A 44364-nucleotide genomic window follows, 5' to 3' on the forward strand; every position below is an offset into this window, starting at 1 on the left:
AAAATATGACGCACCCCAACCCCCCCCCCCCCCCCCCCCCCCCCCCCCCCCCCCCCCCCCCCCCCCCCCCCCCCCCCCGCCGTCCGGCCCCAGGCGCTGGCCCCAGACGTCGAGTCCAGACGTCGGGCCCAGGCACCTGCCCCAGGCGTCGGCTCACCCGGGAACGGGCGGCCCGCCCGGCCCCGTGAGCGCGCCCGGTACCCGATCGGCGGGCGGGGCCTGCCCGGCGGGTGTGGTGTCCGGCGCGCGGGCCCAACGGCCGGCGAGCACGGTGCCGGCCACCAGCTGGAGCTGGTGATACGCCATCAGCGGCAGGACCAGCAGCCCGGCCTGGGGCCCGAAGAGCACGGTGGCCATCGGCAGGCCGTTCGCCAGGCTCTTCTGCGAGCCGCACAGCACCGCCGCGATGGTGGCCGGCCGGTCGAGCCCCAGCAGCCGTGCGCCGAGCCCGGTGACCGCGAGCGCGGCGGCCAGCAGGGCGAGCAGCACCGCGAGCAGGCCGAGCAGGGCGCCCGGGGTGGCCAGGCCCCAGCTGCCCTGGGCCGTCGCCGCGCTGAACGCGGTGTAGACGACGAGCAGGATCGAGCCCCGATCCACCGGCGTCAGCACCCGTCTGTGCCGGGCGAGGAAGGCACCGATCCACGGCCGCAGCACCTGCCCGAGCAGGAACGGCGCGAGCAACTGGGCCCCGATCCGCAGCAGCCCCTCGGCCGACAGCGCCGTGTGCACGTCCAGGAGCCAGGCCGCCAGCAGCGGGGTCAGCAGCAGCCCGGCCAGACTGGAGTACGTCCCGGCGCAGATCGCCGCCGGGACGCTGCCCCCGGCGGTGCCGGTCAGCGCCACCGAGGACTGCACCGTCGACGGGAGCAGGCAGAGGAACAGCACCCCGGTCTGCAACTGCCCACTGAGCGGGACGGGCGTGAGTAGTGCGGTGGCCGCCCCGAGCAGCGGGAAGAGGCCGAAGGTGGCGGCGAGCACCAGCCCGTGCAGCCGCAGGTGGCGCAGCCCGGCCAGCGTCTCGCGGGCGGAGAGCCGGGCGCCGTAGAGGAAGAACAGCAGCGCCACCGCCAGGTTGCAGGCCACGGCCGCCACCCGCGCCGAGCCCCCGGTGGCCGGGAACAGGGCGGCCAGGCCGACCGCCCCGGCGAGCGCGACCAGGTACGGGTCGAACCGGCGCGGCCGCGGCCCGCGCCGCCGGCCCCGGCGGGCGGTGTCGTCGGTCATCGGCCACCCCCGATCGCCGCCCCGCCCGGGCCGGACCCGAGCAGGCCGCCCACCAGGGACCCGGCGCCGTCGTGGTCGCTGCCCGCCGAGCCGCTGCCGTTCTGGACGTTGGCCGTGCGGTCGATCTCCACCCAGGAATCGGCGTTGGAGTTGTCGACGAGCGTGATCAGCCCCCCGCCCGCCGCCGCGGGCGCCGCCGCGCCGGCGAGCAGGCCGCACGCCCCGGCCAGCCCCAGCGCGGTGGCCCGCAGGACGGCGGCCGCCGGGGGCGGGGCGGGACCGCGCAGCCCGGCCGTCACACCGTCACCCCCGTGAGCGGGCGTGAGCGCGCGATGTTCCGCTCCAGCAGTTCGGTGGACTCCCGCACGCCGATCTGCCGGCTCTCCCCGGCGCCGGCCGGCAGCCGCCCGTCGGCCACCTTCAGCCCGGCCAGCGCCTCGTCCATCGCCCGGTGGGCCGCGAACAGGCAGGGCGTGCTGTAGATCGCGACGTCCACCCCCAGCTCGGTCAGCTCGGAGAGCGACAACCGGGGGGACTTGCCGCCGGCGATCTGGTTGAACAGCAGCGGCTTGTCGCCGACGACCCGCCGGATCCGCCGGATCCAGTCCTCGCTGCGCACCCCGTCGACCAGCACCACGTCGGCGTCGGTGGCGGCGAGGGCTCGGGCGCGGCGCAGGATGTCGTCCTCCTCGGTGGCGTCGGTGCGGGCGACCACCAGGAGGTCCGTCCGGTTGGCGAGGACGAGGTCCAGCTTCTCCAGGTACTCCTCCAGCGGGAGGACCTGTTTGCCGTCGGCGTGGCCGCAGCGGCGCGGCCGTTTCTGGTCCTCCAGGATGACGCCGGACGCGCCGATGCGTTCGAGCCTGCGCACGACGTGGCAGGCGACCTCGGGATCGACGTAGCCGTCGTCGATGTCGACCAGGAGATGGTGCCGGGGGAAGGCGCCGCGCAGCCGTTCGACGAAGCCGACCATGTCCGGCCAGGCGATGAATCCGATGTCGGGCAGGCCGTAGTAGGAGGCGGCGAAGCCGAATCCGGAGACGAACATGCCGTTGTAGTGCTCGGCCGCGATGGAGGCCGAGTACATGTCGTAGACGCCGATGAGGGGCGTGGCTCCCGGGCTCGTGATCTCCTCGCGGAGCCGCTGCCCGTGGCCCGACGCCGTGGTTCCGTGGAACAAGGCCTTCTCCTCACTCGCGGTGGCTTTGCCTGAACTTGGTCTTCCCTAGACCCAACTGAGGCTCCATCACTATGCGACCTTTAACGTTCCGTGGGCAAATCTTTAAGGGAGATTCACTCATTCGAGTGAGGCGTTGAATTGAAGATATGTCAGACATATGAAAAGGGCGGTGGCGTGGAAGATCCACGCCACCGCCCTGGTCCGGTCGGGCCCGGCCGCCGGAGAATCCCGCGCCCCCGGCGATGGGCGCGTAGCCGTAGCCGTGGCCGTGGCGGGGGAGTTGCGGGCGCGCGTCGGCGCGCCGGAGCGTCAGGACGCCGGAACGGGGCGGACGGCGCGGCGTTCGCGCAGCGTCCGGAGCACCCGGCGGGTCGCCCGGGTGGCGACCGGCGGCAGCAGGTCCAGCGCCAGCCGGCGCGAGGTGGACTGCTGGACGGGGGCCTTGACCTGGTAGTTGAGCCGCAGCACCGGCTCCCCGGCGATGGTGTCGTCGTCCACCGTGTAGCCCTCGGCCCGCCAGTCGCGGGCGAGCAGGACCTGCCGGACGGCCGCGGCGTCGCCCCAGGTGCCGTAGAACTTCATCGGGGTGAGCAGCACCGGCCGCAGGCCGCCGGTGAAGACCGCCTCCCAGACCGCCGCCGACACGCCGGGGGTGTGTTCCGAGCGGTAGTCGTCCAGCGCCACGACGCCGTTCTCGGCGAGCGCCGCCCTGGTCACTGCGATGTCCCCGGCGACGTGCTCGTACAGGTGGGAGGCGTCGACGTGGACGAAGCGGCAGCTCCCGGCCGGGATCCGGCCGTCGGCCAGCACCGAGGTGGGCGCCTGCACGATCTCCGGCAACTCGCCGTGGAAGGCGAGGTAGTTGGCCTCGAAGGCGCTCCGGGTGAGGGTCTTGCGGTAGGACATCGCCATCTCGGCGGCGTTGTCCGCGTCGCCCGCCTCGGAGTCGAACAGGTCGCAGACGGTCAGCCGCTCGCCGGTCTGGAGGTGGTCGCCGAGCAGGACGGCGCTGCGGCCGAGGTAGCTGCCGAGTTCGAGGATGTCGCCGGTGGCGCCCGCCGTGGTCTGGGCCGCCAGCAGGTGGCCGAAGGCCGCCCGGTCGAGACGGAAGAACCAGCCGGGGATGTCGTCCCGGGTCAGTGGCGCGGGGCGGGTGGCTGCGGTCTCGGCGGTGGGCACGGCGGCCTCCAGGAGGGCGGGCGGGGCGCGGTGGCGGGTTCACGCCGCGGAGGGGACGCCGTGGACGTGAGGCCGATCATCATAGCGACGCGGAGGCCGACTGGGAGCCGGCTCGGAACGGCGCGATTTCGCGCGTTCGCGCTGCTGTGCGAAGGCGCGCGCCGGGTCGCGTCCCCGGCCTCACGGGTCAGTGCGCCGGGCCGTCCAGCTCGGCGATGGTCTCCGCCAGCCAGGCCCGCTCGGCCGCCGTGGAGGCCCGGGCGACCAGCAGCATGCCGCGCCGGAAGGGGTTCGGCTCCAGCTCGGCGGTGACCGCGCGGCCCTCACCGTCGTAGGAGAAGCTGCTCGGCTCGTCCAGGAACGCCAGCCGGCGCCGGAGCACGGCCGCCTGCGCGGGCGGGTCGGCGAGGTGGTGGAGGAAGGCGGCGTGCGCGAAGAAGCGGATCTGGTCGGTGATCTCGGCCTGCTCCGGGTCGGCCAGCCGGCGCCGCAGTTCGGTCCGGCCCTCCTCGGTGAGCTCCAGCGTCTGGCGCGGTGCGGCCCCGCTGCCCGGCTCGGTGCGGCGGCGCAGCAGTCCGGCCTTCTCCAGTCTGGCGATGGCGGGGTAGAGCGCGCCGTCGCTGACCGGCCGGACGTGGCCGGTGAGGCCGGTGATCCGGGACTTGAGCTGGTAGCCGTGCAGCGGCTGGTCGTACAGGAAGCCGAGGATCGCGAGGGTCAGCACGGTCGAAGCCCTTTCGTCGGAGTGCGCCCTGTGGCGCGCCCCATGTTACCTCTTGTCGATGTGCCTCGATAAGATATATCTCTATTCGAGACATGCCGCCGGCGGGCGGCGGAACGGGGGAGGAAGCATGCGCGGGCGTCCGTCGCGACGACTGGCCGCGCTGGCCGGACCGGTCTACGCCGAACTGCTGTCCGGCGTGATCGTCTCGGTGATCGGCACCTTCTGGGTGGCCGGCCTCGGCGGGGCGGTCGCCGCCGTCACCCTGCGGTTGGGGCCACGGCTGCCCGCACCCGCCGGGGAACCGGCGCGGCGGCGGGCCGGATCGTCCGCGCGGGAGCGCCGTTCGGCCTGGACTTCACCGCCCGGATGGCCGTCGGCACGGCCCAACTCGCCACTCGCCCTGGTCGAGGGCTTCGGCGTCGCGGCGGTGGCCGGGTACGGCATCGGCTACCGGGCCTTGCTGGTCGTCACCATGGCGTTCTACGCACTCCGGCAGGCCGCCGCGATCGAGGCCGCCCGCCTCTGCGGCGCGGGCCGCGCCACCGCGCCACCGCGCTGGGCGTTGCACCGCGCCACCGCGCCGGGCGCGCTGCACCGCGCCACCGGACGCCTCGCCGCGCTCCTCGGCGCCGTCGCGGCGGCGCTGTCCCCGACGCTCGCCGTCCCGCTGACCGCGCTGTTCACCGACGACCCGGTGGCGGCCGTGCAGTCCGTCGGCTTCCTGCGGATGGCGGTGCTCCACCTGCTCCCGTACGCGCTGGTGGTCGCCCTCGGCGGGGTGCGCCAGGCGGCGGGCGCCGGCTGGCCGCTGGTGCTCTCCGTGCCGCTCGGCCCGGGCGCCCAACTCGCCACCTCCGCGGCCCTGTCGGGGCCGCTCGGGGTGACCGGGGTGTGGGCGGGGCCGGCCGTGGGTGCGGCCGTGCAGCTCGGCCTGCTGCTTCTCCTGGCCCGGCGCGGGCCCCTGCGGCCCGCGCCGTTGGCGGACCAGGGCGACCGGCCCCGAAGCCGGTCGGATGATCGACTCCGGTCGCCCGGCTGTGCCACAGTGGAAGCCATGGGACCGACACTCGACGGGCGGCCGCTGCCGTCCCCGCACGCAGACGAACGCGCCATGCTGGAAGGCTGGTTGGAGTTCCATCGGGTGACTCTTGTGCAGAAGGTCGCCGGACTCGACGACCAGCAGGTCCGGCTGGCGGCCGTCCCGCCGTCGACGATGACGCTGCTGGGCCTGGTCCAGCACCTCGCCGAGGTCGAACGCACCTGGTACCAGCGGGTGCTGGCCGGCCGGGAAGCGCCGCCGCTGTACGGCGCGGACGGCGAGGGCGGCTACGCGCTCACCCCGGACCGGGGGATGCCCGAGGCGTTGGCCGACTGGCGGGCGGAGGTCGAGCAGGGCCGCGAACTGGCCGCCGCGGCGGCGCTGGAGGACACCGGACGCCTCTCCGAGCGGGCGGCGGCCGTGTTCGGCTCGGAGACGGTCTCGCTGCGCTGGATCCTGGTGCACCTGATCGAGGAGTACGCCCGCCACAACGGCCACGCGGACCTGCTCCGGGAGAGCATCGACGGCCTCACCGGCGTGTGACGGCTCCCCGGGGGAGGGCCTCGGGAGCCGGGCCGAGGTGGGCGTCCAGGGCGGCGCGCAGCAGCGGTTCGACGTCCTCGCCGCCGGTGATGAGCCGCAGGCTGCCCCAGGCGCGCAGTTGGGCCAGGCCGTGCAGGTTCGCCCACAGCGCGGCGGCCGCCGGTCCGGGATCGGTGGACTCCGGGCGGGCCTCGCCGACCAGGCGGGCGACGGTGTGGAACATCGGCAGGGTGGTGTGCCGCAGCTCGGCTCCGCTGCCCTCCAGCAGGTCGTGACGGAACATCAGCTCGAACATGCCGGGGTTGGCCGCCGCGAAGCCGAGGTAGGCGCGGGCGAGCGCGTCGAGCCGGGTGCGGGGGGCCGCGTCGGTGGTGGCGGCCATCGCGTCGGCGCCGGCCAGGGTGTCGGTGAGCCTGCCGAACCCGTGCCGCGCGATGGCGGCGAGCAGTTCGCGGTGGGTGGGGAAGTGGCGGCGGGGGGCTCCGTGCGAGACCCCCGCCTGCCGGGCGATCTCGCGCAGACCGAGGGCGTGGACGCCCTCCCTGGTCACCAGTTCGACGCCGGCGGCCACCAGGCGTGCGCGCAGGTCCTTGTCCTGATCGGTCATGGGCCTTGTCTACCAGGCTGCTGTAGACAGTGTCTACTCTCGTCGGTGCGGGCGCTCCGGGCAGAATTCGGAGGCATGGACGAAGGCGGAGAGGCGGCCTGCTGGCTGGACCGGGTGTGCCCGGAGTGCGGGCGCCTGCGCGAGCGGCCAGGGCCGCAACCGTGCGAGAACTGCGGGGCCGGGAGCGCGGACGGCACTGGCGGCACGGGCGGCGAGGCGGGGGCACGGCGGCCCGCGGCCGAGGCCGCGCCGGAGCGGGACGGCTGACCGCAGGTCCAGGACGGATCGGCCCCGGCTCGGAACGGCTGAACGCTGACCCGCAACGCCTGAACCCCGGCTCGGAACAGCCGAACGACGGCCCGGAACGGCTGGGCCCCGGTGCGGCCGGGCGGGCCTGACCGGGGCCGCAGGCGTACGGCGGGGTTCGGTCTACTGCTGCGGCGGCTGGTCGCGGAACTGGTTCTTCGCCTGCTCCTGGGCGGAGTCCACCTGGCTGCTGTACTTGCCCTGGGTGCGCTCGTCGACGGCGTCCCCCGCCTTGTCGACGGCCCTGTCGGCCTGGTCCTCGTGGCCCTTCAGCAGGCCCTTGAGCTTATCCAACATGGACATCTGGTCACGCTCCTGGAAGAGACGGCCCCACCCCTCCAGGATCACCGCCTCCGCCGCCGTCCGCATCCCGCGGCCGCGCGGCGGCCTTGGCAACGTGATGCCGGTCATGTCAAATCGGGAGTTCACGGACCGCCGGAAGGAGTCGCCTTGAAGCCCCGAGCCCGCCGCCCGATCTCCCTGCCCCTCCGCCGGACCAGCCCGCTCGACCAGTCCACCCCGATACCGCACCAGCAGCGCCGGGACCAGCGCCCGCGCACTGCCACCGTCCGGAGCGCGGGCGCCGTACTGACCGTCGCCGCCCTGGCCGCCCCGCTGCTGCTGGCCGGGGCCGGTGGCGCGGCCGCCGACCCGGACCCGGTGCGCAGAGGCGAGAGGCTCGCCGCGCGCCTGGTCGAGGCCGCCGACGCCGAGAGCGCCCACGACACCCTGGCCGCGCTCCAGCGGATCGCCGACCGCAACGGCGGTACCCGGGTGGCCGGTTCGAAGGGGCACGACGAGTCCGCGCGCTACGTCTACGAGCAGGCCCGCCGGGCCGGGCTGAAGGTGTCCCGGCAGGAGTTCGAGTACACCTTCTTCGAGGCCCGCTCGGAGCGGCTGCAGGTGCTGTCCCCGCAGGCCGAGAGCATCCCGCTGACCGCCATGACGTACTCGCTCGGCGGTCCGGACGCGGGCCTGACCGCCGACCTGGCGGTCGCCCCGGTCAGCGCCACGACCGGCTGCGCGCCCACCGACTACCCGGCCGGCGCGTTCACCGGCCGGATCGCGCTGATCCAGCGCGGCGGCTGCGGCTTCGCCGTCAAGCAGGCCGCGGCCGCGACGGCCGGCGCGGTGGGCGCGATCATCTACAACAACACCGACGGCGACCTCAACGGCACCCTCGGGGACCCCGCGGCCGGCAGGATCCCCGTCGGCGGGATCACCCGGGCCGCCGGGGAGGCGCTGGCCGCGAAGGCCGCCGCCGGCCAGGTCCGGTTGAACCTCGACATCCGCACCGTCATGGAGCCGCGCAAGACCTGGAACGTCATCGCCGAGACCAGGGGCGGCGACCCGGCCGACACCGTGATGGTCGGGGCGCACCTGGACTCCGTCGCGGCCGGGCCCGGCATCAACGACAACGGCTCCGGTGCGGCGGGCATCCTGGAGGTCGCGCGCAACCTGACCGTCCACCCGGTGAAGAACAAGGTCAGGTTCGCCTGGTGGTCCGCCGAGGAGTTCGGCCTCAAGGGCTCGGAGGCCTACGTGAAGTCGCTCTCCGAGGCGGACCGGAAGAAGATCAGGCTCTACCTCAACTTCGACATGATCGCCTCTCCCAACTACGCGCAGTTCGTCTACGACGGCTCGGGCAGCACCGGCGGCGGCGCCGGCCCCGAGGGCTCGGCGCAGATCGAGCGGGACCTCACCGGCTACCTGGACGGCCGGGGCCTGCCGCACGAGCCGACCGCCTTCGACGGCCGCTCCGACTACGGCCCGTTCATCGACGCGGGCATCCCGGCCGGCGGCACCGACACCGGCGCCGAGGTGGTCAAGTCGTCGGCGCAGGAGGGCCGTTACGGCGGCACGGCGGGCGTGGCCTTCGACGCCTGCTACCACAAGGCCTGCGACGGCTTGAAGAACATCGACATGGACGCCTTCGACGTCAACATCGACGTGATCGCCCATGCCGTCGGCACCTACGCCTGGGACCTCTCCTCGCTGAACCGGCCCGTGCCGCCGCAGCGCCCCGCCGGCCAGGCGGGTGGCGGCGGCGGTATGAGCGGGGGCCACGCCCACGAGGTGACGGCCTGACGCCCGGGTGGGCCCGCTGCCGTCCTCGGGCGGCGGGCCCACCCGTCCCACCCGCCGGCTCCGCCGCGCTCGTCCGCCATTCGGCCCCTCCTCCCGCTCGCACCCCCGAGCCCCGGCCCGGGCCCCGCCCCGGACCTCCCCCGGGCCCCGCCCCTGCCCGGCGAGGTTGCGAGCACCGTAGCCGAGGACACTGACAATCCGGCCCCGGGCCGGGTACGGTGCCGCGCGGAGCGCATCCGCCGAGACCCGGTGGGTGCGTCGAACCCGGTCCTGACACCATGGGACCGAGATCACGGGACCGTGACACCCTCGGAGGAGTCAGCAACATGAGCACGCACTACGACGTCGTCGTCCTCGGCGCCGGCCCCGGCGGCTACACCGCCGCCGTCCGCTCCGCTCAGCTCGGTCTGAAGACCGCGGTCATCGAGGCCAAGTACTGGGGCGGCGTCTGCCTGAACGTCGGCTGCATCCCCTCCAAGGCCCTGCTGCGCAACGCCGAGCTCGCCCACATCTTCACCAAGGAGGCCAAGACCTTCGGCATCAAGGTCGAGGGCCAGGTGACCTTCGACTTCGGCGAGGCCTTCCGCCGCAGCCGCTCGGTGGCCGACGGCCGGGTCAAGGGCGTCCACTACCTGATGAAGAAGAACGGCATCACCGAGTACGACGGCTGGGGCACCTTCGTCGACGACCACACCCTCCAGGTCGCGCTCAGCGGCGGCGGCTTCGACGTCGTCACCTTCGACCACTGCGTCATCGCCACCGGTGCCACCACCCGGCTGCTGCCCGGCACCAGCCTGAGCGACCGGGTGGTCACCTACGAGGAGCAGATCCTCACCGAGCAGCTGCCGGAGAGCATCATCATCGCGGGCGCCGGCGCGATCGGCGTCGAGTTCGCGTACGTGCTGCACAACTACGGCGTGAAGGTCACCATCGTCGAGTTCCTGGACCGCGTGGTGCCGCTGGAGGACGTCGAGGTCTCCACCGAACTGGCCAAGCAGTACCGCAAGCTCGGCATCGAGGTGCTCACCTCCACCCGGGTCGAGTCGATCGACGACAGCGACCCGAACGCCAAGGTCAAGGTCACCGTCACCAGGGACGGCCGGCAGCAGGTGCTGGAGGCCGACAAGGTGCTCCAGGCGATCGGCTTCGCGCCGCGCGTCAACGGCTACGGCCTGGAGAACGCGGGCGTCAAGCTGACCGACCGCGGCGCCATCGCGGTGGACGGCCGCGGCCGTACCAGCGCCGGGCACATCTTCGCGATCGGCGACGTGACGGCCAAGCTGATGCTCGCGCACGCCGCCGAGACGATGGCCGTGATCGCCGCCGAGACCATCGGCGGGGCGGAGACCATGGAGGTCGACTTCGCCATGATCCCGCGCGCCACCTACTGCCAGCCGCAGATCGCCTCCTTCGGCTACACCGAGGCGCAGGCCCGCGAGCTGGGCCACGACGTCAAGGTCGCCAAGTTCCCGTTCACCGCCAACGGCAAGGCGCACGGCCTCGGTCACCCGATCGGCTTCGTCAAGGTCATCAGCGACGCCAAGCACGGCGAGCTGCTCGGCGCCCACCTGATCGGCCCCGAGGTCACCGAGCTGCTGCCCGAGCTGACCCTGGCCCAGCAGTGGGACCTCACCGTCCATGAGGTGGCCCGCAACGTGCACGCCCACCCCACCCTCGGCGAGGCGGTCAAGGAGGCCATCCACGGCCTCGCCGGCCACATGATCAACATGTGACGCGCACCGCATGACGGCAGGGCCCGCCCGACCTCCCGGGCGGGCCCTGCCGTGTTCCGGCGGCCCCGGGCCCGGCACCGGCTCCGACGGCAGGTCAGGCCGACTCGTCCGGCGCCAGGGCGAGGTAGGTGAGCACCGCGCCGAGGGCGGACAGCGCGGCGAGGACCAGCCCGAGGACGTGCAGGGCGTCGGTGAACCCGGCGGCCAGAGCGGCCTGGTGCGCCGCGGCCACCCTGCCCTGGACGGCCTGCCCCGCGAGCTGCGCCGCCTCGTCGGCGGCGAGGCCGCTGCCGCCCAGGTGCGCGGCGGTCAGCGTGCTGAGCAGCGCGGCGGCCCCGGAGACGGCCACGGACTCCCCGGTGATCCGCATCGTGTTGAAGACGCCCGCGGCGGCCCCGGCGTGCTCGGCGGGGACGGTCCCGACGGCCGCGTCGTCCATCACCCCGAAGGCCAGTCCGACCCCGGCCCCGAACGGCAGCAGCGGCACCGCCAGCGCGAGCCACGACCCGTCGCCGCGCACCGTCACCAGCAGCAGGGAGCCCGCCGCGATCAGCGCGGAGGCGGCGGTCAGCACCGCCCGGACGGAGACGGCGGCGGCGAGGCGCCCGGCCACCAACGGCAGCAGGAGGACGGGCGCCGTCATCGGCAGCAGGAGCAGACCGCTGGTCAGGACGCTCCTGCCGCCCACGCCCTGGAGGTAGGCCGGGAGGTAGACCAGCAGCACGACGAACCCCAGGGTGACGGTGAACGGCTGGCACACCACGGCGAGGAACTCGGGCCTGCGGAACAGCCGGACGTCGACCATGGCGCGCCCGGCCCGGCGGACCTCCACCCCGGCGAACAGGACCAGCAGCAGCACCGCGCCCGCCAGCGGCAGCAGCGTGCCCGGCGCCGTCCAGCCGGCGGTGCCGGCCTGCACGAGCGCGTACGACAGCGCGGCGAGCCCGCCGGTGAAGCAGACCACCCCGGGCAGGTCGATCCCGGGGTGGTCCGGGTTGCGGGACTCCGGGGCCCGGGTGGCGCACAGCCACGCGGGCAGGGCCAGGACGGCGACGAGCAGGAAGACCGACCGCCAGCCGGCCGCCTCCACCAGCAGGCCGGCGGCCGGCGGCCCGATCGCCAGGCCGGTGCCGAAGGAGGTGCCGAGGATCCCGAAGGCGAGCCGTCGGCGCCGCCCGGAGGTGGACTGGGCCAGGACCGCCGCGCCCGCCGCCAGCACGGCGGCCGCCCCGCACCCCTGCACCGCCCGGGCGGCGTCGGCCACGGCCATCGACGGCGCGAGCGCCACCACCGCGGACAGCGCGCCGACCAGCGCGATCCCCGACAGCAGCACGCGCCGCCGGCCGATCCGGTCCGCGAGGCCGCCGGCCGCCAGCGGCAGGGCGGCGAAGGTGAGGTTGAAGGCGTTCAGCATCCACTGGGCGGCGCCCACCGAGGAGCCCAGCCGCGCGGTCATGCTGGGCAGCGCCACGGCGGCCCCGGTCACCGAGAACGGCAGCATCATGCTGGCGCAGCCGACGGCGGTGACGGTCGCCCAGTAGCCGCCCGGACCGCCGTCGGTACGCGGTGGGGGAGCGGCCGTGCCCGACGGGTGCTCGGTCCGGGGCGGCGCGGCGCGGCGGGCGTCTTCGGGACGGGCGCCTTCGGGACGGGCGTCGTCGAGGCGGGGAGAAACAGTCATGGCCCCGATCGTTCGCGGGCGCCGCCGCCGGGTGAAGAGAGCCCCGTTCCCTGGGTGTGACAGGGCCACCCTCCGGCCCCCGCACCCCCGGCCGGGCGCCCCATACTGGAACGCATGGCCGAACCGATCACGCTCGCCGCCAGCCTCGGCGACTACCTGCGCACCCGGCGGGCGCTGGTGTCACCCGCGCAGGCGGGGCTGCCGCCGACCGGACGCCGCCGGGTGCCCGGCCTGCGGCGCGAGGAGGTCGCCGAACTGGTCGGCCTCAGCACCGACTACTACGTCCGGCTGGAACAGGGCCGCGCCGAGCGCCCGTCCGACGAGGTGCTCGACGCGCTCGGCCGCGCCCTGCGGCTCGGCCCCGCCGAGCGCGCCCACCTGTACGACCTGGCCCGCCCGCCCCGCCGCTCGGCGGCCAGGGCGGCGGGCGCCGGAGGGGACGGCGACGCCCTGCGCCCCGCCCTGCGTCGGGTCGTGGAGGCGATGCCGACCACCCCCGCGCTGATCATGAACGACCGCAACGACGTCCTGGCGTGGAACCGGCTGGCCGCCGCTCTGATCGCCGACTTCCCCCAACTCCCGCCGCGCGAACGCAACCTGGCCCGCCGGATCTTCCTCGACCCGGGCGCGCCGGACGTCCACCTCGACTGGGAGGACGCCGCGTGCACCACCGTCGGCATCCTGCGGATGGCCTCCGGCCGGCAGCCGCACGATCCCGAACTCGTGCGCCTGATCGGCGAACTGGCACTCGGCAGCGCCGCCTTCCGCCGGTTGTGGGCCGGCCACCACGTGCACGAGAAGACCCACGGCCCCAAGCGCTTCCGGCATCCCGTGGTCGGCGACGTGACGCTCGACTACGAGACCTTCCAGGCGCCGGGCGCCGCGCGCCACCTCCTGGTCGTCTACACGGCCGCCCCCGGGAGCCCGGCCGAGGAGGCGCTCGCCTTCCTCGGCGGCTTCGCGGCCGCCGCCCCGGGCAGGTGAACCGGGGCCGCCCGGCCCGGGCCTGATCCGCTCCGGGCCTGATCCGCTCCGGGCCTGATCCGCTCCGGGCCTGATCCGCTCCGGCGCGGAGCCGCCGTCGTCGCCCCGCCGTCCATGGCGGGCTCGTGGACGGAGTCGGAACGGCGGGATTTCCGCAGGCTGGGCGCGTACATGACGCCTGGTGGGGCGGGTGGAGAACCCTTGACGAGGGGTGGGTTCTCTGCGAATCTCTCGGCAGGTTTGGACCAAGGTCTTTTTCGCGGGGGAGAAGACCGGCTCCGGCCCGGGCGTGCGCAGGGGGGATCTGGGCGGCCGGGAGGGTGGGGGCCGGTGCGGCCGGTCGGCCGGCCAGGGGTGGGCCGGGCGGTATTCGGTGGCCGCGTCACCAGCGGATCCGTGGCGGCAGCGTCGCTGCCCGGTCGCGTGCCCCTACCGTTTCGCCGACTGCCGAATCGAGCCGCAGATGCCTGAGTCGTTCCCCGTGTCCGCGTCGTCCTTCCAGCAGGGCATCTGGCTCACCGAGCAACTCGGGCCCGTGCACGGGGCGTTCCAGATGCCCGTCCGGATCTCCTTCGACCGGGTCGACGCCGGGGTGCTCGGCCGGGCGGTGTCCGCGCTGGCCGACCGTCACAGCGCGCTGTCCGTGGTGTTCGTGGAGCGCGACGGCAAGGTGCTGCTGGAGCGGGGGCCCGCCCCGGGCCTGGAGGTGGTCGACGCCTCCGGGGACCGCGTGGAGGACCTGGAGAAGCGGCTGGCCGAGGAGGTGGCGCGGCCGTTCGACCTGTCGGCCGGACCGCCGGCGCGGTTCACCCTCTACCGCCGCGGAGGTGGAGCGGCGGAGCTGCTGATCGTCGTTCACCACGCGGTGTTCGACGGGGAGTCGAAGGACGTCCTGGTCGCGGGCCTCGCCGAGGCCTACGCCGACGCCGACGCCGAGGCCTGTGCCGAGGCCTGTGCCGACGTCGAGGCCGCCACGCCGCCCTGCCCGCCTTCTTCGCCCGCCCCGCCGGCTCCGGAGCTGGTGCGCCGGGCCGCCGACTGGTACGGCCCGCGCTGGGCCGCCGCGACGGCGCCGGTGCTCCCCGGGCTGCGGCAGGCCGTCACGGCGGCGGGGCCGGGGGAGTCGGTCGGCTGGCGACTGGACGGTCCGGCCCGGGCGCGGCTGGCCGACGCGGCCGGGCGCAGCGGCGTCACCGTCTTCGAGTTCCTGCTCGCCGCGCTGCACGGACTGCTGCTGCGCTACGGCGGCGAGGCCGTCCCGGTCTCCGTGCCGCTGTCCGTCCGGGCGCCGGAACAGGCCGGTGAGCCGGGGCTGTTCGTCAACGAGCTGCCGGTCCACGCGCCGTCCGGGGCGAGCGTCCGGGACTCCTTCGCGGGCTACGCCCGGGCCGTCCGCGCCGAGGCGCGCGCCGGGTACCCGTTCCGGTCGGTGCCGTTCGGCGCGGCGGTGGGCGGGCTGACGGCCCGGGTCGGCCTGGCCCCGGTGTCGTTCGGGTACCGGCGCGCCCGGGGCGCCGACCCGGTGTTCCCGGGCAGTGCCGCGCGCGTGGACCGGGCCGTGTTCAACGGCGCCGCCCGCAATACGCTCCACCTCCAGGTGGTCGACACCGCCGACGCCCTGGACTGCTCCCTCCAGTACGCCCCGGCGGTCCTGCCGCCGGCCGCCGCCGAGCGCATCGCCGGGCACTACCGGGCGCTGCTCGACGCCGCGACGGCGCGGCCGGAGACGCCGCTGGGAGACCTCGCCCTGCTGGGCGAGGCCGAGCGGCGCCTGGTGACCACCGGGTGGAACGCCACCGCCCGCGCCTACCCGAGCGACCGCACGGTGCTGGACCTGGTGCGGGAGCGGGCCGCAGAGGCACCGGACGCCCCCGCCGTCAGCGCCGCCACCGGGCGGCTGAGCTACCGGGACCTGGTGGCGCGGGTCGACGAACTGGCGGCGGTGCTGCGCGGGGCCGGGGTCGCGGCGGGCGACCTGGTCGCCCTGCACCTGGACCGCTCCGCCGACCTGCCGGCCGTGCTGCTCGCCGTGCACGCCGCCGGGGCCGCCTACCTGCCGCTCGATCCCGGCTATCCCGGCGAGCGACTGGCGCACCTGCTCGCCGACTCCGGCGCCGTGCTGCTGGTCACCGACCGGGAACCCGCCCCGGAACTGGCGGCGGCGGCGCCGGCCGTGCTCCGGCTCGGGACGGACCACCCGGCGCCGGCGGCTACCACCACCGCCCCGGCGGCGACGCGGGGCGCCCTCGCCTACGTGCTGTACACCTCCGGCTCCACCGGGCGGCCGAAGGGCGTGGAGATCGGCCACCGGGCGCTGGTGAACCTGCTGGCCTCCTTCGCCGACCTGCTCGGCTCGGGGCCCCACGACGTGTGGCTCGGGCTGACCTCGCTCTCCTTCGACATCTCCGGCCTGGAACTGCTGCTGCCGCTGACCACCGGAGGCCGCCTGGTGCTCGCACCGGACGGCGCCGCCCTGGACGCCCCGGGCCTGCGCGACCTGGTCCGTCGCGAGGGCGTGACCCACGTGCAGGCGACCCCCTCCGGCTGGCGGGTGCTGCTCAGCGCCGGGGCGCTGCCGCCGGGGCTGACCGCACTGGTCGGCGGCGAGGCGCTGCCGCTGCCGCTGGCCCGTGAACTGCGGGCCGGCGTCGCCAGGTTGTTCAACGTCTACGGGCCCACCGAGACGACGATCTGGTCCACCTGTGCGGAGGTCCCGGCCGGGCCGGAGGCCGTGCTGATCGGCCGGCCGATCGCCAACACCCGGGCGTACGTCCTGGACGCGGACCACCGGCCGCTGCCGGTCGGGGTGCCCGGCGAGCTCCACCTCGGGGGCGACGGGGTCGCGGAGGGCTACCGGGGCCGCCCCGACCTGACCGCCGAGCGCTTCACCGCGGACCCGTTCGCCGGCACCCCGCCCGCCGGCACCCCGTCCGCTGCGGGCCTGTCCGCCGACGCCCCGGCCGCCAGCCGCCGGATGTACCGCACCGGCGACCTCGCCGCCTGGACCGAGGACGGCGAGCTGGCCTTCCACGGCCGGGCCGACGACCAGGTCAAGATCCGCGGCCACCGGATCGAACCCGGCGAGATCGAGGCGGCGCTGCTGGAGCACCCGGCGGTCGCGCAGGCGGCCGTCACGGTGTACGAGGAGAGCCCGGGGGAGCCCGGGCTGGTCGGCTACCACGTCCCGGCGCCCGGCGCAGGGCCGACGGGCGCCGCCGACCTGCGGGACCACCTGCTGCGCACCCTGCCCGCCGTCATGGTGCCCCGGCGGTTCGTGGCGCTGGACCGCCTGCCGCTCACCCCGAACGGCAAGCTCGACCGCCGCGCCCTGCCCGCCCCGCCGCCCGTGGCCCCCGCGGCCGGACCGCCGTCGGCCGCCCCCGGTGCCGCCCCGGTGGTGGCGGAGGTCCGCGACGACGTCACCGAAGCCGTCCTGGCGATCTGGTCCGAGGTGCTGGGCCTGCCCGAGGTCGGCCCGGACGACGACCTCTTCGAGTTCGGTGGGCACTCACTGACGATCATCCAGATCACCGCGCGGATCCGCGCCGCGCTCGGGGTGGAGCTCGACTTCGACCTGTTCTTCGACGCCTCGACCCCGGCCGGGATCGCCGCGGCCGTCCGCGAGCGCCGCTGACCACGGGCGAGTACCCCTGCGCTCCCCCTCCCGCCCCCGCCCGAATGGACCGCCGATGACCGACACCCAGGACCCGCCCGCCGACTGGTCCGCCACCAAACGCGCCCTGCTCGCCCAGCGACTGCGCGGCGCCGCCGCGCCCCGGCGCACCGTCGAGCCGCGCCCCGAGGGCAGCGCACCGCCGCTGTCCAGCGGGCAGGAACGGCTCTGGTTCATGGACCAGTTCACACCGGGCGGGACGGCCTACGCGCTGGCGCCGGCCCGCCGGCTGCGCGGGCCGCTGGACCGCCCGGCGCTGGACCGCGCCCTGGCCGACCTGGTGAACCGCCACGAGAGCCTGCGGATGTCGTTCCCGACCACGGAGCACGGCACCGCCGAGGTCGCCATCGCCGAACCGGGCCCCTTCCCGGCCGAGTTCGTGGACGCGGCCGACGATCCGGACCCCCGGCGAAGAGCCGCCGACGAGATCGGCGCGCTGGTCGGCCGCCCCTTCGACCTGGCGCGCGGCCCCCTCCTGCGGGCGCTGCTGGTCCGGCTCGCCGACGAGGACCACGTGCTCGCCCTGGTGATGCACCACATCGTCTGCGACGGCTGGTCCATCGACATCCTCAACCGCGAACTGGACGCGCTCTACGCCCAGTACGCCCACCGCACCACCGTCGAACTCCCGGAGCTGCCCGTACAGTTCGGCGACTACGCGCACTGGCAGCGGGAGCGGCTGGCCGGCGGCGCACTGGCCGCCTCCCGGGACCACTGGCGCGCCGAACTCGCCGACGTCCCGGCACTGGAACTGCCCGTCGACCGCCCGCGTCCGCCGGTGCTCACCTTCGACGGCGCCGCCCTGGAGCTGCACTGGAGCCCGGAGCTGGTGCGGGCCGTCGCCGAGTGCGCCCGCGCCCACGGGGCGTCGACGTACATGGTGCTGATGGCGGGCCTCCAGGTGCTGCTGGGGCGGCACTCCGGGCAGCGGGACTTCGCCGTCGGCTCGGCGGTGGCCGGCCGCCTCCACCGCGAACTGGAGGGCGTGGTCGGGGCGTTCGTCAACATGCTGCCGATCCGGGCCCGGCTGGAGCCGGGGCAGAGCTTCGCGGGCCTGATCGGGCGGGTGCGGGAGACGACGCTCGACGCCTACACCCACCAGGAGGTGCCGTTCGAGCAGATGGTGGCGGACCTGGACGTCGAACGGGACGTCAGCCGCTCGGCGGTGTTCCAGGTGACCTTCGCCTTCCAGAACTACGGGGACCGCGCCGCCTCCACCGCGCCCGCCGCGGCGGCGGAGGGGTTCGGCTACGAGGCCACCACGACCCACGCCGACCTCGCCTTCTACCTGCGGGAGAAGAAGGACGGAGGGCTCTACGGCCTGATCACCTACCGGACCGACCTCTTCGAGGCCGACACCGTACGGCGGCTCGCCGAGCGCTTCGAGGTGCTGATGGCGGCGGCGACGGCGGATCCGGCGCAGCCCGTCGACGGCCTGCCCATGCTGACCGGGCCCGAGCGCCGGGACGTGGTCGAGCGCTGGGCGGCGGGCCCCGAACTGCCCGCGCCCGAGGCCGGTCCCGGGACGCTGACCGGGCTGCTCGCCGAGGCGGCGCGCGGCGCGGGCGACCGCCCGGCACTGGTCTTCGACGGCCGCACCCTCTCCTACCGTGAACTCGAGGCCCGGGCCACCGGCCTGGCCCGCCGGCTGCGGGCGCTGGGCGTCGGCCCGGACGACCGGGTGGCGGTGTGCCTGGAGCAGTCCCCGGAACTGGCGGCGGCCCTGGTGGGCGTCCTGAAGGCCGGCGGCGGCTACCTGCCGCTGGACCCGGAACAGCCGCCCGCGCGGCTCTCCCACCTGGTGGCGGACGCGGGCGTGCGGGTGCTGGTCACGGACTCGCGGCTGCGGACGGCGTTCGCCGGCTACGACGGCGCCGAGCTGCTCGTCGACCGGGAGCCGGTCGGCGAGGGTCGAATCCTGCCGGACGAGGCCCCGTTGGCGGAGGCGTCCGGGCCGGACGACCTCGCCTACGTGATCTACACCTCCGGCTCGACCGGGCAGCCCAAGGGCGTGGCGGTGCAGCACCGCCAGATCCTCAACTACCTGGCCGGCGTGCGGGAACGCCTGCGGATCGAGCCCGGTGCGGCCTACGGGCTGCTGCAGTCCCTGTCCTTCGACTTCAGCATCACCATGCTGTACCTGGCGCTGACCACCGGGGGCCGGGTGCACCTGCTGCCGCGCCGCATCGCCGGTGCCGAACTCGCCGAGCGCATCGAGGAGTCGGGCATCGACTACCTCAAGATGACGCCGTCGCACCTGGCCGCGCTGACCGCCGACGTGGACGCGGAGCGGCTGCTCCCGCGCCGGGCCCTGGTGCTCGGCGGCGAGGCGTCGCCCTGGGCCTGGGCGGCGGACCTCGCCGGCCGGGGCCGCTGCGCGGTGTTCAACCACTACGGGCCGACCGAGGCGACGGTCGGCGTCACCGTCCACGAGGTCCTGCCGGGCCCGGCGGGACCCGGCAGCACCCCGATCGGCACCCCGCTCGCGGGCGCCCGCTGCTACGTACTGGACGAGGCCCGCCGACCGGTGCCGCCCGGGGTGGTGGGCGAGCTCTACCTCGGCGGGGACCGGCTCGCCCGCGGCTACCTGGGCCGCCCCGACCTGACGGCGGAACGTTTCGTCGAGGACCCGTTCGCCGACGGGCGGATGTACCGCACCGGCGATCTGGCCCGCTGGCGGCCGGACGGCACGCTGGAGTACCTGGGCCGCGCCGACGACCAGATCAAGGTCCGCGGCTACCGGGTCGAGCCCGGCGAGATCGAGGCCGCGCTCACCGCGCTGCCCGGCATCACCCAGGCGCTCGTGACGCTCCGCGGCGAGGGCGTCCGCCAGAATCTCGTCGCCTACCTCGAACACCCCGGCGCCGCCCCCGCCCCGACACCCGCCGAACTACGGGAGGCGCTGGGCGCCGTCCTGCCGGACTACCTCGTCCCGGCCCGCTACGTCGTCCTCGACGCGCTGCCCCTGCTGGCCCACGGCAAGGTCGACCGCAAGGCGCTGCCCGAACCCGAGGACCCGGCGCCGACCGGCGGACACGTCGAACCCGACGGCGAGGCCGAGACGGCGATCGCCGCGATCTGGGCCCAGGTGCTGGGCATCGAACGGGTCGGCGCGCTCGACGACTTCTTCGACCTCGGCGGCCACTCCCTGCTCGCCACCCAGGTCGTCGCCCGCCTGCGCCGGGCCTTCCCGGAGCTGCCCGCCCCCATCGGCGTGATGGACCTGTTCACCCACCCCACCGTCCGCCGGCTCGCCGCCCTGGTCGCCGACCCGACCGCCGAACGCGGCCCCGGCGGCCTGCTCCACCGGCTCACCCCGCCGAGTCCGCGCACCACCGCCAGCGTGGTCTGCGCCCCCTACGGCGGAGGCAGCGCGCTCATCTACAAGCCGCTCGCCGACGCCCTGCCCGAGGACTGGGCGCTGTACTCGATCGCCGTCCCGGGGCACGAACTCGGCGAGGAGGCGATGGACATCGACGAGGTCGCCGCGACCTGCGCCCGCGAGATCGTCGAGAACGTCCCCGGCCCGATCGTGCTGTACGGGCACTGCGGCGTCGGCGTCCGCCTGGCCGTGGAGATCGCCCGGCAGGTCGAGGCCGCCGGCCGGGAGATCGACGCCGTCCACCTCGGCGGCATCTTCCCCTTCGCCCGCCCCCGGGGGCGCGGCGCCGCCGTCGGCGAACGCTGGGCCGACCTCACCGACCGGCTGCGCAACGACCAGGGCATGATCAACGCGCTGGCCGCCGCCGGGCTGGACACCGACGAGGTCGACGCCGAGCAGCTGCGGCTGATCGTGCGCAACCGCCGCACCGGCACCAAGGACGCCGAACGCTACTTCACCCGGCTGTTCGACAGCGAGGACGGCCGGATCAGGGCCCCGATCATCGCCGTCTGCGGCGAGCGCGACCCGGCGACGGACTTCTACCAGGAGCGCTACCGGGAGTGGCACCGGCTCACCGACACCGCCGCGGTCGTCGTGCTCGACGAGGCCGGCCACTTCTACCTCAAGTACCGGGCCGCCGAACTCGCGGAGATCCTCACCCGCGTCCACCGCTCGATCGCCGCCGGCCAGGAGGAACGGCACCACCGGAGCGACGGCGCGACCTGGTGGCTGGCCGGGCTCTCCCGGGGCGACGGCGCGCCACGGGCGGAGCAGGCCCCGCTGCGACCGACCATGCGCCGCTTCCTCACCGTCGCCTCCGGGCAGCAGGTGTCGATGATCGGATCGGCGCTCACCGAGTTCGCCCTCCCGGTCTGGATCTACCTGCGCACCGGCTCCCTGGCCCAGTTCGGACTGCTGGCCGCCTGCGGACTCGTCCCCGGCATCCTCGCCGCACCGATCGCGGGCGCCGTCGTCGACCGGGGCGACCGGCGCCGGATCATGCTCTACGGCGACCTCGCCGCCGGCGCCACCCAGGCGCTGCTGCTCCTGCTCCACCTCACCGGAAGCCTCCGGGTCTGGCACGCGTACGTGCTCATCGGCGTGCTCTCCACCGCGCTCACCTTCCAACGGCTCGCCTGGAACGCCGCGGTGCCCCAACTCGTCCCCAAGCGCTACCTCGGCCGGGCCAACGGCCTGGTGCAGATGGCCTTCGGCCTCGCCCAGTTCCTCGTCCCGCTGTTCGCCGTCGGCCTGCTCGCCGCGATCGGACTCGGCGGCATCCTCACCCTCGACGTCGTCAGCTACGCCGCCGCCCTCGCCGTCACCCTGGCGGTCCGCTTCCCCGACCTGATGGGCGCCCGCCGGCGCGAGAGCGTCTCCGCCGAGATCCGCGAGGGCTTCCGGCGGGCCCTCGGCAGCCGGCACTTCCGGGCCATGCTGCTGTTCTTCGCGGTGCTGAACATCTTCCTCTCCCCGCTGTTCCTGCTCACCACCCCGCTGGTGCTCTCCTTCGCCCCGCTCGCGGCGGCCGGCTGGGTGTCGACGGCGGCCGGCCTCGGGGCCGTACTCGGCGGGCTCACCCTGCTCGCCTGGGGCGGGCCGCGCCACCTGCGGCTGCGCGGGGTGCTGCTCGCCACCCTGGCCCTGGCCGGGGCGTGCCTGGTCACCGGGCTGCGCCCGTCGCTGGTCGTGGTCGCCCTCGGCGCGTTCGGCATGGCCTTCGGCCTGGCCCTGGTCAACGGCGTCTACGCGACCATCGTGCAGACCAAGGTGCCGCTGCGCTTCCACGGCCGGGTGATCGCCGTGAACACCATGGTCGCCTGGTCGACCCTGCCGGTCGGCTTCGCCCTGGTCGCCCCGCTCGGGCCCCGGCTGCTCCAGCCGCTGATGGACCACGACGGCACCCTGGCCCCGACCGTGGGCCGGCTCATCGGCACCGGCGACGGCCGCGGCATCGGGCTGCTCTACCTGCTGTTCGGCCTCGCGATGGCCGCCCTGGTGCTGGTCTGCCTGGCCGTGCCCGTGCTGCGCCACTTCGACCGGGACGTCCCCGACGCCGAGCCCGACGACCTGGTCGGGCTGAAGACCCTCCAGGACCGGGCCGCGACCGCTCCTGCCACCCCTGCTGCCCCCGCTGCTCCTGTCGCTCCCGCTGCCCTTGCCGCCCCGCGCCGCTCCGAGACCGAGGTGACCGTCCGGTGACCACCGCCATCCACCCGCTGACCGGCGAACAGCGCCGGCTCTGGTTCCTCCAGCAACTCCACCCGGACGACGCCGGTTTCAACATGTACCTCAACCGGCGGTGGACCGGGCCGATCGACCCGGAGGCCCTGCGCACCGCGCTGCACCGGCTGACGGCGCGGCACGAGATCCTGCGCACCCGCTTCGCGCTCGGCGCCGCCGCGGGGCCCGCGGCCGCGGACGGCGAGGAACCCGTCCAACTCGTCCAGCCCCCGGCCGAGATCGACCTCGCCCTGGTCCGGCTGCCCGAGGGCGCGGCCGAGGCCGAGTTCACCGACGCCTGCCGCCCGTACGTCAACGCGCCCTTCGACCTCGCCGCCGGGCCGCCGCTGCGGGCGGCGCTGATCAGCGCGGGGGAGGGGGAGCACGCGCTCTGCGTCGTCGTCCACCACATCGTCTCGGACGGCTGGTCGTTCCGGACGATGTGGCGCGAACTGCTCGCCCTCTACCGTGAGGCGATCGGCGAGGCCCCCGCCGAACTGCCGGAACTCCCGCTCCAGTACGGCGACTTCGCCCGCGCCGAGCAGGCCAGGACGGCCGGCGGGGCGGCCGAGGAGGCGTTCCGCTACTGGGCGGAGAGGCTGGCCGGCACCGGCGCGCTGCGCCTCCCGCTCGACCACCCGAGGCCGGCCGACCCGGCCCGGCCCGCCGGGTTCACCACCGTCCGCCTCGACCCCGAACTGACCGCCGCCCTCGACCAGTTGGCGCGACAGGAGCGGTGCACCCCGTTCATGGTGCTGCTGGCCGGGTACCAGTACGTGCTCGCGCGCTGGACCGGCTGTCGGGACTTCGTGGTCGGCACCCCGCTGGCCGGCCGCAACGAGGCCGCGCACGAGGCGCTGCTCGGCTACTTCAGCCGGACGGCGGTGATCCGGGCCGACCTCACCGGCGACCCCGACTTCCGTACCGTGCTGCGGCGAACCCGCTCGGCCACGCTCGCCGCCCTGGGCCACCAGGACGTGCCGGTCGAACGGCTCGCCGCCCACCTCGGCCTGCCCGCGGAGCCCGGCGCCGGGCCGCTGTACCGGGCCGTCTTCGTCCACCAGAGCCAGTACGACCTGGCGGGCGGCCCCGGCGCGCCCGCCCTGCCCGCGGGCGTCCGCACCGCGAGCATGGACTCCGGCTTCGAGCAGGCCAAGACCGACCTGCTGCTGGACAGTTGGCGCACCGCCGACGGCGGGATCGCGCTGTCCTTCTGCTTCGACCGCGAGGTGCTGGACCGGGAGACCGTCGAGGCCCTCGGCCGGCGGTGCCGCGCCCTGTTCGCCCGGGTGGTCGACGACCCGCAGCTCCCGTTGCACGGGGACTGGCTGGTGGGGTCCGAGGAGCGGGCGGAACTGCTCGCACTGGGAGCGGGCCCGGAGGCCCAGGAGGCCCGGACGGTGCTGGAACGGTTCGCCGAGCAGGCCGCCGCCCGCCCGGACGCCCCGGCGCTGGAGTGCGACGGCCGGAGCCTGACCTACGGCGAACTCGACCGGCGCTCCAGCGCGTTGGCGCGACGGCTCGGCCGGGTGGCGGGCCGGGTCGTCGCGGTGTCGATGCCGCCCTCCTTCGACCTGGTCGTCGCCCTGACCGCGATCTGGAAGGCCGGCGCCGCCTACCTGCCGCTCGATCCGGCCCACCCCGAGGAACGCCGCCGGCTGATGGTGCGCGAGGCCGACGCCGCCCTGGTCCTCACCGGCGTCGACCCGGCGATCGACGGCCCCGGGCACGACGGTCCCGACCACGCCGACCCCGGGCACGCCGACCCCGTCCCGTCGGACCCCTGGGGCCCGGCCTACGTGCTCTACACCTCCGGCTCCACCGGCGCGCCCAAGGCCGTCGCCGTCGACCACGCCGCGCTCGCCGCGCGGGTGGCCTGGATGGCCGGGCCCGACGGCTACGCGCTCGGACCCGCCGACCGGATCGTCCAGTTCGCCTCGCTCGGCTTCGACACCCACGTCGAGGAGCTCTGGCCCGCGCTCGCCTCCGGGGCCTGCGTCGTCCTGCTGCCCGGCGGCGGCCGCACCCTGCCCGACCTGCTGGGCGGCCCGCACGGCGACACCGTCACCGTGCTCGACCTGCCCACGGCCTACTGGGAGGAACTCGTCGGCCTCGGCGAGCAGACCCGCTGGCCGGCCGCGCTGCGCCTGCAGATCCTCGGCGGCTCCCAGGTGGGCGCCGACGCCGTCGACCGGTGGCGGCAGCGGCACGGCGACGCCGTCCGACTGGTCAACACCTACGGCCCCACCGAGGCCACCGTCATCGTCACCGCGACCGACCTGACCGCCGCGGACACCGCCCGCCGGCCTGCGCTGGGCCGCCCGCTGCCCGGGGTCCAGCTCCACGTGCTGGACGAGCGCGGTGCCCTGCTGCCGCGCGGCTCCGAGGGCGAGCTGTACCTCGGCGGCGCCGGGCTGGCGCGCGGTTACCTGGGCCGGCCCGACCTGACGGCGGCCGCCTTCGTGCCCGACCCGTTCACCGCCGACCCGTCGACCGGCGACCCGTCGACCGGCGACCCGTCGACCGGCGACCCGCTCACCGTGGACCCGTTCACCGGCGGCCGGATGTACCGCACCGGCGACCGGGTCCGCTGGCGTACGGACGGGCAACTGGAGTACCTGGGGCGCGGCGACGGCCAGCTGAAGCTGCGCGGCTACCGGATCGAACCCGCCGAGATCGAGTCCGCCCTGGCCGCGCACCCGGCCGTCGCCCAGGCCGCGGTGCTGCTGCGCGACGGGCGGCGGCTGCTGGCGTACGCGGTGCCCCGCCTGGGCGCCCGGCCCGGCCCGGCGGAGCTGCGCGAGCACCTGGCCCGGCGGCTGCCCGCCTACCTGGTGCCGGACGCCGTGGTGCTGCTGGACCGGCTGCCGCTGACCGCGAACGGCAAGCCCGACCCGGCGGCCCTGCCCGACCCCGAACCGGCCGCGGGGGCCCGCTACCTCGCGCCGCGCACCGACGCCGAACACCTGGTCACCGAGCTGTGGCAGGAGGTGCTGGGCGTGCCCAGGGTCGGGGTGCTCGACGACTTCTTCGCGCTCGGCGGGGACTCCCTGCTGGTCACCCGGGTCGCCGCGCGGATCCGAGCCGGGCTCGGCCTCGACATGCCGATCCGGGACGTCTTCGAGAGCAGCACCCCGGCCGTCCTGGCGGCCCGGATCGAGGCGCTGCTGATCGCCGAGATCGACGGCCTCACCGAGGCGGAGGCCGCCGGCCGGCTCACCGGCTGAGGGCACGGCCGGCGGCCCCCCGCCCCCAGCGCGGGGGCGGGGGCCCCGGTTCACACCCGCGCGGCGCCGGCCAGCGCGGCGGCGAGGTCCGCGGCCAGCGCGTCCACCGCCTCGGCCGTGAAGGCGTGCTCGTTGTACCGCAGCCAGCAGCGCAGCGAGCCGTCCGGCTGCTCGGTGACGGCGAGCTCCGGCACGTGCCGGTCGCCGCCGGGCAGTGGGTACGGCACGGTGGCGTTGCGCGGCAGCTCCCACGCGGCGCACGCCACTCCGGGCAGCTGTGCCGGGGCGCTCCAGCTCTCGTACCGCAGCCAGGCGGCGAACGGGACCAGCGGGCTGAACTCGGCGAAGGGGTACAGCTGGTGGTCCAGCGCGGTGGTGGCGGCCGTGCGGACGCGGTCCAGCAGTTCGGCGAACCCGGGCTCCCCGGCGGCGTCCACCCGCAGCAGCAGCGACTGGACGAAGCAGCCGACCGCGCGTTCCGCCTCCGGCCTGGTGCGGCCGGGCACCGGGGTCATCAGGACGAAGTCCCGCTGTCCGCTGCGGGCGGCCAGCAGCCCGCTCCACACCGCCGCCATCGCGAGGAACGGGGTGGCCCCCAGCTCCGCCGCCCGGGCCCGCAGCGCGCCCGCCCGCTCGGTCGGCACCTCCAGCGTCCGGACGGCGCTCAGCACCACCTCGGTGTCCTGCCGCCCGGGGAACGGGTCGATCGCCGTGGGGGCGCCCGCGAGCGCCGTCGCGAAGTGCGCCCGGGTGGCCGGCCAGTGCGCGTTCGACCACTCCACCAGCTCCCGGTACGCCGGGCCGGGCCGGGCGGCCGGCGCCGGGCGGCCGCCGCGCAGCGCCGAGTACAGCACGCCCAGGTCGCGCAGCAGCACGCCCAGCGACCAGCCGTCGGCGACGATGTGGTGGACCGCCAGCATGACGACGTGGTCCCCGGGGCCCCGGCTCACCACGGCGAGCCTGGTCATCGCCCCCGAGGCCAGGTCGGTCAGCCGGTCGCGTTCGGCGACGAGCCGGGCCGACACCTCCGCATCGCTCGCGCCGGGGGCGTCCAGCAGCACCACGTCGGCGCGCGGCTCGTCGTCGAGCACGGCCCGCAGCACCCCCGGTTCGGCGTCCGGCACCGGGACGAACCTGGTGCGCAGCGCGGGGTGGCGGCGGATCGCCTGGTGGAGGGCGTCGGCCAGGGTGTCCGTCCGCAGCTCCTCCAGCACCCGGAACATCACTGCCACCGAGCCGACGTTGCGGCCCGCGGCCTCGGCCATCCAGCGCAGGAAGTTCTCCTGCTGCGCGGTGAGCGGGAGCTCGTGCGGCTGGGCGCGCAGCGAGCGCAGGAACGCCGTCGCCTCGGCCTCGACCGGCTCCACCGGCCCGGCGGAGCCGGTCGAGGCCGCCGCCTGCTCCAGCCAGGCGGCCTGGGCCCGCAGCGAGGGCCGCTCGAACACCAGGGCCGTACCGGCCGCCACGCCGAACTCGGCGGAGATCGCGGCGGCCAGCTGGACGGCCCGGAAGGAGTCCCCGCCGAGCGCGAAGAACTCCTCCTCCACGGCCCGGACCGGCCGCCCCAGCACGCCCCGCCACAGCTCGGCCAGCGCGCGCTCCCGGGCGGTGGCCGGTGCGGTGCCGGCGGTGGGCACGGGCTCCTCGAACCTGGCCCGGAGCCGGTGCTTGACGACCTTTCCGCTGGGGTTGCGCGGCAGCGAGTCCGTCACCAGCAGGCGTACGGGCAGTTCGGCCCGGGCGAGCCGCTCGCCGAGGAAGAGCCGCAGCCCGTCGAGGTCGATCCCGCCCGGGAGCGGGACCACGGCCGCCACCGGCACCTGGCCCATCACCGGGTGCGGCAGCCCGAGCGCGGCCGCGTCGGCGACCTGCGGGTGCTCGTGCAGCACCGCCTCGATGCGCAGCGTGGAGACCTTCAGCGCACCGGACTTGACGATGTCGCTCTCCCGGTCGACCAGGTGGAGGTAGCCGTCCCCGTCCAGTCGGCCCAGGTCGCCCATCCGCACCCAGCCGTCGCGGAACACGGCGCCGGAGTCCGCGCCGACGTACCCCCGGGGCGGGCCCGGCTGGCGCAGCCAGAGCTCGCCGGTGTCGCCGGGCGCGACGGGCTGCCCGGCCTCGTCCAGGATCCGCAGGTCGGCCGGGTCGGTGGGGCGGCCGACCGAACCGGGGCGGCCGGCGTCCACGATCGCGGAGATCTGGGCGGGGGAGGCCTCGGCGGAGGTGTAGGTGTTGACGACGGTCGCCTTGGGCAGGGCGGCGCAGAGCCCGGCGGCGACGGCGGGCGGGAGCGCGGCGGCCGAGGAGCTGACCAGGAGGACACTGCTCAGGTCCCGGCGCTCGGCGATCCCGGAGTTCAGCAGTTCCACCGCCATCGACGGCACCAGGAAGACGGTGCCCGCGCCGTACTCCTCGACCACCCGGCCGAACTCCTCCGCGTCGAAGCGCGGCAGGCAGATCGTGGCCGGCTGCGCGGTCAGCGCGTTCACCAGGACGACCTGGGCGGCGTTGGTCCCGATCGGGAAGGCGTGCACCGCGTAGCGCGAGTGCGCGTACGGGCGGGGGCGGGGGTTGAGGACGAGCCCGGCGGTCAGGCTGGCGTGCGCGGCCCGGACGCCCTTCGGGGTGCCGGTGGTGCCGGAGGTGCCGATGATCTGGGCGAGGTCCCCGGGAGCGGCCCGATGCGGCGGTTCGGCGCCGCTGCCCTCGCCGTCACCACTGCCCTCGCCGTCACCACTGCCCTCGCCGTCACCACTGCCCTCGCCGTCACCGCTGCCCTCGCCGTCACCACTGCCCTCCAGGTCGTCGAGGGTGAAGGTGGGCAGAGCGGTGTGCGGCCCGTTCCCGGCTATCGCCCAGCGCGCCCCCGCGGCGTCGACGAGCCGCGCGACGTCCGCCCCGGAGAGGTCCGCGCGGATCACCAGCCCCGCCGCGCCCGCGTAGTGCGCGGCCAGGAACGCCACGGCGTACGCGTCCCACTCCCGGTTGTCGAGCAGCAGCGCCACCCGGTCCCCGGGCCGTACCCCGGCCCGGGCCAGCCCGTGCGCGGCCCGCACCGCCCGTTCGCGCCACCGGCCGTAGGTGAGGCTGCCGCCGCCCGGCACCAGCAGCGCCTCCCGGTCGGGGTGCAGCGCCGCCCGGTGGTCCAGCAGGGCGGGGAGGGTGAGGGGCACGGGGACGGGGACGGGGACGGGCTGAGCGTTGATGACGACTCCCGGAGGGGCTGCTGACCGCTGAGTGATCCAGAACGTATCGGAGCAGTGAAGGAAGGCGCCAGATCCGTTCACATGTCGTCACGACCGCCCGTCGGCAGCGGGCGCGCGGACGGGACAATGACGGGCGTGACCGACGTGACGCTGAACCTCTGGCGCCGGCCCCTCGGCGCGGTACCGGCCGAGGTGTGGGACCGGACCGACCTGACCGTGCTCATCCTCGCCGAGACCGGCCTGACCGAACTGCCGCCCGAGGTCGGCGGGTTGCGACGGCTTCGCACCCTCGACCTCGGGCACAACCGGCTCACCGGCGTGCCCGCCGAACTGGGCGAGCTGACCGGGCTCGTTGACTTCCTCTACCTGCACGACAACGCGCTGACCGCGCTGCCGGCCGCGCTCGGCCGCCTCACCGCGCTGCGCTACCTCAACGTCGGCGACAACCGGCTCACCGAACTCCCCGCCACCATCGGCGACATGACCGCCCTGGTCGAGCTGCGCGTCCAGCACAACCGGCTCACGGCGCTGCCCGACCGTCTCGGCGAACTGACCGCCCTGCGTGAACTCTGGCTGTGCGGGAACCACTTGACCACCCTGCCGGACACCTTCGGCGGCCTCACCGCGCTGCGCGAACTCGAACTGCGGGACAACGCGCTCGCCGAGGTCCCGCCGGTGCTCGCCGGGCTGCCGCTGCTGCGCCGGCTCGACCTTCGGGGCAACCGGATCACCGAACTGCCGCACTGGCTGGCCGAAATGCCCGCACTGGAGAAGCTGGACCTGCGGTGGAACGAGGCGCGCCCCTCGCCGCGGCTGCTCGGCGCGCTCGACGCGCGCGGCTGCGCCGTCCTGTTCTGAGCGGCCGCGGATAAAGATCACCACGGCGGTCGGCGCCCTGTTATCGTGGATCGCATGAAGCGCGCTGCACTCGCCACGACGACGCCGGAGAGAGTCCCGGTGCGCTGACTGCTGACCTAGTCCGAAGCCCCGGGGCGAGTGCCCCGGGGCTTCGCCGTTTCCGGACCACTCGCCCGCAGATCCGAGTGGAGACCACCCCATGCACAACCACGCCGCGCACAACCACGCCGCGCACGACCGCCCTGCGCACGACCACCCCGCGCACGACCACCGCAAGCTCGGCCGCGAACTCGACCTGTTCGACACCGACCCGCTGATGGGCTCCGGCCTGCCCTACTGGCTGCCCGACGGCGCCGCGATCCGGCACACCCTGGAGGAGTTCATCCGCGAGCGCGAGCGGCGGGCCGGCTACCGCCACGTGTACTCGCCGGTGCTCGGCAAGCGCGAGCTGTACGAGATCTCCGGCCACTGGGCGCACTACCGCGACGACATGTTCCCACCCATGGAACTGGGCTCGGAGGAGATGGTGCTCCGGCCGAGCCTCTGCCCGCACCACGCCCTGATCTACCGCTCCCGACCCCACAGCTACCGGGAACTCCCGCTGCGGATGGCCGAGTTGGGTGGCATGTACCGCTCCGAACTGTCCGGCGTGCTGGGCGGGTTGACCAGGGTCCGGGCGATCCAGCTGAACGACGCGCACGTGTTCTGCACCCCGGAGCAGGCCGCCGACGAAGCCGTCGCCGCACTGGAGCTGATCCGCGCGGCACACCGCGCGCTCGGCATCGAACCGGTCCGCTACCGGCTCTCGCTGCCCGGCGCGGGCGGCAAGTACGTGGCGGATCCGGCCCTCTGGGAGCGGGCCACCGCGCTGCTCACCGACGTGCTGGAACGCTCCGGCGTGCCGTTCGAGGCCGCGGAGGGCGAGGCCGCCTTCTACGGGCCGAAGATCGACGTGCAGATCGCCGACGGCGCCGGGCGCGAGTTCACCCTCTCCACCGTGCAGATCGACTTCCACCAGCCCGAGCGCTTCGGGCTGCACTACATCGGCCCGGACGGCGCGAAACACCGGCCGGTGATGGTCCACCGCAGCGTGATCGGCAGCGTGGAGCGGGTGGTCGCCCACCTCATCGAGCTGTACGGCGGCGCGTTCCCGGCCTGGCTCGCCCCGGCGCAGGTGGTGCTGCTGCCGGTCTCCGAGGGCGAACTGCCGCAGGCCGAGCGGCTCCGGCAGCGCTGCCTCGACCTCGGGTTGCGCGCCGAGGTCGCCGGCCCCGGGCACGGCAGCCTGGGCGCCCGGATCCGGGCGGCGCGCCTGGTGCCGTACCAGGCCGTGGTCGGGGCCAAGGAGGCCGTGGACGACCGGGTCGCGCTGCGGCTGCGGGACGGCCGCCGGCTCGAACCGCTGCCCGCGGAGGAGGCGTGGGCCAGGATCGGCGCGCTGGTGGCGGCGTGCAGCGCCGACCTCTGGGCGGACGACCCCGCGCGCCGGCCGGGCGTGGCGGCTCAGTAGGACTGGAGCTCGATCAGATGGCCGTCCGGGTCCCGCAGGTGGGCGCTGCGCAGGTCCGGGCCCCACTGGGGCCGGTCGGTCGGGCCGACGACCGGGGTGCCGCCGTGGCGCAGGCAGAGGGCGAACGCGTCGTCCACGGAGGCCACCCTGAAGACCAGCATCGCGGCGTCCTGGGCGGGGGCGGCCGGGCGTTCGGGCAGGCCGGTGGTGCCCAGGGCGGCGGCCATCGCGGCGCGGTCGAAGAGCACCAGGACGGCCTGCCCGTCGACGTCCCAGTTGGCGTAGGGGCCGTCGGGGGCGCCCTTGACCAGGGCGGCGCCGGTGAGGGGCGGCAGGACCGCCCGGTAGAACCCGAAGCACTCGGCGAAACGGGTCACGAGCAGGCGGGGATACAGGGCGTCCACGGTCGAAGCTCCCGGGCTCGAGGATTCAGCGGGTCGGATCAGTCCGATATTGGTGGGTCGGCACCCACTATAGGGACGAACCCTAGACTGACGCCATGGCCCCAGAACCCCCGCTCCCCGAATCCCCGCTGCCCGCCCCTTCCCTGCCCGCTCCTTCCCTGTCCGCTCCCTCCCTGCCGCCGACGCTGCTCGACCTCAGCACCTACCTGCTCTCCCGGATCGGCCGGACGGCACGGGGCCGTCTCGCCGAGCAGCTCGCCGAACACGGCCTCCGGCTCTGGGACATGGCCGTGCTGGCCGCGCTCGCCGACTTCGGGCCGCACGCCCAACGGGACCTGGTCCAGCGGCTGGGCATCGACCCGAGCGACCTCGCCAAGGTCGCCGACCAACTGGCCGCCGCCGGGTACGTCGAGCGCGTCCGCGACGTGGCGGACCGGCGGCGGGTCTCGGTGTCGGTCACCGGCGCCGGGCGGGCGCTGCTCGCGGAGCTGGACGCCCGGGCGCGCGCGGTGCAGGACGAGGTGCTGGCGCCGCTGGACGCGCGGGAGCGGCAGTTGCTGCACGGCCTGCTGCTGCGCGTCCACCAGGGACACCAGGGGCCGGGGGAGCGGCGCGGCCTCTGAGGCCCGCTCAGCCGGTCGTCCCGGGGCGGCGGGCACCGGCGAACTCGCCGGCCCAGCGCGGGACGTCGAGGACGTGCTCGATCCGGGCGACCGGCGTCCCGGTGCGCTCGGCGTGGATCATCGCGCCGTCGCCGACGTGGATCCCGACGTGGTGCAGCGGCGCGTCCGGGCGGGAGAAGAACAGCAGGTCGCCCGGGGCGAGGGCGTCACGCTCCACCGGGGCACTGCGGTGGAACTGGGCGACGGTGTAGTGCCCGAGCTCGACCGTGCCGTGGCTGGCCCGGTACCAGCAGTAGAGGGACAGGCCGCTGCAGTCGAAGCCGACCGTGCTCTCGCCCATGCAGACGCCGTCCAGGTAGCCGTTCTCGTCGTCGCAGAAGCCGAGGCTCGCCCCCAGCCGGTCGCCGCCGCCCCAGGCGTACGGCACGCCGAGCTGGGCGGTGGCCACCTCGGCGACCCGGCGGCCCAGGGCGGCGGACGCGGGCGCCGGGGTGTCCGACCGGGTTGTCGCGGTCGCGGCCGCGACCGGAGCGAGGGTCGGGACGAGCCCCGCCCCGAGTGCCAGGCCGAGCATCCGGCGCCGGCGGACCCCGGAGGCCTCGTCGCGGTACGGCGGTCGGGATTCCATGGGTGACCTCCTGGTGTCGGCGTGGCGTCGGCGCGTGCGGGTGGCGGCCACCAGGATTCCGGCCGGGCGGGTCGGCCCGCCATCACCCGCAACGGTGAATCGTGGACGCAACGGGCCCGTGGCGGACGGGAAAGCGCTGGTAAATGGTTTGACGGTCGTTCAGGAGAGGCCAACGATGGGCGCGAACGTTCGGCCGCGACCCTTCGGAGTGCCCCTTGAACAGCGCAGTCAAGCTGATCCGCAGCTCCCGCCTCACCCCGGCCGTCGACTACGCCTACGCGGCCCTGGTCGACGCCCAGGCCCGTTCGCTCTGGCTCGCCGGGGCCTGCCCGCTCGACGCAGAGGGGCGGACGGTCGCCGTCGGCGACTACGCGGGCCAGGCGCACCAGGTGATGCGGAACCTGATAACCGTGCTGGAGGACGCCGGTGCCGGGCTGACCGACGTCGCCCGCACGACGGTGTACGTGGCCTCCGCCGACCAGGCCGACCTGGTCGCGGTGTGGGACGTGTACCGCGCCTACATGGGGGAGCACGACGCCCCCAGCACGCTGCTGGGGGTGTCGGTGCTCGGCTACGACGACCAGCTGGTGGAGGTGGAGGCGGTGGCTGTCCTGCCGTGACGCCTTCCGGCCTCCCGGTGTCCGGATTAGGAAACCGATCGTTCGGTTTTTCCCCGGATAGGTGAGGTGTGGCGGCGGTGCCGCTTTCGGTCGTCCGGCGAAGGAGCGGCGGCCCGTAGGCGAAATGCGGAGGATGCGGGCGGGAGGGGAGAAGCGTTTGAGGCGATTCCCCGACATCATCTTGTCGTCCGTAGGCCACCGGTAGCTAAGATACGGGGTGTTTGGTTTTGTTTTCCGGGAGCTCTGGGTGGGGTGGTTGCGGTGGTTCGGCAGGAGCGGGCGGTCCGGACGCGTCGGCTGATCCTGGAGGCGGCGGCGTCGGTCTTCGACGAGTTCGGCTACGAGGGCGCCACCATCGGCGAGGTGGTCGCGCGGGCCGGTGTGACGCGTGGTGCGGTGTATTTCCATTTCGCCTCCAAGCGGGATCTGGCCCAGGGCGTCGTCGAGGAGCAGTTCGTCCAGGACGGTGTGCCCGAACGGGTCTGCAAACTCCAGGAGTTCGTGGACACCGGGATGGTGGTGGCGTATCTGATGCCACGTGATCCGCTGCTGAGCGCGGGGGCCCGGCTCTCGCTGGGCCAGGACGTCTTCGACGACCTCGGCGGCGGCGCGATCCCCGGCTGGATCAGCCGGCTGGAGGCGCTGCTGGTCGCGGCCGGCGAGCGGGGTGAACTGCTGCCGCACGTCGTCCCGGCCGACACCGCGTGGCTGGTCACGGCGGCGTGGACGGGTGTGCAGATCCAGTCGCAGAAGCTGTCCGGGCGCGCGGACTTGGAGCGGCGGGCCGCCGGGCTGTTCCAGCACCTGATGCCGAGCATCACGGTGCCGGGTGTGCTCGGCTCGCTGCAGATGGGCCCGGACCGCGGTGCCCAGGTGGTCGCCGAGGTGGCGGCCGCCCGCGCGGCGGCGGAGGGCGCCGGGGCGCAGGGCGGGGCGCGGTCGGCCGCCCGGCCGGTCGCGGTCGCGGTCGCGGACGAGGTCGGTGTGGGCTGACGGTCCGGCACCGGCCGGAAATCGCTTCGGCTGGTGCGGAGTTGACCAGGGCTCGGTGGCCCCCTGTGCGCGGGGGCGTCCGGGCGGTGGTCGGCCCGGTGGTCGGTCCGACGGTCGGCCGACCGGCGGTGCGCGCGGAGTGCGGGCGAATTGGTGGCGGCGCGGGATCCACGGGGGTCCGACGCCGCCTTCGGTTTGCCCGCACTCCGCTGCGCGTGGTGGCCGGTTCGTGGCGCAGGGTGGCCGCCGCGCCCGTCTGTCCGAGTCGGGCCGCCCATTCCAAGAAACAAACAGCACGTTCGGTTTTGTATTGACAAACCGCGCGTCCTGTTTTTGACTGGTGACAGTCGCCCTAGGGGTGTCGACCCGGGTGCCGGCCGCGGCGGATCGGCCTGCGGCGTTCCGTGTGATTGGGGTGGTCATCGTGGAAATTCGGGTGCTCGGGGCGTTGGACGTCCGGGTGTGCGGGGTGTCGGTGGTGCCATCGGCGCCGAAACCGCGGCAGGTGCTGGGGCTGCTGGCCCTGCGGGCTGACCAGGTGGTGTCGGCCGGGGTGCTGGCCGAGGAGCTGTGGTCGGGCCGCCCGCCGCGCAGCGCGCGCACGACGGTGCAGACGTACGTGCTGCAACTGCGCGACATGATCGACCGGGCGCTCGGGCAGGTCGCCCCGGCGGCAGGGGTCTCCTGCGCCAAGGACGTGCTGGTGACCTCGCCGGGCGGCTACATGCTGAACAGCGGCGGCGGGTTGACGGACGTCCGGGAGTTCGAGCGCCTGGCCGGCATGGGCTACCGGGCCATGGACGGCGACGACCACCCGCTGGCCGCCCGGATGCTCGGCGAGGCGCTCGGCCTGTGGCGCGGTCCGGCCTTCGCCGACGTCCTGGCGGGTGGCCAACTCGCCGTCGAGGCCAAGCGGTTGGAGGAGACCCGGCTCTGCGCGCTGGATCAGCGGATCGAGGCCGACCTGCGGCTGGGCCGCCACCGCGTCCTGCTCGCCGAACTCACCGTCCTGGTCGACCGCTACCGCACCCACGAGAGCCTGCACGGCCAGTACATGATCGCCCTGCACCGCTCCGGCCGACGGGGCGAGGCCCTGGAGGCCTACCAGCGCCTGCGCAACACCCTGGTACGGGAGTTGGGCATGGAGCCGTCCACCGGACTGCGACGGCTCCAGCGCTCCATCCTGCTGGCCGGCCCGGAGCGGCCCGAGCGTTCGGAGCGCCCGGAGCGCGAGGCGGCCGCGACCGCTTCGCCGGAGGGGTCCGTGGCCCGGTTCACCCGGGTCGGCTGAGGACGCGCGGCAGGCGCCGTCGCTGCCGGGGCGCTGCTCGTGTGTGGTCGGAACGTGCTCGTCGTTGTGAGGGGTGTGGGTCGGGTGGTGCAGGAGAGGTCGGAACGGACACGCGGACGGCTGGTCGAGGCGGGGGCGGTGCTGTTCGACCGCTGCGGCTATGCGGGGGCCACGCTCGGCGAGATCGCCGGCGCCGCGGGAGTGACGAAGGGTGCGCTCTACTTCCACTTCGCGTCCAAGGAGGAGCTGGCGCAGGCGGTGTTCCAGCGGGCCGAGCGCTCGCTGCGGGGCGCCTGCGGCGGTTTGCGGGCCACTTCCTCCCCCCTGCAGACGCTGATCGACGTGGGCTACTGGCTGGTCGACGCCCTGGGGTCGGACGCGGTGGTCCGGGCGGCGTTCCGCCTCGGCCGGGAGGGCGGCTGGCAGTCGAGGACCGCCGCGTTCGCTCCCGCCACGTCCGCCCCCGGCGCGCCGGTCGCGGGCGTGCGGGGCTTCCACGGCGTCTGGGCCGGTGTCGTCCGGGAGTTGCTGACCGGTGCCCGGCGCGCCGGCGAGCTGCGCGACCGCTCGGGCGATCCCGGCCCGGAGACCCTGGTGGTGGCGGCAGCCTGCGGGCTGGAGGTCGTCTTCGGCGACGGCTGCCCGGGCGAGGAGCGCGCCCGCCGGGTCGGCGCCCTGTGGGAGTGGCTGCTGCCCTGCCTCGTCCCCCCGGGCTCCTCAAGCGCCTACCGGACCAGGCCGCTGACGTCGCTGCCGGGCTGAGCAGGCGGTTCAGGGGCGGACAGGCGGGGCGCCTGGTGCGGCGCGCCCCGCCCCGGGCCGGTCACGCCGTGTGGAGGCGCTCCGCCAGGCCGGCGGCCGTGAAGGCGGCCACCAGGTCGTCTCGGTCCTCGGTGAAGTGGGCCCAGCTGTCGTGGTGGACGAGGACGACCCGGCGGGCGTCGAGGATCGCGGCGGCCTCGGCGGCCTGGGCGCTGTCCAGGACGATGGGCGCGCCGTCGAAGAGGGCGGCGAAGCGGGGAGCCCCGGCGAAGAGGATCGCGGTGTCCACGGGGGCGAAGCGTTCGGCGATCTCCCCGACGGCGGGGAGGGAGGCGTTGTCCCCGCTGACGTAGACGGTGGGCAGCCCGTCCCCGGTCAGGACGAAGCCGACGACCTGGCCGGTGGCGGCCTCCACCTCCTCGCGGGCCCCGGGCCCGTGGAGGGCGGGCACGCCGGTCACGGTGAGGGTGCCGCCGCCGGGGCGGTCCAGCGTGACCGACTCCCAGTCGGCCAGTCCCCGGGCCGTGCCGCCGAGGCGCAGGCCGCCGCCGGGGGTGGTGAGGGTGAGCGGGACGTCGGCCAGCAGGGCCCGGCCGGAGTGGTCGAGGTTGTCGGGGTGCTCGTCGTGGGAGAGCAGGACGACGTCGACGCGGCCGGCGTCGGCGGGGCTCCCGGAGGAGGGCGCGGTCTTGGTGAGGAGCGGGCCGCCCGGCCGCTGGTAGTCGCCCGGGCCGTCGAAGGTCGGGTCGGTGAGGAAGCGCAGGCCTCCGTACTCGAAGAGGGCGGTCGGGCCGCCGAAGAGGCGGACGGGGAACTGCTCGACGGTCGTGTCGGAAGAAGCCATGGTGAAGCACACCTCACGGTTGAGATCGGTTTATCCGTGAGGAAAGCTAGCCGGTTCTCACGGATGATCGCAAGCGCTACCATGAGACTCATGACGGACGCCGCGGACACCGCCACCGACGAGACCGCCGTGCCACCCGCGCCGGGCGAGCAGCAGTACTCCTCGCTCGCCCTGGTCAACAGCGCCGTCACGCTGCCCGGCGGACACGTCGTCGACCGCCTCGGCACGCCGGCCGCCGCCGGCCGGTGGCTCCTGGAGCACGGCCTCGCCCCGGCCGACGCGGGCCTTCAGGAGATGTGCACGGCGCAGGTGCGCTCGATGCGCGAACAGGTCAGGACGCTGTTCGCCGCCCGCGTCGCGGAGCTGCCCGCACCCTCCTCCGCCCTGGCCGCCGTCAACGACGCCCTGACCCGCCTGCCCACGGCCCGGCTGCTGCGGTGGGACGACGGCAGCGGCCCCTACCGCGCGGCCCCCCACCCCACCACCGAGATCGTCGACCACGCCCTGGCCACCCTCGCCGCCGACGCCGCCGACCTGCTCACCGGGCCCGAAGCGGCCCGTCTCACCGCCTGCGGCTCCACCCCGTGCACCCGGTACCTCCTCCGGCACGGCCGGCGCCACTGGTGCTCCACCCGCTGCGGCGACCGCGCCCGCGCGGCCCGCGCCTACGCCCGGCGCACCCGGCCCCAGCCCGACTGACCGGGCTGGCGCCCTCGACCGGCGCCCTCGCCGACGGCCCTGGTCGACACCCCTGGCCGGCGCGGGCCGCACCCCCCCGAGCCCGGTCCGTGCGAGCCGTGTTCGAACGGGCCGAATGTCAGTGCGGCTCGCCATGATGGCGGTATGAAGGACGCAGCCACCCTGGCCCCTCCCGCCGCCCTGGCCTCCCCGCAGGCCTACGCTGACGCCGTCGCCGCCGCCGTACGGGCCGCCGCCGCGTACTACGCCGACGGCTCCGCCCCGCTCGGCGACGACGAGTACGACGCCCTGGTGCGGGCGATCGAGGCCTACGAGCACGAGCACCCGGACGAGGCGCTGCCCGAGTCGCCCACCGGCAAGGTGGCCGGCGGCGCGGCGGTCGGCGACGTCCCGCACAGCGCGCCGATGCTCTCCCTCGACAACGTCTTCTCGGCCGAGGAGCTGGAGTCCTGGGCGGCCGGCCTGGAGCGCCGGCTCGGCCGGCCGGTCGCCGCCTGGTGCGTCGAACCGAAACTGGACGGCCTCGCCGTCGCCGCCCGCTACCGGGCCGGCCGGCTCACCCAGGTGCTGACCAGGGGCGACGGCCTGGCGGGGGAGGACATCACCGCCGCCGCCGACGCCGTGCTCGGCCTGCCCGCCCGGCTCGCCGAACCGGTCGACGTCGAGCTGCGCGGCGAGGTGCTGCTCACCCACGAGCAGTTCGAGCAGGCCAACGCCGTCCGCACCGCGCACGGCGCCACCCCGTTCGCCCACCCGCGCAGCGGCGCGGCCGGCACCCTGCGCGCCAAGGACCGCGCCTACCGCGTCGAACTCACCTTCTTCGCCTACGACGCCCTCGGCCTGCCCGGCCTCGACCACGCCGACCTGCTCGCCCGGCTGGCCGTCCTCGGTGCCAACACCGCCGCCAGCACCGATGCCGCGCCGCGCCGCTGCGCGACCCTCGCCGAGGCACAGCAGCGGATCGACGAGATCGCGGGCCTGCGCGCCGCGCTGCCCTTCGGGATCGACGGCGTGGTGGTGAAGGCGGACGCGGTGGCCGACCAGGAGGCGGCCGGGTCCGGCTCCCGCGCGCCGCGCTGGGCGGTGGCCCGCAAGCTGGCGGCGCAGCACAAGGTCACCCGGCTGCTCGGCGTCGAGTGGAACGTCGGCCGCACCGGGATCATCGCGCCCCGGGCCGTCCTCGAACCGGTGGTGATCGACGGCGTCACCGTCACCTACGCGACCCTGCACAACCCGGCCGACATCGGGCGCCGCGGGCTGATGATCGGCGACCAGGTGTTCGTCTACCGGGCCGGCGACGTGATCCCGCGGGTCGAGGCGCCCCTGGTCGACCAGCGCACCGGCGCCGAGCAGCCGATCGCCTTCCCCGAGGTCTGCCCGCGCTGCGGCGACGCCATCGATACCTCCGAGCAGCGCTGGCGCTGCGTGCGCGGCCGGGCCTGCCAGGCGGTCGCCTCGGTGATCTACGCGGCCGGGCGCGACCAGCTCGACATCGAGGGCCTCGGCGGCACCCGCGCCGTCCAACTGGTCGAGGCCGGGCTGGTCGGCGACCTCGCCGACCTGTTCACCCTCACCCGGGAGCAGCTGCTCACCCTGGAGCGGATGGGCGACACCAGCGCCGACAACCTGCTCGCCGCGATCGAGACCGCCCGCAGCCGCCCGCTGAACCGGGTGTTCTGCGCCCTCGGCATCCGCGGCACCGGCCGGACGATGTCCCGCCGACTCGCCGCGCACTTCGGCAGCATGGCCGCGATCCGCGCCGCCGACGCCGCGGCGCTGGCCGGCGTGGACGGTATCGGCGTCGAGAAGGCCGCCGTGATCGTCGCCGAACTCGCCGATGTGGCACCGCTGTTGGACCGGCTCTTGGCGCAGGGCGTCGGCACGGCGGTGACCGAGCCGACGGCTCCCGCCGACCGGGCCGCGGACGGCGGCGCGGCGGCTGCGGACGACACCGCGGCGGGCCCGCTGGCCGGCCAGAGCGTGGTCGTCACCGGCAGCATGACCGGAGCCCTCGCCGAGCTCTCCCGCAACGCGATGAACGAGCTGATCGAACGCGCCGGCGGCAAGGCCTCCTCGTCGGTGTCCAAGCGCACCACCCTCCTCGTCGCGGGCGAGAAGGCCGGCTCCAAGCGTGCCAAGGCGGAGGAGCTCGGAGTGCCCGTCATGACCCCGGAGGAGTTCGCCGCCCTGGTCGCCGAGCAGCTCGGCTAGGCCGGCCGCGGCCGGCCAACCGGCCGGACAGCCGGACAGGACCTGGGCCCGGAAGGCCAGTTGATCGCCCGCGCCAAGGGTGCGGTAGGGTGGCCGACGCCGTGTACGACCGCGACTCAAGGAGGTGAGCCCCATTACCGGTATGTCCGAGCGGGTGCTCCCGGAGCGCGGCCGTGCGGGCGCGTCGCGCGCGTAGCGCGGACGCGTCGGCGCGGTGTCGGCCCTTGCGGGAGCCCTGACGGAGTCGTTCGTCCTCCTCCCGATTCCCCCAAGGGGTCATCTTGTCGGTTTTTGCCTCCGCAGCTCTCCGTTCCTCGGTCGTCGCCCGGCTGCGTGCCGCCGGTTGCGTGTTCGCCGAGGACGAGGCGCGGGTCCTGCTCTCCGCCGCCGCGACACCGGCCGACCTGGCCGTGATGGTCCGGGCCCGGGCCGAGGGCCGGCCGCTGGAACACGTCGTCGGCTGGGCCGAGTTCGCCGGGCTGCGGATCGCCGTCGACCCGGGCGTGTTCGTGCCGCGCCGCCGCAGCGAGTTCCTGGCCGCCACGGCCACCGAGCTCACCGGCCCGGGCGCCGTGGTCGTCGACCTCTGCTGCGGCAGCGGCGCCCTCGGCGCCGCCGTGGCGGCCACCGCCGCGCACCCGGTCGAGCTCTACGCGGCCGACGTCGACCCGGTCGCCGTCCGCTGCGCCCGCCGCAACCTCACCGGGCCCGGGGCCTCGGTCTTCGAGGGCGACCTGTTCGTCGCGCTGCCCGCCGCCCTGCGCGGCCGGATCGACGTCCTGCTCGCGAACGTCCCGTACGTCCCCAGCGCCGACATCGCGCTGCTGCCGACGGAGGCCCGGCTGCACGAGGCCCGGCCGGCGCTGGACGGCGGCGCCGACGGTCTGGACGTGCTGCGCCGGGTGGCCGCCGAGGCGCCGCACTGGCTGGCCCCGGGCGGGTCGCTGCTGTTCGAGACCAGCGAACGGCAGACCCCGACGGCCCTGGCCGTCGCCCGCGCGGCCGGCCTCGACGCCGTCGACGCCTGGTGCGAGGACCTGGATGCGACGGTCGTCACCGCGACCCTGCGCTGACGGGGCCGCAGCCCGCCCCCGCCCCCGCCTCCCGCCTCCTGCCTCCCGGTGGCAGGGGCGGGCCCGGCGGCCGGCTGGGCGCTCACAGCTCGCGGATCTCACGCCTGGTCAGCGCGTACCCGAACGCGCCCGTCAAACAGAGCCCGGTCGTCGCGAACACCCCCCGGCTCCCGAAGGCGTCCACCGCCGCGCCGGCCGCGATCACCGAGATCGGGAAGACTCCCAGCGCGCAGAAGGTGACGGCCGCCATGACCCGGGCCAGCAAGGCGGGCGGGGTGCTCTTCTGCACGCCGGTGACGATCAGGACGTTGGTCACCGTGCTGGCGCCGCCGGCCAGGCAGAGCAGCAGCACGGCGCCGACGAGGCCGGTGAACGGCACCAGCCCGATCGCCGTACCCATCACCAGACCGGAGAGCATCGCCGTGCGGCCCCGCGAGCGCACCTCGGTGAGGCCGGCCGCGAACAGGCCGCCGACCAGCGCACCGCCGGTGAACGCGGCCAGCAGCAGGCCCAGCCCGACGGCACCGGCGCCGAAGCCGTGGGTGGCCAGGGTCGGCAGGGCGACACGGGTGGCGCCGCCCACCGTCAGGTTCGCGATCACCGTCACCGTCAGCACCGCGCGCAGCAACGGCGACTCCCGCAGCAGGCCACGGAAGTTCTTCGGTACGGAGGCACGTTCGGAAATCGGGCTGGCGGGTGCGACGAGGCTGCCGCGACCGATCAGCAACAGCGTGGCCGCCGACACGGCGAAGGTGGCCGCGTCCAGGCCCAGTGCGGCGGCCGGGCTGAGCCAGGCGACCAGCGGGCCGGCCAGCGCCGGACCGAGCAGACCGGCGCCGAAGGTGACCGTACTGTTCAGTGCGTTGCCCGCATGCAGGTCCTCGGAGGGCAGCAGGGTCGGGGTGATCGCCCAGGCGGCCGGCAGGAACACCCCTGCTCCGAGGCCGACCAGCAGCGCGAGCCCGCCGATCAGCCAGAAGTTCGCCGCCCCGCCGGCGGCGATCGCGCACAGCCCGGCGGTGGCGAGCAGCCGGCCGAGGTCGGCGGCCAGCATCACCCGGCGGGCGCCGAACCGGTCGGCGAGCATCCCGCCGAGCGGGGTGGCGGCCAGCCGTCCCGCGCCGTAGGCGGCGACCACCAGACTCAGCTGGCGGGCGCCTCCGGCGAGGGAGTAGACCAGCAGCGGCAGGGCGACCACCTGGAACGCGTTGCCGAACTCCGAGGTGCCCTGCCCGATCACCAGCAGCCGGAAGCCCCGCGCACGCAGGGGCGCGACGCTGATCCGGGGGCGGAACCGCAACAGCCCCGCCGCGCCGCCTGCTCGCGCGCCGCCCGTCCCCGCGCCGCCCGTCCCCGTGCTGCCCGTCCCCGTACTGCCCGTCCCCGTACTGCCCGTCCCCGCGTTGTCCGTCCCCGTATCGCTTGCTCCCGCGCCGCTAGCCATCGAGCGAGACCGGCAGCGACTCCAGGCCGCGCAGCATGATCGTGTTGCGCCAGGGCAGGGTCTCCTCCGCGGCGGCCAGCTCGATCCGCGTGAAGCGCTCCAGCAGGCCGGTCAGCGCGACCTCGCTCTCCAGCTTGCCGAGGAAGGAGCCGAGGCACCGGTGCAGGCCCTGCCCGAAGGCCAGGTGGCCCGGATCGCCCCGGTCCAGGATCAGCCGGTCGGGATCGGTGAATCGGGCCGGGTCCCGGTTGGCCGCGCCGAGCGAGAGCAGCACCAGCTCGTCCGCCGGGATCTCCACGTCGTCGACCATCACGTCGGCGTTCGTGAACCGCAGCGTGGCCATGCTCACCGGAGACTCGTAGCGGAGGAACTCGTCGATCGCGACCGGCATCGCCGCCGGGTTGGCGCGCAACCAGGCGAGCTGGTCGGGGTGGTGGAGCAGCGCCAGGGTGGCGGTGCCGAGCAGGTTGACGGTGGTCTCGTGGCCGCCGATCAGCAGCAGGAAGACCATCGAGAACACTTCCCGCTCGGTGAGTTCACCGGCGTCACAGGCCTGCACCAGGTCGGTCAGGATGTCCGCGCTCGGCGAAGCCCGCCGGGCCGTCATCAACTCGCGCAGGTAGTCGTTCAGTTCGGCGGTGGCCTGGTCGAAGGTCATGTCGCCGCCCTGGGTGAGGATCGCCGTCGACCAGGTGCGGAAGGCCTGCATATCCTCCGGTGGGAAGCCCAGCAGCTCACAGATGATCATGATCGGCAGCGGGAAGGCGAAGTCCGTCACCAGGTCGGCGGCCTCCCGCCCGCGCAGCCCGTCCAGCAGGCCGCCGGCGATGCGCTCGACCAGCGGTCGCATCAGATCGACCCGCCGGCGGGTGAAGACGCCCTGGATCAGCCGGCGCAGCCGGGTGTGGTCCGGCGGGTCGCTGTTGAGCATGTGGACCACCTCCGAACCGAGCGTCAGGCCGGAGCCCCGCCCGCTCGCGATGGCCTGGCTGCGGCGGACGTCCTGCCCGAAGCGCGGGTCCATCAGCGCGGCCCGGACGTCCTGGTAGCGCGTCACCAGATAGACCGGCAGGCCCTCGCCGAACTCCACGACGGAGACCGCGCCGGCCTCGCGGATCCGGGTGAGCGTGGGGTAGGGGTCGCGGATGAAGGCGGACATCCGCGCGGCGGCGTCGTCGACCGCGGTGGTCATGGATCACTCCTCGGGCTCGAACTCCGGCAACTACACGGTCAGCGACGGGAAGGGCCAGCGGCGCACCCGCATGGGCAGGAACCAGGCGCGGGGGGGGGGGGGGGGGGGGGGGGGGGGAGGGGGGGGAGGAGGAGGGGGGGGGGGGGGGGGGGATCGTCCAGCACGCCCTGGACGCCTGGTGCCGGGGCGAACCGCAGCCGTACTGGGCCGCCC

At 75.1% G+C, this 44364-nt stretch carries 32 protein-coding genes; 18 read left to right on the forward strand and 14 right to left on the reverse strand.

Annotated elements, in window-relative coordinates; translation table 11 throughout:
- Positions 1–153: 153 nt before the first annotated feature.
- The 5 genes from AC07BF_RS12570 to AC07BF_RS12590 all read right to left on the reverse strand — a co-directional run bounded on the left by AC07BF_RS12570 (position 154) and on the right by AC07BF_RS12590 (position 4307).
- Positions 154–1224, reverse strand: a complete 1071-nt coding sequence (locus AC07BF_RS12570; protein WP_363586229.1) for a bile acid:sodium symporter family protein — start codon at positions 1222–1224, stop codon at positions 154–156.
- Positions 1221–1523 (reverse strand): hypothetical protein, encoded by a 303-nt coding sequence (locus AC07BF_RS12575; RefSeq protein WP_363586230.1) that lies wholly within the window; start codon positions 1521–1523, stop codon positions 1221–1223. The genes AC07BF_RS12570 and AC07BF_RS12575 overlap by 4 nt, the downstream gene beginning before the upstream one ends.
- Positions 1520–2404: an isocitrate lyase/PEP mutase family protein gene (locus tag AC07BF_RS12580; protein WP_363586231.1), complete on the reverse strand. Its 885-nt coding sequence runs from the start codon at positions 2402–2404 to the stop codon at positions 1520–1522. Before AC07BF_RS12580 ends, AC07BF_RS12575 begins: the two co-directional genes overlap by 4 nt.
- A gap of 309 nt (positions 2405–2713) precedes the next feature.
- On the reverse strand, positions 2714–3583 hold the full coding sequence (locus AC07BF_RS12585; protein WP_363586232.1) for a class I SAM-dependent methyltransferase: 870 nt from the start codon (positions 3581–3583) through the stop codon (positions 2714–2716).
- 187 nt (positions 3584–3770) lie between these two features.
- Positions 3771–4307, reverse strand: a complete 537-nt coding sequence (locus tag AC07BF_RS12590) for a PadR family transcriptional regulator (RefSeq protein ID WP_363586233.1) — start codon at positions 4305–4307, stop codon at positions 3771–3773.
- Positions 4308–5361: 1054 nt separating this feature from the next.
- Here AC07BF_RS12590 and AC07BF_RS12595 point away from each other — a divergent pair.
- The gene (locus AC07BF_RS12595; protein ID WP_363586285.1) at positions 5362–5889 is read left to right on the forward strand and encodes a DinB family protein; all 528 of its coding nucleotides are present in this window, start codon (positions 5362–5364) and stop codon (positions 5887–5889) included.
- Here the strand turns inward: AC07BF_RS12595 and AC07BF_RS12600 are convergent.
- Positions 5876–6496: a TetR/AcrR family transcriptional regulator gene (locus tag AC07BF_RS12600; RefSeq protein ID WP_363586234.1), complete on the reverse strand. Its 621-nt coding sequence runs from the start codon at positions 6494–6496 to the stop codon at positions 5876–5878. The genes AC07BF_RS12595 and AC07BF_RS12600 overlap by 14 nt on opposite strands.
- 75 nt (positions 6497–6571) lie before the next feature.
- On the opposite strand from AC07BF_RS12600, the gene AC07BF_RS12605 reads away from it, so the two are divergent.
- A complete protein-coding gene (locus AC07BF_RS12605) occupies positions 6572–6763 on the forward strand; it encodes a hypothetical protein (RefSeq protein WP_363629726.1) in 192 nt (63 codons plus the stop codon).
- A gap of 162 nt (positions 6764–6925) precedes the next feature.
- On the opposite strand, the gene AC07BF_RS12610 is transcribed toward AC07BF_RS12605, so the two are convergent.
- A complete protein-coding gene (locus AC07BF_RS12610; protein WP_363586236.1) occupies positions 6926–7105 on the reverse strand; it encodes an antitoxin in 180 nt (59 codons plus the stop codon).
- A gap of 285 nt (positions 7106–7390) precedes the next feature.
- Here AC07BF_RS12610 and AC07BF_RS12615 point away from each other — a divergent pair, with 285 nt between their 5' ends.
- The gene (locus AC07BF_RS12615) at positions 7391–8890 is read left to right on the forward strand and encodes a M28 family peptidase (protein ID WP_478333354.1); all 1500 of its coding nucleotides are present in this window, start codon (positions 7391–7393) and stop codon (positions 8888–8890) included.
- A gap of 326 nt (positions 8891–9216) precedes the next feature.
- Positions 9217–10623, forward strand: coding sequence for a dihydrolipoyl dehydrogenase (lpdA, locus tag AC07BF_RS12620; protein WP_363586237.1), 1407 nt, complete (start codon positions 9217–9219; stop codon positions 10621–10623).
- A 94-nt stretch (positions 10624–10717) separates the two neighbouring features.
- On the opposite strand, the gene AC07BF_RS12625 is transcribed toward lpdA, so the two are convergent.
- A complete protein-coding gene (locus tag AC07BF_RS12625; RefSeq protein ID WP_363586238.1) occupies positions 10718–12304 on the reverse strand; it encodes an MFS transporter in 1587 nt (528 codons plus the stop codon).
- 114 nt (positions 12305–12418) lie between these two features.
- Here AC07BF_RS12625 and AC07BF_RS12630 point away from each other — a divergent pair, with 114 nt between their 5' ends.
- The 4 genes from AC07BF_RS12630 (at position 12419) to AC07BF_RS12645 (ending at position 25793) form a co-directional block, all read left to right on the forward strand.
- The gene (locus AC07BF_RS12630; RefSeq protein ID WP_363586239.1) at positions 12419–13288 is read left to right on the forward strand and encodes a helix-turn-helix transcriptional regulator; all 870 of its coding nucleotides are present in this window, start codon (positions 12419–12421) and stop codon (positions 13286–13288) included.
- Positions 13289–13751: 463 nt separating this feature from the next.
- Positions 13752–16922 (forward strand): non-ribosomal peptide synthetase, encoded by a 3171-nt coding sequence (locus tag AC07BF_RS12635; protein WP_400844544.1) that lies wholly within the window; start codon positions 13752–13754, stop codon positions 16920–16922.
- Between the two features lie 55 nt (positions 16923–16977).
- Positions 16978–22545 (forward strand): amino acid adenylation domain-containing protein, encoded by a 5568-nt coding sequence (locus AC07BF_RS12640; RefSeq protein ID WP_478317101.1) that lies wholly within the window; start codon positions 16978–16980, stop codon positions 22543–22545.
- On the forward strand, positions 22542–25793 hold the full coding sequence (locus AC07BF_RS12645) for a non-ribosomal peptide synthetase (RefSeq protein WP_478333344.1): 3252 nt from the start codon (positions 22542–22544) through the stop codon (positions 25791–25793). The genes AC07BF_RS12640 and AC07BF_RS12645 overlap by 4 nt, the downstream gene beginning before the upstream one ends.
- 50 nt (positions 25794–25843) lie before the next feature.
- Here the strand turns inward: AC07BF_RS12645 and AC07BF_RS12650 are convergent, their stop codons facing one another.
- Positions 25844–28966 (reverse strand): class I adenylate-forming enzyme family protein, encoded by a 3123-nt coding sequence (locus tag AC07BF_RS12650; RefSeq protein WP_478333345.1) that lies wholly within the window; start codon positions 28964–28966, stop codon positions 25844–25846.
- A 168-nt stretch (positions 28967–29134) separates the two neighbouring features.
- Between AC07BF_RS12650 and AC07BF_RS12655 the strand changes: the two genes are divergently transcribed.
- Both AC07BF_RS12655 and thrS read left to right on the forward strand, forming a co-directional pair.
- Positions 29135–29857: a leucine-rich repeat domain-containing protein gene (locus AC07BF_RS12655; protein WP_478333346.1), complete on the forward strand. Its 723-nt coding sequence runs from the start codon at positions 29135–29137 to the stop codon at positions 29855–29857.
- 199 nt (positions 29858–30056) lie between these two features.
- Positions 30057–31367, forward strand: a complete 1311-nt coding sequence (gene thrS / locus AC07BF_RS12660) for a threonine--tRNA ligase (protein WP_478333347.1) — start codon at positions 30057–30059, stop codon at positions 31365–31367.
- Here the strand turns inward: thrS and AC07BF_RS12665 are convergent.
- The gene (locus AC07BF_RS12665) at positions 31361–31771 is read right to left on the reverse strand and encodes a VOC family protein (protein ID WP_363586246.1); all 411 of its coding nucleotides are present in this window, start codon (positions 31769–31771) and stop codon (positions 31361–31363) included. The genes thrS and AC07BF_RS12665 overlap by 7 nt on opposite strands.
- Positions 31772–31866: 95 nt before the next feature.
- Between AC07BF_RS12665 and AC07BF_RS12670 the strand changes: the two genes are divergently transcribed.
- Positions 31867–32394, forward strand: a complete 528-nt coding sequence (locus AC07BF_RS12670) for a MarR family winged helix-turn-helix transcriptional regulator (RefSeq protein ID WP_363629741.1) — start codon at positions 31867–31869, stop codon at positions 32392–32394.
- Positions 32395–32401: 7 nt separating this feature from the next.
- On the opposite strand, the gene AC07BF_RS12675 is transcribed toward AC07BF_RS12670, so the two are convergent.
- Positions 32402–33022 carry a C40 family peptidase gene (locus AC07BF_RS12675; RefSeq protein ID WP_363629743.1) on the reverse strand — a complete coding sequence of 207 codons (621 nt, stop codon included), beginning with the start codon at positions 33020–33022 and terminating at the stop codon, positions 32402–32404.
- Positions 33023–33237: 215 nt separating this feature from the next.
- Between AC07BF_RS12675 and AC07BF_RS12680 the strand changes: the two genes are divergently transcribed.
- The 4 genes from AC07BF_RS12680 (at position 33238) to AC07BF_RS12695 (ending at position 36688) form a co-directional block, all read left to right on the forward strand.
- Positions 33238–33642 (forward strand): RidA family protein, encoded by a 405-nt coding sequence (locus tag AC07BF_RS12680; protein ID WP_400808122.1) that lies wholly within the window; start codon positions 33238–33240, stop codon positions 33640–33642.
- Positions 33643–33894: 252 nt separating this feature from the next.
- Positions 33895–34635, forward strand: coding sequence for a ScbR family autoregulator-binding transcription factor (locus AC07BF_RS12685; protein WP_400808119.1), 741 nt, complete (start codon positions 33895–33897; stop codon positions 34633–34635).
- 424 nt (positions 34636–35059) lie between these two features.
- Positions 35060–35926 carry an AfsR/SARP family transcriptional regulator gene (locus tag AC07BF_RS12690; protein ID WP_478333348.1) on the forward strand — a complete coding sequence of 289 codons (867 nt, stop codon included), beginning with the start codon at positions 35060–35062 and terminating at the stop codon, positions 35924–35926.
- Positions 35927–36010: 84 nt separating this feature from the next.
- Complete coding sequence (locus AC07BF_RS12695) at positions 36011–36688, forward strand: ScbR family autoregulator-binding transcription factor (protein ID WP_363586252.1); 678 nt, start codon at positions 36011–36013, stop codon at positions 36686–36688.
- A gap of 61 nt (positions 36689–36749) precedes the next feature.
- On the opposite strand, the gene AC07BF_RS12700 is transcribed toward AC07BF_RS12695, so the two are convergent.
- Positions 36750–37532 carry an MBL fold metallo-hydrolase gene (locus AC07BF_RS12700; RefSeq protein ID WP_363586253.1) on the reverse strand — a complete coding sequence of 261 codons (783 nt, stop codon included), beginning with the start codon at positions 37530–37532 and terminating at the stop codon, positions 36750–36752.
- 81 nt (positions 37533–37613) lie between these two features.
- On the opposite strand from AC07BF_RS12700, the gene AC07BF_RS12705 reads away from it, so the two are divergent.
- The 3 genes from AC07BF_RS12705 (at position 37614) to AC07BF_RS12715 (ending at position 41515) form a co-directional block, all read left to right on the forward strand.
- Positions 37614–38231 carry a CGNR zinc finger domain-containing protein gene (locus tag AC07BF_RS12705; protein ID WP_478333349.1) on the forward strand — a complete coding sequence of 206 codons (618 nt, stop codon included), beginning with the start codon at positions 37614–37616 and terminating at the stop codon, positions 38229–38231.
- A gap of 144 nt (positions 38232–38375) precedes the next feature.
- Complete coding sequence (gene ligA / locus AC07BF_RS12710) at positions 38376–40442, forward strand: NAD-dependent DNA ligase LigA (protein ID WP_400808110.1); 2067 nt, start codon at positions 38376–38378, stop codon at positions 40440–40442.
- 281 nt (positions 40443–40723) lie between these two features.
- Complete coding sequence (locus AC07BF_RS12715; protein ID WP_478333350.1) at positions 40724–41515, forward strand: putative protein N(5)-glutamine methyltransferase; 792 nt, start codon at positions 40724–40726, stop codon at positions 41513–41515.
- Positions 41516–41597: 82 nt separating this feature from the next.
- Here the strand turns inward: AC07BF_RS12715 and AC07BF_RS12720 are convergent, their stop codons facing one another.
- Together AC07BF_RS12720 and AC07BF_RS12725 are read right to left on the reverse strand one after the other, a co-directional pair.
- Positions 41598–42815, reverse strand: coding sequence for an MFS transporter (locus AC07BF_RS12720; RefSeq protein WP_363586256.1), 1218 nt, complete (start codon positions 42813–42815; stop codon positions 41598–41600).
- Between the two features lie 136 nt (positions 42816–42951).
- Entirely contained in the window at positions 42952–44151 is a 1200-nt protein-coding gene (locus AC07BF_RS12725; RefSeq protein WP_363586257.1) for a cytochrome P450 family protein, read from the reverse strand.
- Between the last annotated feature and the right edge of the window lie 213 nt (positions 44152–44364).

This window comes from Kitasatospora sp. NPDC043950 (genome assembly GCF_056435345.1).

Bases quoted from the DNA above. Each gene is read 5' to 3' on its own strand.
- AC07BF_RS12705 (WP_478333349.1), top strand. From the start codon at position 37,614: ATGAGACTCATGACGGACGCCGCGGACACCGCCACCGACGAGACCGCC.
- AC07BF_RS12570 (WP_363586229.1), bottom strand. From the start codon at position 1,224: ATGACCGACGACACCGCCCGCCGGGGCCGGCGGCGCGGGCCGCGGCCG.
- AC07BF_RS12640 (WP_478317101.1), top strand. From the start codon at position 16,978: ATGACCGACACCCAGGACCCGCCCGCCGACTGGTCCGCCACCAAACGC.
- AC07BF_RS12725 (WP_363586257.1), bottom strand. From the start codon at position 44,151: ATGACCACCGCGGTCGACGACGCCGCCGCGCGGATGTCCGCCTTCATC.
- lpdA (WP_363586237.1), top strand. From the start codon at position 9,217: ATGAGCACGCACTACGACGTCGTCGTCCTCGGCGCCGGCCCCGGCGGC.
- AC07BF_RS12670 (WP_363629741.1), top strand. From the start codon at position 31,867: ATGGCCCCAGAACCCCCGCTCCCCGAATCCCCGCTGCCCGCCCCTTCC.
- ligA (WP_400808110.1), top strand. From the start codon at position 38,376: ATGAAGGACGCAGCCACCCTGGCCCCTCCCGCCGCCCTGGCCTCCCCG.
- AC07BF_RS12625 (WP_363586238.1), bottom strand. From the start codon at position 12,304: ATGACTGTTTCTCCCCGCCTCGACGACGCCCGTCCCGAAGGCGCCCGT.
- AC07BF_RS12610 (WP_363586236.1), bottom strand. From the start codon at position 7,105: ATGTCCATGTTGGATAAGCTCAAGGGCCTGCTGAAGGGCCACGAGGAC.
- AC07BF_RS12635 (WP_400844544.1), top strand. From the start codon at position 13,752: ATGCCTGAGTCGTTCCCCGTGTCCGCGTCGTCCTTCCAGCAGGGCATC.
- AC07BF_RS12605 (WP_363629726.1), top strand. From the start codon at position 6,572: ATGGACGAAGGCGGAGAGGCGGCCTGCTGGCTGGACCGGGTGTGCCCG.
- AC07BF_RS12675 (WP_363629743.1), bottom strand. From the start codon at position 33,022: ATGGAATCCCGACCGCCGTACCGCGACGAGGCCTCCGGGGTCCGCCGG.
- thrS (WP_478333347.1), top strand. From the start codon at position 30,057: ATGCACAACCACGCCGCGCACAACCACGCCGCGCACGACCGCCCTGCG.
- AC07BF_RS12700 (WP_363586253.1), bottom strand. From the start codon at position 37,532: ATGGCTTCTTCCGACACGACCGTCGAGCAGTTCCCCGTCCGCCTCTTC.
- AC07BF_RS12595 (WP_363586285.1), top strand. From the start codon at position 5,362: ATGGGACCGACACTCGACGGGCGGCCGCTGCCGTCCCCGCACGCAGAC.
- AC07BF_RS12600 (WP_363586234.1), bottom strand. From the start codon at position 6,496: ATGACCGATCAGGACAAGGACCTGCGCGCACGCCTGGTGGCCGCCGGC.
- AC07BF_RS12630 (WP_363586239.1), top strand. From the start codon at position 12,419: ATGGCCGAACCGATCACGCTCGCCGCCAGCCTCGGCGACTACCTGCGC.